This window comes from Vibrio sp. ED004 (assembly GCF_023206395.1).
GTDB lineage: Bacteria > Pseudomonadota > Gammaproteobacteria > Enterobacterales > Vibrionaceae > Vibrio.
Window position 1 is genome coordinate 1441790 of sequence record NZ_CP066150.1, and the last position, 57671, is coordinate 1499460.

46 protein-coding genes and 4 pseudogenes (2 of these 50 running past the window's edge) are annotated in these 57671 nt (G+C 43.7%); 26 read left to right on the plus strand and 24 right to left on the minus strand.

Annotation, left to right across the window (positions count from 1 at the left end; all coding sequences use genetic code 11):
* On the minus strand, positions 1-913 hold the 5' portion of the coding sequence (gene hisD, locus ITG10_RS23825; protein WP_017631601.1) for a histidinol dehydrogenase. The gene continues 380 nt to the left of window position 1, outside the view; the window shows 913 of its 1293 coding nt (coding positions 1-913); the start codon lies at positions 911-913; its stop codon lies beyond the left edge, outside the window.
* A 342-nt stretch (positions 914-1255) separates the two neighbouring features.
* On the opposite strand from hisD, the gene ITG10_RS23830 reads away from it, so the two are divergent.
* The 8 genes from ITG10_RS23830 (at position 1256) to ITG10_RS23865 (ending at position 10661) form a co-directional block, all read left to right on the plus strand.
* Positions 1256-2005, plus strand: coding sequence for an aldolase/citrate lyase family protein (locus ITG10_RS23830; RefSeq protein ID WP_017631602.1), 750 nt, complete (start codon positions 1256-1258; stop codon positions 2003-2005).
* A gap of 152 nt (positions 2006-2157) precedes the next feature.
* Positions 2158-3123 (plus strand): substrate-binding domain-containing protein, encoded by a 966-nt coding sequence (locus ITG10_RS23835; protein WP_017631603.1) that lies wholly within the window; start codon positions 2158-2160, stop codon positions 3121-3123.
* A gap of 313 nt (positions 3124-3436) precedes the next feature.
* Complete coding sequence (locus ITG10_RS23840; RefSeq protein ID WP_017631604.1) at positions 3437-4432, plus strand: TRAP transporter substrate-binding protein; 996 nt, start codon at positions 3437-3439, stop codon at positions 4430-4432.
* Positions 4433-4594: 162 nt separating this feature from the next.
* Positions 4595-5158 (plus strand): TRAP transporter small permease, encoded by a 564-nt coding sequence (locus tag ITG10_RS23845; protein WP_017631605.1) that lies wholly within the window; start codon positions 4595-4597, stop codon positions 5156-5158.
* Entirely contained in the window at positions 5155-6435 is a 1281-nt protein-coding gene (locus ITG10_RS23850; RefSeq protein ID WP_248386959.1) for a TRAP transporter large permease, read from the plus strand. The genes ITG10_RS23845 and ITG10_RS23850 overlap by 4 nt, the downstream gene beginning before the upstream one ends.
* Before the next feature lie 512 nt (positions 6436-6947).
* Positions 6948-7922, plus strand: a complete 975-nt coding sequence (locus ITG10_RS23855) for an ester cyclase (RefSeq protein ID WP_017631608.1) — start codon at positions 6948-6950, stop codon at positions 7920-7922.
* A gap of 17 nt (positions 7923-7939) precedes the next feature.
* On the plus strand, positions 7940-8935 hold the full coding sequence (locus tag ITG10_RS23860; RefSeq protein ID WP_017631609.1) for an ester cyclase: 996 nt from the start codon (positions 7940-7942) through the stop codon (positions 8933-8935).
* Entirely contained in the window at positions 8928-10661 is a 1734-nt protein-coding gene (locus tag ITG10_RS23865; RefSeq protein ID WP_017631610.1) for a sodium/solute symporter, read from the plus strand. Before ITG10_RS23860 ends, ITG10_RS23865 begins: the two co-directional genes overlap by 8 nt.
* A gap of 90 nt (positions 10662-10751) precedes the next feature.
* On the opposite strand, the gene ITG10_RS23870 is transcribed toward ITG10_RS23865, so the two are convergent.
* The 15 genes and pseudogenes from ITG10_RS23870 to bla all read right to left on the minus strand — a co-directional run bounded on the left by ITG10_RS23870 (position 10752) and on the right by bla (position 31272).
* Positions 10752-11297 (minus strand): RNA-binding S4 domain-containing protein, encoded by a 546-nt coding sequence (locus ITG10_RS23870; RefSeq protein ID WP_248386960.1) that lies wholly within the window; start codon positions 11295-11297, stop codon positions 10752-10754.
* Between the two features lie 78 nt (positions 11298-11375).
* Positions 11376-12664: pseudogene (locus ITG10_RS23875) on the minus strand (ATP-binding protein).
* A gap of 19 nt (positions 12665-12683) precedes the next feature.
* Positions 12684-13388 (minus strand): response regulator, encoded by a 705-nt coding sequence (locus ITG10_RS23880; RefSeq protein ID WP_017064732.1) that lies wholly within the window; start codon positions 13386-13388, stop codon positions 12684-12686.
* Between the two features lie 239 nt (positions 13389-13627).
* Entirely contained in the window at positions 13628-17575 is a 3948-nt protein-coding gene (locus tag ITG10_RS23885) for a zinc-dependent metalloprotease (protein ID WP_248386962.1), read from the minus strand.
* A gap of 72 nt (positions 17576-17647) precedes the next feature.
* Positions 17648-18487, minus strand: coding sequence for a hypothetical protein (locus ITG10_RS23890; protein ID WP_248386963.1), 840 nt, complete (start codon positions 18485-18487; stop codon positions 17648-17650).
* 83 nt (positions 18488-18570) lie between these two features.
* Positions 18571-19374 carry an ATP-binding cassette domain-containing protein gene (locus ITG10_RS23895; RefSeq protein ID WP_248386965.1) on the minus strand — a complete coding sequence of 268 codons (804 nt, stop codon included), beginning with the start codon at positions 19372-19374 and terminating at the stop codon, positions 18571-18573.
* A 2-nt stretch (positions 19375-19376) separates the two neighbouring features.
* Positions 19377-20246 carry an ABC transporter ATP-binding protein gene (locus tag ITG10_RS23900; protein WP_164913318.1) on the minus strand — a complete coding sequence of 290 codons (870 nt, stop codon included), beginning with the start codon at positions 20244-20246 and terminating at the stop codon, positions 19377-19379.
* 13 nt (positions 20247-20259) lie between these two features.
* Positions 20260-22083 (minus strand): annotated as a pseudogene (locus ITG10_RS23905) (extracellular solute-binding protein).
* A gap of 16 nt (positions 22084-22099) precedes the next feature.
* Positions 22100-23143: an ABC transporter permease subunit gene (locus tag ITG10_RS23910; RefSeq protein ID WP_026084442.1), complete on the minus strand. Its 1044-nt coding sequence runs from the start codon at positions 23141-23143 to the stop codon at positions 22100-22102.
* A 2-nt stretch (positions 23144-23145) separates the two neighbouring features.
* On the minus strand, positions 23146-24171 hold the full coding sequence (locus ITG10_RS23915) for an ABC transporter permease subunit (RefSeq protein WP_017632776.1): 1026 nt from the start codon (positions 24169-24171) through the stop codon (positions 23146-23148).
* Positions 24172-24537: 366 nt separating this feature from the next.
* The gene (yejF, locus tag ITG10_RS23920; protein WP_248386966.1) at positions 24538-26157 is read right to left on the minus strand and encodes a microcin C ABC transporter ATP-binding protein YejF; all 1620 of its coding nucleotides are present in this window, start codon (positions 26155-26157) and stop codon (positions 24538-24540) included.
* Positions 26158-26166: 9 nt separating this feature from the next.
* The gene (locus tag ITG10_RS23925; RefSeq protein WP_017632774.1) at positions 26167-27189 is read right to left on the minus strand and encodes an ABC transporter permease; all 1023 of its coding nucleotides are present in this window, start codon (positions 27187-27189) and stop codon (positions 26167-26169) included.
* A gap of 31 nt (positions 27190-27220) precedes the next feature.
* Complete coding sequence (locus ITG10_RS23930) at positions 27221-28309, minus strand: microcin C ABC transporter permease YejB (protein WP_004730359.1); 1089 nt, start codon at positions 28307-28309, stop codon at positions 27221-27223.
* A 12-nt stretch (positions 28310-28321) separates the two neighbouring features.
* Complete coding sequence (locus tag ITG10_RS23935) at positions 28322-30217, minus strand: extracellular solute-binding protein (RefSeq protein WP_017632773.1); 1896 nt, start codon at positions 30215-30217, stop codon at positions 28322-28324.
* 191 nt (positions 30218-30408) lie between these two features.
* Positions 30409-31272, minus strand: coding sequence for a class A beta-lactamase (gene bla, locus ITG10_RS23940; protein ID WP_026084441.1), 864 nt, complete (start codon positions 31270-31272; stop codon positions 30409-30411).
* 193 nt (positions 31273-31465) lie between these two features.
* Between bla and ITG10_RS23945 the strand changes: the two genes are divergently transcribed.
* On the plus strand, positions 31466-32509 hold the full coding sequence (locus ITG10_RS23945; RefSeq protein WP_017632771.1) for an endonuclease/exonuclease/phosphatase family protein: 1044 nt from the start codon (positions 31466-31468) through the stop codon (positions 32507-32509).
* 150 nt (positions 32510-32659) lie between these two features.
* Here ITG10_RS23945 and ITG10_RS23950 read toward each other — a convergent pair whose 3' ends face one another.
* A complete protein-coding gene (locus tag ITG10_RS23950) occupies positions 32660-33256 on the minus strand; it encodes a porin family protein (protein ID WP_017632770.1) in 597 nt (198 codons plus the stop codon).
* Positions 33257-33661: 405 nt separating this feature from the next.
* Here ITG10_RS23950 and ITG10_RS23955 point away from each other — a divergent pair, with 405 nt between their 5' ends.
* From ITG10_RS23955 to ITG10_RS23985, 7 genes are all read left to right on the plus strand, one after another.
* Positions 33662-33976 (plus strand): winged helix-turn-helix domain-containing protein, encoded by a 315-nt coding sequence (locus ITG10_RS23955; RefSeq protein ID WP_017632769.1) that lies wholly within the window; start codon positions 33662-33664, stop codon positions 33974-33976.
* Positions 33977-34304: 328 nt separating this feature from the next.
* Positions 34305-34724: a D-ribose pyranase gene (gene rbsD / locus ITG10_RS23960; protein ID WP_017060853.1), complete on the plus strand. Its 420-nt coding sequence runs from the start codon at positions 34305-34307 to the stop codon at positions 34722-34724.
* A gap of 99 nt (positions 34725-34823) precedes the next feature.
* On the plus strand, positions 34824-36329 hold the full coding sequence (gene rbsA, locus ITG10_RS23965) for a ribose ABC transporter ATP-binding protein RbsA (protein ID WP_017632767.1): 1506 nt from the start codon (positions 34824-34826) through the stop codon (positions 36327-36329).
* On the plus strand, positions 36326-37318 hold the full coding sequence (gene rbsC, locus ITG10_RS23970; protein WP_009844905.1) for a ribose ABC transporter permease: 993 nt from the start codon (positions 36326-36328) through the stop codon (positions 37316-37318). The genes rbsA and rbsC overlap by 4 nt, the downstream gene beginning before the upstream one ends.
* Positions 37319-37445: 127 nt before the next feature.
* The gene (rbsB, locus tag ITG10_RS23975) at positions 37446-38324 is read left to right on the plus strand and encodes a ribose ABC transporter substrate-binding protein RbsB (RefSeq protein ID WP_017632766.1); all 879 of its coding nucleotides are present in this window, start codon (positions 37446-37448) and stop codon (positions 38322-38324) included.
* 191 nt (positions 38325-38515) lie between these two features.
* Positions 38516-39442 (plus strand): ribokinase, encoded by a 927-nt coding sequence (gene rbsK / locus ITG10_RS23980; protein WP_017632765.1) that lies wholly within the window; start codon positions 38516-38518, stop codon positions 39440-39442.
* Between the two features lie 113 nt (positions 39443-39555).
* A complete protein-coding gene (locus tag ITG10_RS23985) occupies positions 39556-40557 on the plus strand; it encodes a substrate-binding domain-containing protein (protein ID WP_017632764.1) in 1002 nt (333 codons plus the stop codon).
* Between the two features lie 108 nt (positions 40558-40665).
* Here ITG10_RS23985 and ITG10_RS23990 read toward each other — a convergent pair whose 3' ends face one another.
* Positions 40666-41457 carry a carbon-nitrogen hydrolase family protein gene (locus tag ITG10_RS23990; RefSeq protein WP_017632763.1) on the minus strand — a complete coding sequence of 264 codons (792 nt, stop codon included), beginning with the start codon at positions 41455-41457 and terminating at the stop codon, positions 40666-40668.
* Positions 41458-41583: 126 nt separating this feature from the next.
* Positions 41584-42006, minus strand: a complete 423-nt coding sequence (locus tag ITG10_RS23995) for a lysozyme inhibitor LprI family protein (RefSeq protein ID WP_017632762.1) — start codon at positions 42004-42006, stop codon at positions 41584-41586.
* Between the two features lie 373 nt (positions 42007-42379).
* On the opposite strand from ITG10_RS23995, the gene ITG10_RS24000 reads away from it, so the two are divergent.
* The 3 genes from ITG10_RS24000 (at position 42380) to ITG10_RS24010 (ending at position 47208) form a co-directional block, all read left to right on the plus strand.
* Positions 42380-43954: an EAL domain-containing protein gene (locus ITG10_RS24000; RefSeq protein WP_017632761.1), complete on the plus strand. Its 1575-nt coding sequence runs from the start codon at positions 42380-42382 to the stop codon at positions 43952-43954.
* A gap of 196 nt (positions 43955-44150) precedes the next feature.
* On the plus strand, positions 44151-46604 hold the full coding sequence (locus ITG10_RS24005; protein WP_026084440.1) for a CHASE3 domain-containing protein: 2454 nt from the start codon (positions 44151-44153) through the stop codon (positions 46602-46604).
* Between the two features lie 205 nt (positions 46605-46809).
* Positions 46810-47208 (plus strand): hypothetical protein, encoded by a 399-nt coding sequence (locus ITG10_RS24010; protein WP_248386967.1) that lies wholly within the window; start codon positions 46810-46812, stop codon positions 47206-47208.
* Between the two features lie 56 nt (positions 47209-47264).
* On the opposite strand, the gene ITG10_RS24015 is transcribed toward ITG10_RS24010, so the two are convergent.
* From ITG10_RS24015 to ITG10_RS24025, 3 genes are all read right to left on the minus strand, one after another.
* A complete protein-coding gene (locus tag ITG10_RS24015; protein WP_017632995.1) occupies positions 47265-47747 on the minus strand; it encodes a hypothetical protein in 483 nt (160 codons plus the stop codon).
* 149 nt (positions 47748-47896) lie between these two features.
* Positions 47897-48499 carry a DUF922 domain-containing protein gene (locus tag ITG10_RS24020; protein ID WP_017632996.1) on the minus strand — a complete coding sequence of 201 codons (603 nt, stop codon included), beginning with the start codon at positions 48497-48499 and terminating at the stop codon, positions 47897-47899.
* A gap of 141 nt (positions 48500-48640) precedes the next feature.
* Positions 48641-49270, minus strand: coding sequence for a hypothetical protein (locus tag ITG10_RS24025; protein WP_017632997.1), 630 nt, complete (start codon positions 49268-49270; stop codon positions 48641-48643).
* A gap of 94 nt (positions 49271-49364) precedes the next feature.
* Here ITG10_RS24025 and ITG10_RS24030 point away from each other — a divergent pair.
* From ITG10_RS24030 to ITG10_RS24055, 6 genes and pseudogenes are all read left to right on the plus strand, one after another.
* Positions 49365-50044, plus strand: a pseudogene (locus ITG10_RS24030) (IS110 family transposase).
* Between the two features lie 472 nt (positions 50045-50516).
* Entirely contained in the window at positions 50517-50942 is a 426-nt protein-coding gene (locus tag ITG10_RS24035; RefSeq protein WP_248386968.1) for a site-specific integrase, read from the plus strand.
* The gene (locus ITG10_RS24040; RefSeq protein ID WP_248386969.1) at positions 50923-51402 is read left to right on the plus strand and encodes a tyrosine-type recombinase/integrase; all 480 of its coding nucleotides are present in this window, start codon (positions 50923-50925) and stop codon (positions 51400-51402) included. The genes ITG10_RS24035 and ITG10_RS24040 overlap by 20 nt, the downstream gene beginning before the upstream one ends.
* Positions 51399-52450, plus strand: a pseudogene (locus ITG10_RS24045) (transposase). Before ITG10_RS24040 ends, ITG10_RS24045 begins: the two are co-directional and overlap by 4 nt.
* 314 nt (positions 52451-52764) lie before the next feature.
* Positions 52765-53013: a type II toxin-antitoxin system Phd/YefM family antitoxin gene (locus ITG10_RS24050; RefSeq protein WP_004730320.1), complete on the plus strand. Its 249-nt coding sequence runs from the start codon at positions 52765-52767 to the stop codon at positions 53011-53013.
* Positions 53003-53293: a type II toxin-antitoxin system RelE/ParE family toxin gene (locus ITG10_RS24055; RefSeq protein WP_005377002.1), complete on the plus strand. Its 291-nt coding sequence runs from the start codon at positions 53003-53005 to the stop codon at positions 53291-53293. The genes ITG10_RS24050 and ITG10_RS24055 overlap by 11 nt, the downstream gene beginning before the upstream one ends.
* A 331-nt stretch (positions 53294-53624) precedes the next feature.
* On the opposite strand, the gene ITG10_RS24060 is transcribed toward ITG10_RS24055, so the two are convergent.
* Both ITG10_RS24060 and ITG10_RS24065 read right to left on the minus strand, forming a co-directional pair.
* Complete coding sequence (locus ITG10_RS24060; RefSeq protein ID WP_128815226.1) at positions 53625-54221, minus strand: cell division protein FtsQ; 597 nt, start codon at positions 54219-54221, stop codon at positions 53625-53627.
* Between the two features lie 161 nt (positions 54222-54382).
* Positions 54383-56965, minus strand: coding sequence for a nitrate reductase (locus ITG10_RS24065; protein ID WP_128644419.1), 2583 nt, complete (start codon positions 56963-56965; stop codon positions 54383-54385).
* Between the two features lie 472 nt (positions 56966-57437).
* Here ITG10_RS24065 and nirB point away from each other — a divergent pair, with 472 nt between their 5' ends.
* Positions 57438-57671: the start of a nitrite reductase large subunit NirB gene (nirB, locus tag ITG10_RS24070; protein WP_017632328.1), read on the plus strand. Its footprint extends 2349 nt past the window's final position; only the first 234 of its 2583 coding nucleotides appear in the window; the start codon lies at positions 57438-57440; its stop codon lies beyond the right edge, outside the window.

Below are 57671 nucleotides of genomic sequence, written 5' to 3' on the forward strand. Positions count from 1 at the left end.
TGTCACAAACAATAACCTGACCGTAGTTTTCCCAAGCCTTACCAGCTACTTCAGCAGTAGGAAGAATCGTTAGCTGACGCTCAATTTCTTTTACTGTCTCTTTAGCAAAAGTTTCGCTATTCGTTAGCAGTACCGCTGGAGAGTTGTAACCGTGCTCAGCTTGACCAAGTAAGTCCGCTGCCGCTAATTCAGGATCACATCCCTCTTCATCAGCAATCACTAGCGTTTCTGTTGGGCCAGCAAACAAATCGATACCAACACGACCAAACAGCTGACGTTTTGCCTCTGCAACAAATGCGTTACCCGGGCCCACAATCATATCTACTGGAGCAATCGTTTCTGTACCAAGCGCCATCGCACCCACCGCTTGTACGCCACCAAAACAGTAAATCTCATCCGCACCAGCCATTGCCATTGCCGCGACAATCGCAACATTTGGTTGGCCATTAAAAGGAGGAGCACAAGCAATCACACGCTTCACGCCAGCCACTTTTGCAGTAAGAACACTCATGTGCGCTGATGCAACCAATGGGTATTTACCACCTGGGATGTAACAACCAACACTGTTTACTGGCACGTTTTTGTGGCCCAGTACAACACCAGGCATGGTTTCTACTTCTACATCATGCATTGAGTCACGTTGGATCTGAGCGAAGTTGCGAACTTGGGTTTGTGCAAATTCAATGTCGTGCTTAGTAGATTCGTCCAATGCGTCCACACATGCCTGAATTTGGTCATCTGTTAAGCGAAACTGCTCCGGAGACCAGTTATCAAATTTTTCTGAAAGCTCACGTACTGCACTGTCACCTTTCTTTTCGATGTCAGAAAGAATGTTCTCAACCGTTTGACGTACTTGCGCGTTGTTTGATGCTGATGCTTCTTCAGTGATGCCGTGTTTTAGAATGCGAGCCATGCTTAATTCTCCTTGTGGCGTATGCCTAGTGTTTGCTTATGTGTAGTTTTAACAGAGTTTATTTTTTGTTTTGTATACTTTTGGATACGAATGCAAAATAAACATAAACATTTTTTTAACACTTGGCAAATTCATTTCTCGACTTAAAAAATTAAATGCAACTCATTGTTTTAAAGATAAAAATCATTTAAAAACGGTCAGATACGATACCTAATGGATTAAAATACAATCAATTTATGTTGCATTGATCACATTGTTTTTACTCTTTTTTTACAACAACACATGTTAAATTTTGCATACCTTTGCAAAAGAGAACAAAAAAGTAATGGAGAATAGAAAGTAATGGATAACTTTAAGAACACACTGAACAACACCGAGCTACTTGGCACTTTCGTTAAAACCCCTCACCCACACATCATTGAAGTGCTTGCGTTGGCAGAACTCCCTTTCATTGTGCTAGACGCGGAACACGCCCCTTTTGATAGATCGACACTGGATAGCTGTATTCTTGCTGCACGCGCGAATCAACTCCCTTGCGTAGTTCGAGTTCAAGATAGCCAGCCGTCGACCATATTGAATGCGTTAGATTGCGGTGCGACAGGAATCCAGATCCCTCACGTATGCAGCGCCGATCAAGCAGAAAAACTGGTGAAGATGTCCCATTATGGTGAAGGTGGCCGAGGCTATGCAGGCTCAAGCCGCGCAGCAAAATACGCAACCAAACCAATGGCCTACCACCTGAAAGACAGCCAGAACAACACGGTAGTGATTGCGCAAATTGAAGATCCAGAAGGTGTGGTAAATGCTGAATCAATCGCAAAAGTGGAAGGCATAGATGCCCTGTTCATTGGCCAAGTAGACTTAGCGGTGTCTTACGGTGCTGAAAGTGTGAATGATGAATGCGTGCGAGAAGCGAGCATAAAAATAATCAAAGCAGCTCAGCAAGTTAACAAGCCCGTTGGTATGTTTGTCGCAAATGCTCAAGCGGCTCGTCACTGGAAAGAGCTTGGCGTTAACTTCTTTTGTGTTGGTTCTGAACACAAAATGATCATTGATGGCTTTCGAAATGAGCAAGCCGTCATGAATTCATAAATTTTCTTTGTGATTTCAAATGTTACACGTATTGTAATTATCAAACCTTGCTCATTAGGACCTGTTGACCTAGTCAAGGTGGCGCTTGGATTTATCGCGATATAAGGAGATTCACCATAAAAGCGAAAGTTACCTCTATTGATGTTGCCAAAATGCTTGGCGTTTCTCAGTCTACCGTTTCTCGGGCATTCAGTCCGACAGCGAGCATTAGTGAGAAGAAACGTAAAATGGTTATGGATGCCGCGACCAAGCTTGGCTACACGCCAAATGCGATCGCTCGCAGCCTTATTTCCAATCGTTCAGGGCTAGTGGCTATCGCACTTGATAGCGAATCAAACCCAATGTACGACTTGCAATCTCGTGCCCTCGCGATGGAAATCCAAAAGCGCGGCGGTCAAGTTGTCCTTTGTCCTATCGATAAAGACGACTTGGATCTTGCCATTTCACGTGCGATTGAATATCAGGTTGATGGCTTAATCATTGCCACCAGCCGTCTTACTTCCCGAGCATTCGCACAATGTGAAAAGTTTGGTGTTCACTTAAGCCTCATCAACCGTTACACAGAAAGCATTAATGCGAACAGCGCTGGCCTAGATAACCAACAAGCTGGTACGCAAGCGGCGGACTATTTGCTTGATAAAGGCTACAAACAACTGGCTTATGTCAGTGGTGATGCAGGCTCCATGACCAGTGACAAACGTTGGTTAGGCTTCTCTGAAACCGTAAAAACACGTGAAGCAGCTTCCCCTATCTTCATCAATGCAAAATACAGTTTTGAAGCTGGATTAGAGGCAGCAAAAGAGCTAATGGAACACACATCAAAACCTGACGCCGTGTTTTGTGCCAATGATATCCTAGCTATGGGTGTTATGGACGGCCTGCGAAAACTTGGTTGCCATATCCCGAAAGACTTTGCCGTCATGGGCGTGGATGATATCCCAATGGCCGCGTGGCCGAGTTACGATCTTACGACTATTGCGCAACCAGTAGACAAGATAGTACAGAGTGCTGTGGGAGACTTGATGCAACGTATCAATGACAATACCGATGCCAAGGGGACTTACCTGTTGGAACCCGGAATTATAGTGGAACGAGGTAGTACATCACTGAGTTCATAAAAGGTTTAGCCGACTTAGTCCCATCCCCAACTTGTTAAATCCGCTGTTTTTCCCATAAACAAAACGCCATTCAATCTAGAGTAGAAGCCCTAATCTCAAATTAGGGCTTCTTTCTGTGACCTCGCCTAAAATTTCGTCTATTCAAATTAACTTCTTTATCACTTTTATGGATTTGTTATTGACTTGTTAGTTGTGTGTTTATATTTTGGATTCGTATGCAAAATAAGGATATGAAGTGCGGAATAAAAACCCACTGACCAACATGACTCTAATGAATGCACATAAAAAGTCATGTGATGAAAAAGGAAGAACAATGAAACGCGCAATCTTTATCTCGATAACTGCCCTCGGCTTAACCCTATCTAGCATGAATACGTTTGCAAGCAATGTGATTCGTCTTGCTCACGATAGCCAAGAAACATCACCTGTTCACAAAGCAATGCTTCATTTTGAAAAAGAGCTTGAAGCTCGTTCAAATGGAGAGCTTGAAGTGGAGATCTACCCAGCAAGACAACTGGGTGATGTTCGTGAAACCACAGAGCTCGTTCAACAAGGCAACTTACAGATGACATTCGGTGCCTCTGTATTGCTATCGCCATACGTACCTGAGTTTAACGTGCTTGATGTTTTTTACCTTTTTGAAGATGAAGAACAAGCTCATAAAGCGTTAGACAGCGATAAGATCGGCAAACCACTGTTAACGTCAATGGAATCAAAGGGCTTTCATGGCTTAGGCTTTATGGAAGTTGGCTTCCGTAGCATCACCAACAACAAGCAACCAATTGAAAATATTGAAGACTTAAATAGCTTAAAGATTCGTTCAGCGTCTAATCCAACACAAATCAGCGCTTGGAAATCGGTAGGTACAGCGCCGACACCACTCTCTTGGGGTGAGATCTTCACTTCACTACAACAAGGCTTAATCAATTCACAAGAAAGCGCAGTTTACTCAATTTATGCCGAGCGTTTTTATGAAGCACAAGAGTACCTATCGCTAACCAACCATATTTACACGAACTACGTGCTATTCATGAACAAAGAGTTCTGGGACGCTCTGCCGAGCGATCAACAGGCTCTAATCAATGAAGTAAGCCAAGAAACCATCGCGGTCCAGCGTGATCTCGCGGCGAAACAAAACCAAGACGTCATCAAAGAACTTGAGGCGAAAGGCATGACAGTGAACGTCGTACCTACTGACGTTCGTGCTCAGATGAAAGAGAAGATGAATGCAGCGGTTTACCAAGAACTGCGCAGTAAAACCGGTGAAGCGCTATTCGACAGCGTGATTACAGAGATCGAACATCTGTAAATCATACCTTTGTCATCTATCACCTATTACCGACAAACCGTTTTAACGATCTAACAATCGTTACATCAGATCTCAGGGCATTCTATAAACGGTGTCCTAGGTCTGAGCTGTCGTGTATTCATTGGCATTCAATGCCCTTTTCAACACTCTTTGGAGTTACGTATGAAATGGTTTCGCCTGTTCGACCGATACTTCGAACCAACACTGATCGTACTTTCTATCTCGCTGATGACCGCCCTACTGTGTTTACAAATAGCATTGCGTCTATTTGATGCCTCAATCGCTTGGGCTGAAGAACTCGCCCGCTACCTTTTCGTTTGGGCGATGTACTTGAGCATCAGCTATTGCATTCGCGATGATCGACATATTCGTATTCGTCTATTCATCGACAAACTACCTGGAAATCTAACTCACTGCAGTTTGATTCTTTCTGATCTTATCTACCTTGCCTTCAGCTGCACCGTGGCCTGGTTTGGCTTTAAAGTGATTGGTCGAAGCTTGAAACTGGGTCAAATCGCTCCAGCGATGGAAATCCCTATTGCATGCTTGTATGCCTCTGTACTTGTTTGTGCCGTGCTCAGTGCCATTCGCCTTGTCGTTAGCATCAATAAGCGCATTTCAATTATTGCTTACTCGCCAAAGTCGGTTCGACTAACGCAACACCGTTACCGTCACTTGAAAGCAAAACACCGCACTTCTAACCGCTTGTTGGAGCTAAGCTTATGACCTCTGCTTTGTTATTTGGTAGTTTCGGATTACTGCTTCTTATTGGCGTTCCCGTAGGTATCGCACTCGCAGGTGCCAGCATGCTGGCAATCTTGAGCCTACCCTTCTTAAATATCGAATTTCTTGTACAGGGCTTGGTGACAGGCCTAGACTCTTTCCCACTATTGGCTGTAGTACTCTTCACATTGGCCGGTAACTTAATGAGTCAAGGCGGTATATCAAAACGCCTTTTGCATGTTGCTGAAGTCTTCTTCGGTCACTTCACTGGTGGCTTGGGGATTGTGGCGATCGTTGCATGTATGTTCTTTGCTTCCATCTCTGGTACAGGTTCAGCAACCGTTGCAGCTATTGGCTTAACCATGATTCCGTCTATGGTGAAAAAAGGCTACGACCGAAGCTTTGCTGGTGCCTTGATCGCTTCTTCAGGCGGTATCGGTGTAATTATTCCACCGTCTGTTGTGATGATCGTGTATGCCATTACTGCAGAAGTGTCCGTGACGAAAATGTTCATGGCCGGCATTATGCCTGGTGTTGTCGTCGGACTCGTCCTTATCGGTTACTGTTTGATCGTATCTAAAATCCGCGGCTACAAAGGTAACGATAAGAAAGCAACATGGCCTGAGAGACTGGCAGCGCTTAAAGAAGCGATTTGGGCAATGCTATTACCCGTAATCATTCTTGGCGGCATCTACTCTGGTGTATTCACGCCAACTGAATCTGCGGCGATTGGTGTGTTATACGGCTTGTTTTTCGGCATGTTTGTTTACAAAGAGCTGGATTACAAAAAGGTCGTGAAGATCATTTTAGAATCTTCGTTATTGGTAGGTGCAGTACTTGTGATTGTGGGCGCTTCGGTCACCTTTGGTCGAATCCTGACACTTGAACGCCTGCCAACGGAGATCGCGCAGTTCATTCTCTCGATTACGGAAAACAAACTGCTCATCTTGATATGTATCACCGCACTGCTACTGATCGTCGGTACATTCATGGAGACATTAGCGGCGATTGTTATCTTAACTCCAATCCTGCTGCCTATCGTGACCGCATTAGGAATGGACCCAATTCACTTCGGTATCGTGATGATCGTGAACCTAGCCATCGGGTTTGTCACTCCCCCACTCGGCGCCAACTTATTTATGGCCAGCCAAGTAGGTAACGTGCCGATTGAATCCCTGTCTCGGGCGATTTTAGGTTGGATTGGTGCCATGCTCGTCGCTTTGATGATCATTACCTTTGTGCCAGCGATATCACTGTTCCTTCCAGAATTATTGTCTTAAGCGTACCCACAACAAAGCCACTCAATATTCATCTTTGAGTGGCTTTTTCAATCCAACCATTCCCAAACTTATGGTTGCATGCGAATCCATTTTTAATTAAACAAATCTAAACAAAAAATTAACAACCTGAGTAAGGCTCCATCATATAAGAGTCATTGCTCTAAATTTCCTCTCATCATCACTTCGATATAACAAATCGTCACAGAGCATTCTCTGGTTTAATACCCACGTCACCAAACCCACTATAAAATCTATAAATACAATGATTTATATAAATAAACACTACATTTAAACCTAATCATCTTGTTCATATACACTCGATGAACAGTGAACCATCACTCAATTATCTTACAGAGAACCGTATTTTGAGAGTTGTTAAAAAACAGATCCAACCCACATTAAAGAAACATATGCAAAACACCTCATTGACACAGTGATAACAAAAAGCAATATTGGATACGTAACCAGGAACAATCCAATAACTAATTTTATGACGCATCAGGAGGTGATTAATGGCTATGGTTGGCTTTGATTCTAAATGGCAAGATTTTCCAGATTACATATTAGGTATCACTAAAGAAATTTGGGAAGATCGAGGTCTGAGTACCCTACATAACTATTACTCACCTGACATTATCGTCCGTACACCACTCTCCATCACCAAGGGAAACGAAAAGGTCATCAGCGCGACCATGGGCACACTAGCCGAGTTCCCGAACCGTACCTTATTAGGTGAAGACGTCATTTGGTCCGGGACTCCTGAGCAAGGGATGCTTTCATCACATCGAATCATTTCAACAGCAACTCACACTAATGATGGTGTATTTGGTAAAGCCACGAACAAAACACTTAAGTTTCGAATTATCGCTGACTGCCATGCCATCAATAACCAAATCAATGACGAGTGGATGATCCGAGACATCGCTGCGATTACAAACCAACTGGGCCTGACGTCAGAAGAGTACGCTCGTCAACAAATCGAAATAGAGGGTGGCGTTGAACAATGCCCCTTCCCTTTCACTCCCCAAGTCGACATTCAAGGCCCTTACCTTGGTGTAGGAAATGACAACGAATACGGTCAGCGCTATGAAGACATACTACGACGTGTAATGAGTGCTGAATTCTCAGTCATACCAAAAGAATATGACCGAGCTTGTATCGGCGAATACACGGGCGGTCAAACTGCACTCTCTCATAACGAGATCGACCAGTTTTGGATGTCACTGCGCTCTTCATTTCCGAACGCGGAGTTCAAAATCCACCACCGTATTGGCCGCAATGACGAAATGATGTCACCACGTGCGGCTATTCGTTGGTCGCTACAAGGCAAGCATGAAGGCTACGGCATGTTTGGAAAACCTACAGGAAAAGACGTTTACATCATGGGAATCAGCCATGCGGAGTTTGGACCTTGGGGCCTACGCAGAGAGTTTACGCTACTTGATGAAAGTGCTGTCTGGAAACAGATTCTCATCCAAATCGGTTAACTATATAAGGAAGTATTATGTTGAACAGCTTGATAGAAAATTTCTACAGAACCTATTTTAACGCTCACTCATCCGAACGGACTCAAGTAGCTCAAGAGATGCTAAATGCTGACGTTAAATGGTGTGTCGCTCATCCGATTAATGACGTCTCTGGTGTCGATGCGACTGAGCAAGCGTTTCTATTACCGCTAATAAACTCGCTACCTGATGTTGAACGACGTCCTTCAATCATTATGCAAGGTGAATACGAAGGCCGCACTTGGGTAAACTCTACGGGCTATTTTGTCGGCACTTTTGCAAAACCACTATTTGGTATCCCAGCAACAGGAAAAACACTCTACTTGCGCTACACCGAAATGGTTTGCACCCAAGATAGTCAAATTATTGAGTCCTATCTAATCCCTGATTTTATTGATGCAATGAACCAAGCTGGCGTGAACCCGTTACGCAAGAGCCTGGGCCATGCAGGATTAGTCCCTACCCCAGCGACTCAAGACGGAATACAGACAGGTAGCATCGCAGCGGAAGAGAGCGAGAAAAGCCAAAAGCTAGTGCTAGACATGCTAGCTTGCTTGGGTCGATTTGATGGTAAGCGCCTTGATTCAATGGATCTAGAAAACTACTGGCATGACGACTTCATGTGGTACGGACCGGCTGGGATTGGTACGACTCGTGGTATCCAAGGCTTCCGCGACCACCATCAAGGACCATTTGTATTTGCGTTCCCTGATCGAAGCGTCGATATCGAGCTCAATATTTTGTCCAAAAATGACTACGTATCCACAGGTGGTTGGCCACACATGCACGGTACACATACCGGCACCAGTGGCTGGTTAGGGTTAGCACCGACAGGCAAGCACATCGAACTTCGCGTTATGGATATCTGGCGACGAGAAGGCGAACTACTCAAGGAGAACTGGGTCGCTATCGATATCGCACACATCTTAAAACAGCTTGGTTACGATCTGTTTGAGCAAATGAAAGAACAATTAAAAGGACGTGAGCATGTATGAGTTTGGCGCTTTAAACTGGACAATTCTTGGTACCTATATCGTCCTGACTTTAGTTATGGGTGCACTCGTTGGTAGGCGTGTGACTTCCGCTAACCAATTTGCATTAGGCGATAGAAATATTCCATGGTGGGCCATCGGTATCTCTGTTGTGTGTACCTATGTTAGTGCGATGTCTTTCTTGGGTGGACCAGCTTGGTCTTACAAAGAAGGCTTGTCGGTGATCGCTATCCACCTAAACTACCCTTTGGTGATTTTCTTTATCGTTGCAGTGTTTATGCCGTTTTTCTACAACAACGGCCTCACTTCAATTTATGAATATCAAGAACGACGCTTTGGTAAAGCTTCTCGTATCACTCTGTCTTTGATTTTCTTGATTAAACAAGCGATAAGCTCAGCAGCAGTCTTATATGCGACCTCGTTAATCCTCGAATTCATTACCGGTATCGACGTGACTTACTGCATCATCATCGTCACTGTTATCGCGCTGATCTATACCGTCATGGGGGGAATTGCGGCCGTTATCTGGACAGATGTCATTCAAGCGGTCATTCTGTTTCTTGGTGCATTTATCATCATCGAAGCCGTGTGGAATGGTATGCCACAACCAATGACTGAAGTGATGCAAGATCTGAAGTCACAAGGCATGACCAATGCACTACAAACTAATTTAGATTTGAGCCAAGTGACCACCGTATGGGCTGGCGTTATCGCAATGACAATGTTCCACACTACGGTGTATGGCGGTAACCAAATGATGGTTCAACGCTGCATGGCGGCTAAAAATATGGGTGATGCGAAAAAAGCGATGCTAATGATGGGTTACGTTGCTTTCTTCATCTACTTCGTATTCATTCTGTTAGGCGTGTTATTTAACGCTTACTACGATGGCAAAGAGTTTGAGAATGGCAATACCATTATCCTGCACTACGCCAGCGAATATGGTATGCCAGGGCTGATGGGAATCATCGCGGCAGCTATTCTTGCAGCAAGTATGTCGAGCCTAGACTCCGCTTTTAACTCTATGGCTACCGTCTCCGTTACTGACTTCTATAAACGCTTCTACAAGAAAAATGAGTCAGAGGAACATTACCTCAAAGTATCGCGTTTCTTCACGGTTATGTGGGCGCTATGTATCATCATCCCAGCCTTCATGTTTGCAACTAGTACAGGCTCAGTTTTAGAAATACTGAGTAAAGCGGGTTCCTATTTTGTAGGTGCAAACTTCTGTATGTTCGTGCTTGGTTTTTACTCTAAACATATTACAGAAAAAGGACTATTAATTGGCGTCGCGGCAAGCTTCGTGGCAATTTGGTATGTTGCGGTTGCGACTGATATTGCTTGGCCTTGGTACTGTGTCATCGGTGTTTTCGTCAATGCGATTGTTGCCTACGCTGCAAGCTTGCTGCTAACTGGCAAACAGACAGAAATGCACCTTTATACCGTCAAAGGTCAGCAAGCTGAGTATGCGCGTTTGAACAAGCCGATCAAAGAAGATGGTTGGTATGTTGTTCCGGGTAAAGTCGATGCGCCTTGTTGGGGACTACTCGTCATGTTTGTATTCTCGCTCGTTCTACTTTGGGGGATTAATGAGTTCATTGAGAACGCACCAATGTTGATCAACTTTATCCGAGTCTGCTCTGTCATTGTTGCTGCAAGTATCATTGGTTATATGATTTACTCATTCAAGCGTTCTAAGACGTCAAATGAAGTCGAACAAACCAGTTAGAGTTATCCTCAAATTAAGCTAGCTACAACAAAAAAGGCTCACTAAATAGTGAGCCTTTTGATATCTACTTAACGTCTTACAAGAATAATGTTAGAAGAATTCAATCGAGTTACGGCCGCTTTTGTCATCACGTGTTGGCTTAGGCGTGTCCGCTTTCTTTTTCGGTTTGTTTTCTTTCTTCTCTTTTTTCTGTTTCTTAGGTTCAGCTTTAGCGCTTAGCATATCTGCAGTGCTGCGCTGTGGTTCTTTCTTGCTTGAACCCTTTTTAGACTGGCCTTTCTTCGCCTTGTTATTTTGTTTAGGCGCTTCTTTCTTTTTCGGCTTTTCTAATTCTTCTTGTACTGGCTGATCACACACCACTACATAGTATTCTTGGTTGAATTCGAAAAAGTCACCATCGTACATCTTGCGGCGCTTACGCGTTTCTAGCTCACCATTAACCGCTACGTAACCTTCCGAAATAATGTGCTTAGCTTCACCGCCACCGCTTACTAGGTTAGCAATCTTAAACACTTTGTAGAGCTCGATTGGTTGAGAAGAAACATCGATACCAATGGCTTCGATTTCAATTTCTTCGCCTTCTTCACCGTGCTCGTAACCTTCGTAATCAGCGTCTTCGTAATGTTCTTGGTCCATGGTGACCTCTACCTAAATATGTACTTCTGAAATATTGGGCGCAGTGTAATCGTAAAACAAGTAAATGACCATGTTGAATTATGGCTCAAGCCTAGGAAACGACAACGCAAAACACGCACCATCCATATAGCTTTCGCCAACTGTCACATGTGCTTGGTGTCGGTCACACACTTGTTTGACGATAGCCAACCCTAAGCCATGACCCGTTTTTCCTTGTTCCTAGCGGCATTAGCACTGTAAAAAGGATCAAACAGATAAGGCCAATGCTCAGTTTCAACGCCTTTGCCGTCATCGTGAACTTCAATAACAAATTCATTGTCGGTATACCACAACTCAATAACGATCTTAGTATCAGCAAACTTAAAAGCATTCCTTACTATATTATCCACCGCCCTATTGAATAACTTTAGATCGACATAAAAAGAGGCTGGGACTTTTAGTGGCACCTTAATGAGATCTAGTGTTGTCTCTTTCTCCCAAATGCTAAAACGCTCGTTTAGCCATTCATTGGCATCAATAGGTTGCTTAAGCAATTCAAAGCCCCCTCTTTCCAATCGAGCGTAATACAATAGCTCATCAACCATGTCTTCCATTTCATCCGTATCAGCAAGAATACGGGCTATCGCTTTAGATTGTTGCGGAGTTGGTGCTAAGTCACTCAACAACTCAGCCTGCCACTGAATTCGGAATATAGGCGTTCTTAGCTCGTGAGCAACAGCATTAGTCAAAGACTTATTACTATTGATTAAGTCTCTTATCTTGTCCGCCATTACATTAAAGCTACGGTTTAACGTACCTAATTTTATGCTATTTTTTTCGGAAGCTCTTTCTAGTAGATCCCCATGAGAAAAAGCAACCGTCGCCATTTCAAGATTATTTAATCGGCGCTTGATTCTCCAAACCAAAAACAAGCCGCTAAACGCAAAACCTGCTATTGCAAACACCCAAATAAGACGGTTTTCAAATTTGATTTGCTTCCTCAGATAAGAATTTTTGTTCTTAGATAACTCATACAAATCATCACTTCCAACTAACCTTAACCACAGGAAGTATTCGTCATGGTAGTAAACATTTCGGCCTTGCTGCTGAAACGCTTTTCTCACTAGTTCTGGAGCGTTATCAAAAGGTATGATTCGCAGATTCTGCCGAGTCTTATCCGCATAACTTTTTAATAGATTCTGCGTTTCAAGCAAACCTTTTTCACGGAAAACCACATCAATTAATTCTTGATAAGCTTCTGCTTCATGGTCTCGTAATATGTATTCGTAATCAGTGCTTAACTTGTAAACTATAAAAGCATAGGAATATATACTCACTAAGAAGATGACTGTCAGCCCCGCTAGGTATTCAAAATAGATACGTCGCATATTATTTATTCAGCTACCGTTACCAACGTTCTGGTACGAACAAGTAGCCTTTTCCTCTTACAGTGATGATCTTTTTAGGTGGGACAGTTATGTCATTAAGCTTTTTACGTAAGATTACGATTTTGTTGTCGATAAAGCGATCAATGCCATCGTAATCAATACCTCTCAACTGTTGAGTCAAAAAATTACGTGACAACACCTGTTCTGGCGAAGAAGCCAATAGCCAAAGCAGTTCAAATTCACTCTCCGCTATGGATATATCTTTTCCAATATGCGTACAGGCTTTGGTTGTGCGGTTTAAATTTAACTTACCAAAAACTAACTCATTCTTGCTCACTTCAGCACTTATTGAACTGTCAGGAGTACGACGCAAAAGCATCCTCACTCGAGCAAGTAATACTCTTTGGCGAATTGGTTTACTAATAAAGTCATCGGCGCCAGTTTCTAACGCTGCAACATGGTCAAAATCATCATCACTAGCTGTAAGAATGAGTATCTTTCCCTTAAACTGACTCCGGACTTGCCTACAGATAGTTAGCCCATCAACTTCTGGCAACATAAGATCAAGTAGAACAATGTCGGGCTGAATATTTAAGATTTGCTCACTCGCTGATGCGCCATCAGAAATAGTGATTACATCAAAAGATTGGCTTTCAAAATATTCCTGTAACATCTCTCTTAAGATGGGATCGTCTTCTACGATCACTAGTTTCGGGTTGGTCATAAATCCTTCTCACCATTCCTATTGCTACCTTGCGAACCCCCGCCTCTCTATTGCGAAATTCAGCACATTCTTTTACATAGCTTATATTTATAAAAGTAACAAAAACATCTATATAACATATAAATAAAAGGTAATGCAGCTAAAAATAGACCAAAAGCTCTTAATTTTAGACTCAAAAAAACCGGTCACCTTAGTAAGGTAACCGGTTCAATTTATGGGTTTAATTAAACATTTGTTGTCTAGTCATCATAAACAGGGAACTGTTCAAATGCGCGACGGTAATTCACGTACTCATTAGAGTTCCATAACCTCAATTCTTCTGGGTCATAGCTGTACACTTCTTTATGAGCCGCATTTGTGGAACTGGTGTTGTTATCCGCAATCTGATTACCAAAGATTTGTGCTAAATTGAATATACGGTCGTGCTCTTCATCTTCGAATTTACCAATCGAGCTATTTTGTACCGTCTGCAAACTGGATTGAGAGTTACACTTACGTTTCATGTGCTCTTCGGTCGACTCGCCATCGACTTTAAATCGTAAACACTTCTGACCATCTTCATCATATTCTTCGAGCTGATTATCAAACATAAAAAAGCGTGCGAAACCAGTAGTGTCACGAAGAGCAACGAGCGCCTCTTTATCACCGACAGCGATAATACGAGCTTCGTTGCGATCTCGCGTATTCTTAAACACAGACAGCGCGTTACGGACTCGGTAAGGCAAACCGTTTAATTTATCTACGCGAGCTTGCTGCTCTTCTGTATATAAGGCGCGTGAAGCTAAAGCATTTGCAAGTGTGTTACGTGAGCTCAACGAGTAATTTGTCCCTTTCCAAGTAAAGTTAATCCCATCTTCGTCGGCAAAACTACTATTTGCATAGTTGACATGGATAGAGTCGCTAAAACCAGATACTGAGTCACTCAAACCATATTCATTTGCACGATTATACTTGTTTAGGTTAGCCAATAAGGTTCCAAAGTACGGCACCTTCGTATCTTGGCTAGCTCCCTCAGTCCAATACACAAATGCTTCATTACCGCCCATTGAGAAATAGCGCTTCATTGGCCACAGGTATGAAGGTGTAGCCTCAATTGTTTCAGTAATGTCTTGTTTGTATTTCAGAACCGTTTCTACGTAATCCCCTTTCCCATCAACAAAGATAGCTTGGCGAGCTTCAGCTCTACCCGTTAAATCGGATAGATACGTATACAAGTGTGAAATTTTGTCTGACATATCAACCAACGCTAAGCTCGAATTCTCAGTTGATTTGAATGGTGTATCACGCCTAACTAACATCTGTGCTGCTAGTAGTTTGTCTGGCCATACGCCTAACAAATCGACAGAAGAAGACGATGTTTGATAAGGGTTGTTCGCTTTTAAACTCGCCCATACTTTTCCATCTCGAGTTTCAGAGCGAATGACGATCTCGTTAGCTTGACTTGCTAACATCTGAACTAATTCCTCATCAAAACAACTGGTTGGAACATCGCGATTTTGCGACATGCCGCCTTGGTAGGTTAACCAAAGGTCAGATAACTTAGCGAAACGATAGCGGTTAGGAACTCCGACAATACCACTCAATTCTTCTAATTCACAAACTTTATCTGGTGCTGTTAGCACTTCTAAAAAGAAGTCTGCTGCCAAATTTGCTGCATTATAAGTATCACAAATTGGACGAACACCCGCAGACAAGTTCTCTAATGGAATAGCGTTACCGCGAAAATCCACACAGTTGTTTCCGGCTATTTCTTCAAAAACCTGCCCTTTGTTATTCGTCGTATTTGCACCTAAGTAACGAGCAAACATAAAGTCAATTTCACCAACATTTTCAACGATATCGCGAATTTTTTGGAACTCCCCCATTCGATATAAGAAGTAACTATATTGATGAAATTGTTCAAATCTCTCACGTCCATTTCTTTGGTTAACCGTGTCGTAGCTATCTTTGTATCGCTGAATTCTAAACTCAGTGGCTTCTTGAAGGCTTGTACCTTCATCAAAGCGGTCGCACAACAAGTTAGTGGTCGTATGTTCATCCGTACAATAGCGATAGCTCACTAACGAATCTGGAATACCATTTTGACCAGCGTTAGCTCTCAAGTGTGCAATAACACCCGTCGGATAAACCTTATAGTCATTAGATAACTGACGGTCATACTCAGCCAAAGAATAGACTTTGCGTTTTTGTGCTCCAGTGGCGTCTACTACAGCGACATCGTCTCCCTCGCTATTGGCGTTAACGATAAGTTCATTTGTTTCAACCTGACGAGCATAAGCGAAACGTAAAGCGGCCTTGTCATACTTACCGAACGTCAACAGTTCATCAAATATTGATGCACCGTAATCCATGATCGAACTGTACGCAGCTGGCTTATCAAGGTGCCCAATTTTGCTTTGTTCAAGCTCAGCCTCTGTATAAAAATGGCTTTCGTCCGTTGAACCCATAAAGTTATGACGTAAACCAAGGTTATGCCCGAGCTCATGAATCAATGTTGATTTAAACATATGCTTTGAAATCGCTTGGCTTGCTAGCTTCTGCTGATCAATCGTTAGCGCTTCCCACGTTTTCATTTTGCTTTGATCAGCATCGGCGAAGAAGCCACCTTGGATATAGTCTAAACCCTTCACTAAGCCCTTTGACTGGGTACTTAACCACATCGCATCAACGCTATATACATTCTGCTCAGAGAATCGCTTCAACATATCTTGGCGTTTATAGAATGATTGCAAAGCGAGGTCTTGGTTACTGGTATCGTATTTGAAATCCAAATCGGCTTCAGGCAGTGAATCGACTAAATTATCTTTGCCCACCAAATTAATTTCGCGTTCACTCAACGCTGGAACATTGATCGAAGGTCCTCGATCTTCCTCGAGCATTTTATTGAACAAATCGATCTCGGTTGGCTCAGAGCTTGATTTCGAAGCGTTGCTTTTTTCCGCCACAACCACAGGTTGTACTTTTTCAATTTCTTGGCGGTTGTAACGCTTAGCGAGATCATTCCACGTATGGCGACTTGCGGAACGAATCACACCTAAATATTGGTTAACATGCGCATGAATAATTTCACCCGTTAATGGGTTAGTGGCAGATGGGCCATAGCCAAGAAGTCCGTTGTCAACTGGATCCGCGATCAGGTTGAATACGTTGTAACGTAAGTCACCCGTTTTTACACCCGCTTTCTTGTCACTATTAACAATGTTAATGCGAGGAACACCTGTGCCTTCTAATGACTGATTTACCTCTTTCATGGTATCGAGCGTAAGTTGCAGGTACGCTTCATTGCCATCATCGAAGTAGCTGTCGCTTAAGTAGTAATCGATCGACTCTAACTTGGGATTGAATCGGTTAATATAAGAAAAACGAGAACCCTGTACGTTACTCTCACCAGTGTGAGTTTTTACTTCTTTGCTATCGTTGAAGAACCCAAAGTATGCGCTGTCTTGGCCTTGGTAATAGATAGGTTCGTAATTTTCACTTGCTAACTTATCAAGCTTAACAAGAGAATAGAAAAAACGTGTTTTGAATGATAAGTCTTTAAGCTCGCCACCAAACTGGTATTGATCTTCCGCTTCTGCAGTAAAGGTTCGCTCTACTTCAACGTTAATTACCCCACCTTCAGGATCGTATTCGTATGAAATCAAACGGGGCTCTGCAGACTCCGTAACATTACTGGAGGTATACCAAGCTCTAATTGTGTCTTGAGATAGTGATTTAATCTCTTCATATTTAGGCACAAAGTGTGTGGCTTGCTCCCAAGAAACGTCTTCATCTGCGTTAATTTCTTCTTTATTTGTACATTCGCCATAACCGTTCTCAGCACAGCGATACTGGCGAAATTCTCCAGGAATTTTAAGCACAGGAGCACGGTTAATTTCCGTATCCCAACGACTTTCATCTGTCGAATTCACTTTGTCGCGATCAACTTCTTCGACATAAATACCATTAGTTTCATCAAAACGAAGCGTAACTAACTTTGGATCGCCTTGGAAAAAACCACGCTGAGTCATGGCATAGCGAGGAGCTTCACCAGTTGACGGCATGTACATCCAAAGTGATTCCGTATCTAAAGATTGAACAGAAATCTCTTCGGTTGGTTTTTCATAGGTGTCATAGGCACGATCTTCGGCCCCACACCCGCTGAGGATTGCGGCAATACTTGCTGCGATAATTGCGTGTTTAAACATAATTTACCTATATTTATAATTATATTAAATTTTTATTTCTAACTATCTAAATTCAATGCGAACGGAGCAGTATTAGAATTGATAGTTAATCACTGCGTAATAAGTTGTTTTCTTTAAATCGACTAAATCATTAAGAGGGTTTGAACCTCTTTCAGGATTGTAATAACTAATACCATTAGTCAACCCAGCAGAAATAGAAATACTCTTAGTTATTTGGTAGCCCACCTCTTCCCCATGTAATAAAGTCGGGTCAAACGTGCTCCCATTATAATCCCATGACTGTTTAGGCATTACGAAAATGTTAAAATAGAAGTCTTCTGCAAAAGCATAATCAAGAGAAAATTGGCTACTCAATTGGTATTCAATAAGCTGATTACCCCCAGCTGTTTTATATTCGTGAAAGTTTTTTCTAAGTAATAATGTATTACTTAATGAAAGCCCTTCAATCCAATTATCGAATGGAGCACTCCACCTGACTTTCAACCTAGTTCCTAACGTTAGATCGTTCCTCCTTGACCATTTGGACGTTGGCAATATTACTCTCACCTCACCACTCAGTGATGAGCCATCAGTAGGTTTGAATAGTCCATTACGCCCCAAAGAGATGGACGTATTATTCCAGAACTGTCCCCTACTCCCGTATTCATCACCATCGAACAAGTGATAACCAGACGCTACCACTTGGAGTCGAGATTTGTCTGAAAACGAATATCGGACAACGCCAGTTGCAGAAGCCGAACGGTTTGCTAAAGACGCACTGTCTTCATATCCGTTTCGAGAATAGTCAGCACTAATGTATCCAGACCAAGGATTTTCATTATTTTTGGACTCCCACTCATCTTGCAAATTATTTGCTAGGGCGAGCGAAGGCGCCACCAGCATAAAAGCTGGCAACATAAGTAGTTTATTCATATTTTCCTTCTTGCATTACACTTCCGTATTATATCTACATTTATTTTTGTAGTTTTAAGCCTGTTTAGCTAACCTCGTTGTTTTTATTTTTTCCGTTGAGAGGGATGCGTTATTGGAATAGACGACAATAATGTTTTTGTATAATCTTCTTTTGGATTTTTATAAACATCTTCCGCACTTCCAAATTCAATTATTTTGCCTTTTTTCATTACGACCACATTATCTGAAATGTGCTTAACGACAGAGAGATCATGTGAAATAAAAATAATGGAAAGGTTCATCTCTTTTTGTATTTTCAACAATAGATTTAGTATCTGAGCTTGTACCGAAACATCTAATGCCGATACTGACTCATCGCAAACTAATAACTTTGGCTTTAATGCTATTGCTCTTGCTATGCCTATACGCTGCCTTTGCCCTCCTGAAAACTCATGCGAATAGCGGGTTACAACAGAGTGAGGTAATCCGATCTTATCGAGCAGTTCTAAAACCCACTTTTTTCGTTCTTTCTTCGAACCAATGCCATGAATAATAAAAGGTTCTTCGAGTATTCCACCTACTGTATGCCTCTGATTCAACGACTCTAAAGGATCCTGAAATACAATCTGCATCTCTCTACGAAGTGGACGCATTCTTTTTGTGTTGTAATGGGTGATGTCTTCCCCTTCAAAAAAGATCTTTCCAGCTGATGGTTCATACAATTTGAGTAATGTTCTACCAAGCGTACTTTTCCCACAGCCAGACTCTCCAACCAGACCTAACGTCTCGCCTTGCTTTAATGAAAATGAAACACCGTCAACAGCTTTGATTACATAACCTTTCTTAAATAGGTTTTTACCTGATAGAAAGTGCTGCTCAAGCCCTTCAATTCTAATCACTTCTGACATCCTCAATTCCCCTTGTATTCAGGGAATTCATTCAAATCAATTGGGTTGATTTGAATGGTTTGTTTCGGCTCGACATTGAGATCTGGAATTAAGCTCAAGAGTCTTTTTGTATACGGATGTTGTGGGTGATCAAAAAGTTCGAAAATTTCTGCATGCTCAACAATACGTCCGTCATACATCACAGCGACTTCATCGCAAATTTCCGCAACAACACCTAGATCATGAGTGATAAAGATCACTGCCATCCCTGTCTCTTCTTGAAGCTCTCTTATCAGTTCCAAGATTGATGCTTGAACCGTTACATCTAATGCAGTCGTCGGCTCATCACATATCAAGATGTCAGGCTTACATGCAAGAGCTATCGCAATCATTACCCTTTGTCGCATCCCTCCTGACAGGCTATGAGGATATTCTTTGAAATGTAGTTTCGGCATTGGAATTTCAACTTTCTCAAGCAAACCAATTGCGTACTCTATCTTTTCAGATTTAGACATCTGGCTATGGTGCAAATCCAGAACCTCGACAATCTGATTGCCAATTGTCTGAACAGGGTTCAAGGCAGTCATAGGGTCTTGGAAAATGATTGAGAGACGATTGCCACGCATCTTATGCATCTCATGCTCAGGAACCTCTGTAAGGTCTGTATCACGATAAATAACTTTTCCAGCCGTAACCTTTCCATAAGGCTTAGGAAGTAGTCCCATAATAGACATGGAAGTTACGCTCTTCCCACTGCCCGACTCCCCAACCAAACCCAGTGTTTGGCCAGATTTCACGTCAAAGGACACACCTTTTAGTATCTTTATAATGCCGTCATCAGTACTGAATTCAGCTTCTAAGTCACGAACTTTTAATACAATGTTTTGGCTCATTCCACGTTCATCCTTAGAGCTTATATCTGTCATCAATGATGGTGATGGGTGGATACGCCTTACCTTCTTTTGAAGCCAATTGAGTTTCTTTTTTTAGGTCTGTATCAATCCAGAAATTACTGGTATCTAAAATATTAAACATGGCGCCAGTCCTCTTCGTCATTGGGTTCTTTGGGAACTTAATCCAACGCCAGTAGGCATCTCGTGTATAAGGCACCATATAGCCAGGTACAATGACATACGCATCCTTTATTTTTCTTTGAATGTTCTGAGATAGCTGCTGTTTTCTTTCCATATCAAACTCAGAAATAAACGCCTCAATTTTCTGATCTAGCTCTGGTGAACTAAAGTTTGTATGGTTATTAGTTTGCGGACGGTTAGCATTTGTCGAGTGAAAATACTCTTTGTAAGCTGGTATCTCCCCTCCGCCCATATTAAGAAAAGCAAGTTAGTGCTTTTTCTCGAGAATAAATTTGAATGCAGCTGAACCATCGACAAGGTTTAAGTCGAGCTCTAAACCAGCTAACTTCGCTTGCTCTTTTAGATAGGCAATTCTTGGTGTCCAAATGTTATAGCCATAAGTAACCTTGAAGCTCAAACGAACCCCATTGGCATTCACGCGGATACCATCAGAACCGATATTATCGAAGCCTGCAGACTCAAAATAACCAATCGCAAGTTCTGGCCTAAACGGTGGCGGCTCTACGCCTTCTAAATCGTATTTTCCATGCCCAAACCCCATAGCATGAGGTTTTCGAGAATAGTCACCTCTTAATACCTTCTTGATCATGCCATCGAAGTCAGTAGCGTAAGTAATGCCTTTTCGAACATTGATATTGTTCAGGAGTGGCATCGATGTGTTTATCCATAATCCACCAGCGCCTTGTGGCCTTTGATTAAAGCCCCAGAATTTCTGTATAAAGCCATGATTAAAAGGTTCTGAGCTGGTTTTCTCATGCCACAGTTGAGGCTGTACCATTGCAAACGTGTCCAGCTTTCCTTTTTCAAAGTGCTTACGTGCAATATCACTATCACGAATAACCTTGATGCGAAGTTTTTCCACGTTAAATCGGTTTTTATAATATTTATTTCCGTAACCCCACCAGCTATCACCAACATGTGAAAACGTAACGCTGCGGCCTTTATTTACTTTTGATATGAAATAAGGCGACGTTGTTGGCTCTGGCTTGAAGTTGTATTTGCGAACAAAATTATCATCCATGCCATCCTTATTCCCATCGTTAATATCAACAAAATGATGCTTGGGACGAGGCTGGACTCCGTGACTCGGCATATTGATAAGAGCCATAAGTTCATCATTACTTTTAGGCTCGGCCATCGTAATACTGATCGTATAGTCATCGAATTTTTCAACGGTCGTGATGCTATTGCGGAAAAAGTCGCTATACCAAGGATCAATAATGTCTTTGGAACGGTAATACGTAAGCATAAATAGATAATCGTCAGCCGTTACCGCTTCCCCATCAGACCATTTCGCGTCAGGATTCAGTTTGAAATAAACCGTCTGGTGATCGCTCCCAAATGCCCATTCATTCGCCAGTTGTGGAATCCAATTGTCGGTATTTGGATGTCGTTGTGCCAATTTAGGCGTGCCATCCATTAAATAGAAACGAATACCTGAATTCGCGTCGGGACCCACTGAACGTAATGTTTGTGGGAAACTAGGCATAAAACTACGTAAAGTACCGCCACGTTTAGCCTCTTCAGAAGCAAAAACGGGATCATCCCAATTACTTTGCCATTCCAAATTATTTGGTGTTTGTTGCGCTTGAGCTAAGAAACTCAACAACAAAGCGAATAGTCCGTATCTGTACATCATCACTTCCTAGTGCCTATCTATAAACTGTGTATTTTTTGGGATCAAAGGCCGTTCTTATCGCTTCACCGATGAATGTAACCATGACCAAAACACCGACTATTGCCGTCACAACAGAGCCAACAATCCATGGCGAATCGAGATTCGATTTGCCTTGTTGAAGCAACTCTCCCCAGCTTGGGGTCGGTGGAATGAGACCTAAACCTAAGTAGTCCAGTGCCGTTAATGCGGTGATGTTGGCTGCAATAGTGAAAGGCGCCAGAGTGACGATCATCACCATCGTGTTGGGTAAAATATGATTAAAGAGGATTCTTGCTGTTGATGCTCCTAGCGCCTTTGCAGCTAACACATACTCTCGAGCAGATTCTCTGTAGGTCATCGTTCGCATGTACCAAGTAATACCCATCCATCCAAAAGTCACATTGATCAATACAAACAGCATGAATGTGGGTTGTGCTATCGAGACCAAAATCATGATCACGTAGAGGAACGGCACCATTGACCAAGTCTCAATGACTCTTTGAACAATCAGATCAAATTTGCCACCAAAGAAACCCATCGCACACCCCACCGTTACACCAATGCTGTATGCGATCACCATAATTATCAGAGCAAATCCCATTGCTGTTCTAAACCCGTAAACCAATCGAGCTAAAATATCCCGCCCGATTACGTCAGTGCCCAAATAGTGCTTTGAGTAAGCATTTGGAGCATGTGGCGGATATTCACCAGAGAAGTCTTGTTCATACGGATTCCAAGGCACCAAAGGTAAAATCGCAAAGTCACCATTGTTTTTATCTTTAAGCGCTAATTGAAGCAGTCGATAGTTTGCCTCTCCCGAAGATTCCAAACCAAATGTCTTACCTGAGTAAACATCAGATACAATTGGAAAGTAGTATTCCCCCTGATAACGCACCACCAAAGCCTTACTATTGATCAATGCTTCAGCGAAAAGAGACAGTAATAACATTACAGATAAAATAATCAGCGACCAGTATCCACGCTTTATTTGTTTGAATCGCTTGATCTGCTTTAGCGTCAACGGATTTAGTTTAATCATCATCAAGCTCCAAACTTCACTCTAGGATCAACCAATGCTACGCAGACATCAGACAAGATATTGCCAAGTAGCAATATGCCGGCGTTGATTGCGACAATACCCATAACCACTGGGTAATCTCTTTCTACAATTGATTCATAACCAAGCAGGCCTATGCCATTAATATCGAAAATAACCTCAATTAAGAAAGAGCCCGTCATGAAGAAAAGAAGAGAGTTGCCAAAGTGGCTAGCGATTGGAATTAAACTATTGCGTAGTGCGTGTTTACGAATCGCCTCTCTGAAAGGCAAACCTTTAGCGATAGCGGTACGAATGTAATCTGACGATAAGTTTTCCATCAAATTATTCTTCATGGTCATGGTTAAGGTCGCAAAGTCACCTATTAAATAACAAAGCAAAGGTAAGACCGCATGCCACAAAATATCAGTAATTTGTTCTGAGAAAGTATTGAAGTCGTCGAAGTCATCATCAACAAAGCCCCCCATCGGGAACCACTCTAGGTGATAACTGAAAAACGTAATAAGAAGCACGCCAACCACATATCCTGGTAAGGCATAACCGACAAAAATCATGATTGATGAGGCAGAATCAAAAACGCTGCCATGCTTCATGGCCTTAAGGTAGCCAAGCGGGATTGAGATGAAATAGCTAATGAAAAAGGTCACACCGCCGTACATAACGGAGACAGGTAGGCGCTCAAAAATCATGTCACTGACCGGTTCGTAATAGCGTGTCGATTCGCCTAGATCAAAATGAACAAGTCGAACTAGCCATTCGAGATACGCTTCCGTTACCGGCTTATCCAATCCATAAAATTTATTAAGATCGGCGAGTTGGTCTTCAGACAAAGCTGAGTTTTGGCCAACGAGACTAGACGCGCCACCACCATCCCCTTGAGGCTGCATGTTAGCGAGCATCCTCTCGACAGGGTCACCTGGGACAAAACGCGTAATCGCGAATATCAAAATCGTAATACCAAGAAACGTAGGTACAACTAAAGCAAAACGTTTCAGTAAATATGCAATCATCCTAACTAGCCAAATCCCATTTAAAGCAATATTTCATCAATTTAATCAATAAAACAAAGTAGTCAAATGGTTACATTTACCTACATTAACTTACAATTGCATTTAGTTTGGATTAATTTACTTAATAAATTTTAATCTTAATAATCAGAAGCTTAAATTGAACACCAGAAAGGAATTTTGAATTAGAAGGTGTAGGTAATCTTTGTTTGTAACTTAGAAAGTGAACTGCTTAGACAATTCAAACATGTTTGTAAGCTGCATTGATATGGTGACAAATCGAAATCAAATACAAAAATCGCCACTGTTAAACAGAAGCGATTTATTGGTCTAATGAAAGAGGAGTTAATCTATGAATAATGTATTTGGCTACACACCACCAACGTTCGAGAGATTCACCAACTGCTTGGTATATTCATGCTGCGGATTACCAAACAAAGTCTCAGTATCGCCCTTCTCTATTACCTCGCCAGCTTTCATGACGATGGTGTAATGACACAAGGATTTCACGACATTCAAATCATGACTGATAAAGAGATAAGTCAGACCATACTTTTCTTGAAGTGACTTCAGCAAATCCAGCACCTGCGCTTGAACGGTTCTGTCTAATGACGATGTAGGTTCATCGAGCAAGATAAACTCTGGCTTTAAAATCAAAGCACGAGCAATCGCAATACGTTGCCTTTGTCCGCCAGAAAACTCATTCGGATAGCGGTGGCGAGTTTCAGGATCGAGGTCTACCTCTTTCATTACGTCACAGATGCGTTGGTCGAGTTCGCTCTCATCCAATTGTTGATGAACTAATAAACCTTCGCCAATCACTTGCGCGACCGACATTCGTGGGTTTAACGCAGAGAATGGGTCTTGAAAGACAACTTGCATACGGCTTCGAAATGGCAGCATCTGTTGGCGATTTAAGCCTTGAAGCTGTTCGCTCGAATAAGTAATCGAACCTTCACTCTCCACCAGCTTCAAAATAGCCATGCCAGTGGTTGATTTACCAGAACCGCTCTCGCCCACTAAACCGATTGAGTGCCCTTTTTTCAAGGTGAACTCCATGTCAGTGACAGCTTTAACATGCGAAATGGTTCGCTTGAATAAACCGCCAGTAATCGGGAACCAAACACGCAGTTGGTCAACATTGAGCAAAGGTTTACTTTCCGGAGATACAGGAACAGGCAAACCTTTTGGATCGGAATTAATAAGTTTTTGAGTATAAGGGTGAGATGGTGCATTAAAGAGTGTTTTACAGTCATTGCTTTCAACTAAGCGACCATCTTTCATTACCGCCACTCTGTCGGCAATCTTACGAACGATACTCAAATCATGGGTGATAAAAAGCATCGCCATACCGAGCTCTTGTTGTAGGTCTTTCAACAAATCCAAAATCTGCGCTTGTACCGATACATCCAATGCTGTCGTGGGTTCATCAGCAATAAGCAGCTCTGGCTCGTTAATTAGAGCCATTGCAATCATTACACGCTGACGTTCGCCACCAGACAACTCATGCGGATAAGCTGAAATCTTTTGCTCTGGGTAGCGAATGCCAACCTTTGAAAGCCACTCTATCGCCAAGGCTTGCGCTTTGTTGGTTCGCATACCTCGGTGAATCGCGAGGGTTTCAACAAGCTGTTTGCCAATTCGATGAAGCGGATTTAGCGAAACCATAGGCTCTTGGAAGATCATGCCGATACGGCCACCACGAATCCCACGCAGTTGCCTTTCAGAACAACTCAGAATCTCGGTGCCAGAGAAATTGATCTTACCATTTAAGTAATGAGACGAGCCTTTCGGTAACAGTTTTAAAATAGAGTTAGCCGTGACCGATTTACCGGAACCACTCTCGCCTACCAGCGCGAGCGTTTCACCTTTGTATATTTCTAAAGAGACATCTTGTGTCACTTGTTCTATCGAGTTTTTTCGCCCGAAACCGACAGACAGTTTGTCTATGGTCAAAACCGGAGAAGCAGGCGTTGTATTTAAAGTCATAACCTATCCTTACTTCTGTTGATGTGGATCGAAGGCATCACGTACCGCTTCACCAAAGAAGACAAGTAACGTAAGCATCAGTGAAAGCACGACGAAAGCAGAGATACCAAGCCAAGGCGCTTGTAAGTTTGCTTTACCTTGCGCCAACAGTTCACCTAATGAAGGCGAACCGGCAGGAAGACCAAAGCCCAAAAAGTCTAATGAGGTTAATGTGGTCACCGAGCCAGAAAGAATAAACGGCATCATGGTTAACGATGCAACCATCGCGTTGGGTAGCATGTGACGAAGCATAATGCGTTTATCATCAACACCCATAGCCTGAGCAGCACGCACATAATCGAAGTTTCGGCAGCGTAAAAATTCCGCTCGCACGATGCCGACTAAACTCATCCAACTGAACAGCACCATAATCCCGAGCAACCACCAGAAATTCGGCTCAATAAAACTCGACAAAATAATCAGCAAGAACAAGGTCGGCATACCAGACCATACTTCAATGAAGCGCTGTCCGAATAGATCAACCCAACCACCGTAGTAACCTTGTGTTGCTCCAACGACGACACCGATCAAGCTCGATACAATCGTCAGAATAAAACCAAACAGAACGGAAATACGGAAGCCATAAATGATACGAGCTAATACATCTCGCCCCTTATCATCGGTTCCTAACCAGTTCACCGAATCGGGTTCCGATGGCACCGCACCTGAAATATCGAAGTTTATCGTGTCGTAGCTAAACGGAATGATTGGCCACACGATGTAACCGCTGTCTTCAATCAGCTCGATAACATACGGGTCTTTGTAGTCGGCTTCGGTTTCAAACTCACCACCAAACTCCGTCTCGGCGTATTCATTGATAACAGGTACAAACCACTGATTATCATAAGAAACCAAGAGTGGCTTATCGTTGGCAATGATTTCAGCGAACAGGCTCAAGCCAAACAAGATGGTAAATATCCAAAGGGAGATAAAACCACGCTTGTTTGCTTTAAAACGTAACCAACGAGCTTCAGCTAAAGGGTTGTTAAACATTTATTATCAATACCTTGTTATTCGTTCGCCATTAACGCGCTTCAAAATCAATTCGAGGATCAACCCAGGTATACGTCAGGTCGGAGATAATGCTCAGCACCAAGCCAAGCAAGGTCATGATATAGAGAGAGCTGAACACCACGGGATAGTCGCGTTGAATGGTCGATTCAAAGCCAAGTAGACCAATACCTTCGAGTGAAAACATCACTTCAATCAACATAGAACCCGTGAAGAAAATACTAATAAATGCGCTTGGGAAACCGGCAATAATGATCAGCATGGCATTACGAAAAACGTGCTTGTAGAGAATGCTGCTTTCGTCCAAGCCTTTCGCTCTCGCGGTCACCACATATTGCTTATTGATTTCATCAAGGAAGGAGTTTTTGGTCAGCATACTGAGCGTGGCAAAGCCGCCGATGACCATCGCAAAAATAGGCAACGCTAAGTGCCAGAAGTAGTCGCCAATTTGTTGATACCAATTGAGCTGGTCGAAGTTACTCGACACTAACCCACGCAATGGGAACCAACTGAAATAGTTACCACTCGCGAACAAAATAATCAGGATGATCGCAAACAGGAAGCCCGGCACCGCGTAGCCGACAATCACCACCGCACTCGACCAAATATCAAAGCGAGAGCCGTGATGTATCGCCTTCATAATGCCGAGAGGTATCGATATCACATAGATGATTAACGTGCTCCACAACCCTAAGGAAATGGAGACAGGTAAACGCTCAATGATTAAATCAATCACGTTACCGCCCTTAAACAGACTTTCACCAAAATTAAAGGTCGCGTAATTTTTCAACATATCGAAGTAGCGAACGTGAATCGGTTTATCAAAACCAAACTGCTTTTTGATCTCTTCAACCACTTCCGGATCAAGCCCGCGCGAGCCCTTATAACCACTGGCTGATGCTTGATCACTTTCGCTTAAATCAACTTCTTGTCCACCACCAGAAAAACGCTCCATGATGCCAGAATTGTGCCCTTCTAATTGAGCAACGGCTTGCTCTACCGGGCCACCAGGGGCGATCTGAATGATGAAAAAGTTGATGGTGATGATCGCCCACAGTGTGGGGATCACCAACAGTAAACGCCGAAATATATACGCGGCCATGCTAACTAACTCCTAGCGACGTTTTTCAGGAAGCAGAGCTGCCTTCTCTTCTGAAATCCACCATGTATCGATACCTAAATCGTATTTAGGTAATACATCTGGACGCTCAAACTTGTCCCACATTGCAACGCGGTATTCGCCAACGTGCCATTGAGGGATGTTGTAGAAATTCCATTGCAATACTCGGTCTAGTGAACGACCTAGAGTCAGGAGCTTTTCTGGATTCTGTTGATTGCTCGCGATTTGTTCTGTTAACGCGTCAACCACTGGATCCATCACACCTGCAGTATTGTAAGTAGAATCAATGTAGTTAGAGTTCCAAACAATCATTAAGTTCGGGCTAGGATAAGGGTTTGCAGAAAATGATGAAGACACCATGTCGAAATCTCGGTCACGAAGACGCTTGATGTACTGAGTGGTATCTATGGTACGGATCTTCATCTCGATACCCATGCGCTTCAAGTTCTTCTGAACAGGCGTTGCAATACGCTCTGTGGTTGGGCTGTAAATCAACAACTCAAATGACAGCGGCTTGCCGGTCTTTTCGTTGGTCATGACTTTGTCTTTCAGAACCCAACCCGCTTCTTTTAATAACTTGAAAGCAGTACGCATCTGGCTACGAATACGGCCACTGCCATCGGTGACTGAAGGTTGGAATTCTTCAGTGAACACTCTCGGTGGAATTTGGTCTTTGTATTGAGACAGCAACGCTACTTCAGCTTCGCTTGGTAAACCTTTCGCTTCATAGTCTGTGTTTTGGAAGTAGCTACGAGTACGTTTGTACTGGCCGTAGAACATGTTCTTGTTCATCCACTCAAAGTCCATCGCGTAGGTTAACGCTTCACGAACTTTAGGATCTGAGAACACCGGAGATTGAATGTTGAAGACAAAACCTTGAGTCGTTTCTGGCTTCTCATGGTTGATCTCTTCTTTGATGATGTAGCCTTTATCGAAGTTCGCGCCTGTGTAAGAGTTGGCCCAGAACTTAGCCGAGTTCTCTGTTCGAAGATCGAACTCCCCTGCTTTAAAGGCTTCTAGCATTACGGTGTCGTCACGATAGTAATCGTATTGCACTTCCTTGAAGTTATTACGGCCGACGTTTACAGGTAGGTCGGCTGCCCAGTAGTTTTCATCTAAACCGTAAGTCACGCTTTGACCCGATTTATAGCTGATGATCTTATAAGGGCCACTGCCTACCGGCGGCTCACTTAGAGGTTCAGACAGCTTCTTGTCTTTCCAATAATGCTCTGGCAGTACTCGAGTGCTTTGGGCAAAGCTAAACAACTTCTCGCGGTTTGGCTTCTCCATCTCAATACGTACCACTAAATCAGAAACCGCGGTGACTGACTTAATTTCTTTGTAATACACACGGTATTGAGGCACACCCTCGGTTGAAAACTTATTAAAGGTGAATGCCACATCATGAGCCGTAATAGGCTCACCGTCATTGAATCTCGCTTTTGGATTGATATCGATTTCCATCCAAGTGAAATCACTGGCGTAGCGAACCTTTGAGGCGATCAACGGATAATACGCATCAATCTCGTCGCTCGGAGAAAACATCAAGGTATCGTAAATCTCTCCGGTATAACTTGCAGCAACGCCGCGAGAACCGAATCGATTAAAACTATCGTAAGTACCAATGCTGCCATAGGTCACTTTGCCTAGTTTTGGCGCATCAGGATTAACGTAATCAAAGTGAATGAAATCGGCTGGATATTTTGCTTCACCAAAACCGACCAGTTGAGTGGCTTCAATAACGGTGACAGCAGGAGTGGATTCGGTATCAGAGGCGTGTGTAACGGAGGGATATAGAGCAATAAGCGGCAGCATGACTGCACATGAAGTTAAATTTAACCTGAAAAACTGAGTGCGCTGCGAGGCTTTGCTTCGGAAAACTGTTCCCATTTGACTCTCCCTTCAAATGTTATGAATTCGATATTCAACTTGATTAATCGGCTTTGAATGCACACCGTTAAAACAAGTATAGGTTCAAATCTAACATCATGTAATAACTAATAAAACCATCAGCACTTCATCTCTGACGGTTTATTTACAAATTACTCGGGTTCAGTCTAAAGAAATATGACACGCCCTAACTATTGAACGTGGTACTCGTCAAAGATAAGTTCACCAATTTCATTAATCACCGTGTCACGCTCTGAAATGGTTAACTCGGTTTCCGTAAGAGAGATACTGATGATCAGCGGAGCGCGAGTTTCACTCCACACGATAGCCGTAATAGCACGTGAGCCATAAGCGCCCGCCCCTGATCTGTCGGCAATCTTCCAACCATCAGGCAGAATCGAACGAATCATCCCATCAGAGACTTTGTTACCCATCATCCAAGTCTTGAGCTGAGCTTTGGATTCTTCTGATAGCACGTTGCCATACACCAATTCATTCAACGTTTTCACCATAGTGTTTGGTGTTGTGGTGTCACGCTCATCACCCGGCCGAGCATGATTCAGATCGGGTTCGATATGGTCAATACGTGTTTTGCTGTCTCCCGTGGAACGCAAAAACTCGGTTAACCCGTTAGGCCCACCAGTACTAGCTAACACTATATTAGCAGCCGTGTTGTCGCTCATTTCCATGGTGGAGGCACATGCGTCTCTGAGTGAGATTTCTTTACCGACAAACGCTTTAGTCATCGGAGACCAAGCAATAAGCTCATCAGATTTAACCCCAACCTTAGACTCTAAATATAATCCTTCATGTTCATGGACATAGAGAAGATTCGCGCACGCTAAAGTTTTAAAGGTACTCATCATTGGAAAACGTTCATCGCTCTTATAACTCCATGTTTGCTCAGTCGCAGAATCATACACTGCGACACCAATGCGCGCCGAGACACGGGATTCGATTTGCGCAATAGATTGAGCCTCAAGGGAATGACTCCATGACGACATAGAGAAGAGAGCACTCAATAACATAAGAGCAAGGGAAGTGTATTTTTTCATTGTTGGAACCATAGAAAAACGATTGATTCATCGTAGATAAAAAGAAGCGCGACGCCTTAAAAGCCTCGAACGGAGAGAATCTAATCAGAAAGTGACTCCCTAATCTAGAGCCAACGAAAATAACTGACTAAACCCGAACAATATCTTCATATTTTAGATATCCTTAAAGGAGTGATTTCAATAGGATTCAACCTTGAACAAACCAAACCAAATAACATTCTCAACGTTCAATCTTTTGAACTACCTCGAACCACCGAATGCTTATTATGATTTTGAGAACATCTACAGCTTCGAGGAGTGGCAAAAGAAGCAAGGCTGGATAGCTGAAGCGATTCGCTCATCCGACTGTGATGTGATTGGCTTTCAAGAAATCTTTAGCCCTGAGTCTTTAGAGCAATTAATGAAAGAACTGGGTTACCCTTACTTTGCAGTTGTCGATAGCGCACATGTTGAAGATGATTACCTGTACACCTCTCCTGTCGTTGGTATCGCATCGCGTTACCCAATTGAAAATGTGCAGCCTGTGACACCGGATTCAGAGTTACTTTCAGCCTTCAACCTTGGCGACAAGTTCTCATTCAACCGAACGCCTGTCCACGCGACGATTACGTTACCCCATTTAGGTTCGACCGACTGTTATGTTGTGCACTTCAAATCGCAACGTCCAACCGAACCCAAAGCTGAACCGCTAGAATCCAGTGACATCTCAGCAGATAAAAAGCCACAAAGCGAGACCTTGGTTAAGCTTCATCAGGAACAACTAGGATCGTGGCTATCGAGTGTCCAACGTGGACTAGAAGCTCAAATGCTGCATCAATACATCACCAATCAACGCTACCAAACGGATCAACCTGTTGTGTTGATGGGCGACTTTAACAAGCCCCTATTCAATGATGAGTTCAAAGGGCTGCTGAGCTATTCATTGAATCGAGATGAAGCGAGCAAACATTGGTTATCACACTTCCGATTAAGAGACAGTTGGGATCTCTATCATCAACTGCATGAAGAAGACTTACTCGAACAACGCAAACCAACCCATTACTACGGAGCTTCTGGTTCTGTGCTGGATTACATATTGATGTCGAACGAATTTGACTGTCAGAACTCATCGAGCTTGATGGAGATCTCTAGCTACGCAATGTTAGACCATCACCTCATCAATCCAAGCTTTGAACACGACCAATTCAGTACTGACCATGCAGTAGTATCAGTTACCGCTCATATTCGTGAAGCCTAGCGATTCGATGACGTTCTCACTCAAGATTCACCAGCGATAAACATGAAAAAAGCCGCAGTTAATAACTGCGGCTTTCCACTTTAGCCAAACGGGTTGAGCCAACCGACGCCCCATTCAGAAACCGATTTACCGTTTAGCAAAGTGTGAAACTTAGAAGTTGTATGTTGCGCCAAGGTAGAATGAATCGATCACGAGATCTTTATCACTTTCAAAAGCTGAATCGCTCTCAATCACAAATGCATCCGCTTCATAACCTAACCTAAAGCTGACGTTTTTAGCCTGTTTGGGTGTGTACTCCACTCCGAAACCGTAGCGAATACCCTCACCACTATCGTCATCAAGCACCGGCAACGACTGGTCTAAATCAATCGTCGACAAACCGATGATGCCAAAAGGGCGAATTCCATTGTCAAACGTGTAACCTAGATTAGCACTGATCGAAAATGCAGTTGGAGACCAAGTGTAAGTAGATTGGTTTAATGCATTTTTTGCAACAACGTCGCCATAATTCGTATATTGCGCCTCTAGCGCAACAATGCGATTAAATTGGTATCCGGCAATTATCTTATATGTCTCGTCTTCTGCATCAACAGTAATTGGCATTAAAGAGTCCTTATAAAGCCCACCGTCATCAATACCAGACGTACCGATTACACCGCCTAGGTAGAAGCCACTGTCCGCTGCCATTACATTGTTTGCTGCCACTACTGACATCATCGCGATGCTTAGAATAAATTTGTTGTTCATTACTGCTTGACCTTACTTATTGCAAATCAAGATTGTTACGCCTTCCTCTGCTGCACAATCTTGTTAGAGTTATCCGACACCCCGTCGAATTCGCAAGCAGGTTAAGCTCACAGAAAACAAAAAAATAAATAAAAATGTAATCACTTTGTCATTTCAAACAACACAATCAGTAATAACCAAATAAACATCTGAATAATAAAGAAATAAAAACACGCCTTTTCTAGATAAAACCTTCCACTCAATTTTCAAACCATCCCATTTTTAGATTTTATTCGCGCAGACTTACGAACGCTTACTTTCAAGAGTGGTGTTATTTCGCATAATCCGCGCGCTTTGAATCACTAGCACACCTAACGAAATACCCAATCAATCTCCACCATTCAAAATAAGACGAACAGAAACACGATGACCCAAACCATAAACCTTAACGGCTTAATCCTTGATATCGACGCTCGAACTATCACCAACCCGCAGGGAAACAAAATAACGTTGCGCCCTCACCTTTTGGCGGTGCTCTGCTTACTGCTAGAGAATGTTGGAAAGCCCATTTCGAGAGAACACATCGTAGATATCTGCTGGGGCGGACAACTCTCGTCACCTCATGCTCTAGCAAATGCGGTTTATAACCTTCGTAATGTCTTTGCGCGGTTGAGAACACCAAACATCCAAATAGTTACCATCAACAAGTTTGGCTATGCGTTATCGGTTGAACCTACTTAGTTAGCTAGAATTGGGGATGACAAACCGCCAGATTCAAACAACACTGTATGAGCAATGCATCGCAACCATCCCCTCTTTCTATTCAGTCTGATGTTCGACGAATCCCCCTTGTTGTCCTCAGTTTTGTTCGTATTTATGCAATCAATGTCGGTGACTGAGATCACCAAAAAACACCCCATCGAAACGTTTCGATGATCATTATCACACTCTAAGAAAGTGAATAGTGCAAATGATAAATCAGACACTATTATCACTATCGAAACGTTTCGATGGCTTTTTATTGAGTTGTTCTCAACCCATCAAACGTTATTTTTCGATAGGTCGTGATATGAAAAAAAGTACTCTAATAAACTCTGAACTCTCTTACCTAGTGGCGACTCTTGGCCACACAGATGAAATCACGATTTGTGACGCAGGCTTGCCGATTCCGGATCACGTAACTCGTATTGATCTTGCTTTGACTCACGGTGTCCCAAGCTTTCAGCAAACGGTAAAAACCATGCTGGATGAATCTCAAATCGAAGGCGTTGTGATTGCAGAAGAGTTTGCGAAAGTAAGCCCAGAACACCACGCTGCGCTGATTGATTTAATCAAGACAGAAGAAGCACGTTGTGGCAAATCGCTTTCTATTACTTACATCACTCATGAAGAATTCAAACAGCGAACGCATGAAAGCCGTGCAGTGATTCGCACTGGTGAATGCACACCATACGCAAATGTTATTTTCCAAGCTGGCGTAACCTTTTAGCTCAAGCAAAACGCAACGACAGCTCAGTGTCATCACTGAACCAAAACAATACATAGACAGAACAATCAAATACAACTGGCCCCGAGTAAAGGAACCGACATGACTCAAGCCATTTTAGAACTTAGCTCAATTGAGAAAGCCTTCCCTGGTGTTAAAGCATTGGATAAGGCAAGCCTCAACGTTTACCCAGGACGCGTAATGGCGTTAATGGGTGAAAACGGTGCAGGTAAATCAACGCTCATGAAAGTGCTCACCGGCATTTACCACTTGGATGGCGGCACTATCGCCTACCAAGGAAAGCCAGCTGCATTCAAAGGGCCGCGTGATTCTCAACAAGCAGGCATTAGTATCATTCACCAAGAATTAAACCTAATCCCTGAGTTAACTATCGCCGAGAACATCTTCTTAGGTCGTGAAATCACGGGCACCATGGGTCGCATCTTGTGGAACGAGATGTACCAAGAAGCGGACAAGCTACTTAAACGCCTTAACGTAAAACACAGCTCTAAAACGCCTCTAGGCCAGCTAAGCCTTGGTGAGCAACAGATGGTAGAGATCGCGAAAGCCCTATCGTTTGAATCTAAGGTCATCATCATGGATGAGCCGACTGATGCGCTAACCGATACTGAAACTGAGTCTCTGTTTAAAGTGATTAACGAACTGCGTGATGAAGGCTGCGGCATTGTTTACATCTCTCACCGTTTGAAAGAGATCTTTGAGATTTGTGACGACATCACGGTACTTCGTGACGGTAAATTCATTGGTCAATGTGAAGTAAAATACACAGATGAAGATGGCCTAATCGAAATGATGGTTGGCCGTAAACTGGATGAGCAATACCCAAGAATCCACTCAGGCTTTGGCGAAACCTGCCTAGAAGTGATTGGCTTGACTGGCTCTGGCGTTCATGACGTGAGCTTTACTCTAAAGCGTGGCGAAATCCTTGGTGTATCTGGCCTGATGGGCGCTGGTCGTACTGAATTGATGAAAGTGATTTACGGTGCTCTTCCGAGTGAGCGCGGCGTTATCAACCTAGAAAACAAAACCATTAACCCGGTAAGCCCGAAAGATGGCCTTGCTAATGGTATTGCTTACATCTCTGAAGACCGTAAAGGCGATGGCTTGGTGCTTGGGCTTTCAGTGAAAGAGAACATGTCTCTTTGTTCACTGGATCTACTGACTAAGAGCGGCCAAATCCAACACAAAGACGAAGTGATCGCCGTGGATGACTTCATCAAGTTATTCAACATCAAAACCCCTACTCGCGAGCAGATCATCGGCAACCTTTCTGGTGGTAACCAACAGAAAGTGGCTATCGCTAAAGGCTTGATGACCAAACCAAAAGTACTGATTCTCGACGAGCCAACGCGTGGTGTCGATGTCGGTGCTAAGAAAGAAATTTACCAACTCATTAATAAATTTAAAGCCGACGGCATGAGCATTATTTTGGTCTCATCTGAAATGCCAGAAGTGTTAGGAATGAGTGACCGCATCATGGTGATGCATGAAGGCCGTGTAAGCGGTGAATTTGACGCTAAAGAAGCAAACCAAGAATTATTACTGGCGTGTGCGGTCGGTAAAAAGATCAACGAGGACGCAGCATGAGTACTAAAACCATGAGCAAAACAACTGAAACTGAAGCGCCAAAGAAGAAACCGTTAATCAGCAAAGAGTGGCTGATTGATCAAAAGTCATTGATTGCTTTGATCTTCCTGATTGTTGTCGTTTCTTTCTTAAACCCAAACTTCTTTACTGTCGACAACATCCTGAACATTCTGCGCCAAACCTCGGTTAACGCAATCATCGCTGTAGGTATGACGCTGGTTATCCTAACCGCGGGTATCGACTTGAGTGTTGGTTCTGTACTAGCGCTTTGTGGTGCATTCGCTGCCAGCATGATTGGCATGGAAATCCCTGTGATGATCGCAGTGCCAACTGCTCTTGTAGCTGGTGCAGCACTAGGTGCTATTAGTGGTGTGATTATCGCTAAAGGTAAGGTTCAAGCCTTCATCGCAACGCTGGTAACCATGACACTACTTCGCGGCGTAACCATGGTTTACACCGACGGTCGTCCTATCTCAACTGGCTTCACCGACACTGCAGACGCATTCGCTTGGTTCGGTACAGGCTACGCAATGGGTATCCCAGTTCCAGTATGGATCATGGTCGTGGTATTCGCAGCAGTATGGTACCTACTTAACCACACTCGCTTTGGTCGTTACGTTTACGCACTGGGTGGCAACGAATCAGCAACTCGCCTATCAGGCATCGACGTAGACAAAGTAAAAATCGGCGTTTACGCAATCTGTGGTCTTCTAGCAGCAGTAGCAGGCATCATCGTGGCATCGCGTTTGTCATCCGCTCAGCCAACCGCAGGTATGGGTTATGAGCTAGATGCTATCGCAGCCGTGGTTCTTGGCGGCACAAGCTTAGCTGGCGGTCGTGGTCGTATCATGGGCACATTGATTGGTGCACTGATTATCGGCTTCCTAAACAACGCCCTAAACCTACTAGACGTATCTTCTTACTACCAGATGATTGCAAAAGCAGTGGTTATTCTTCTGGCGGTATTGGTCGACAACAAAAACAAATAAAACCTATTCACACTCTAGGTTAATACAAGTAACACCCTGTTTTACCTTTAAATATTAGAATCTATAAATAATGTAACAACGAGCTAGGACTCACCTCCTAGCTCACCCTACACAAAGGATTTACACCATGAAAAAATTAGCGACTCTTATTTCTGCTGCTCTTCTTTCTACAACAGTATCTGTGTCTGCACAGGCGCAAGATACAATGGCAATCGTTCTGTCTACATTGAACAACCCATTCTTTGTAACCATGAAAGATGGCGCAGAAGCGAAAGCTGAAGAGCTAGGCTACAAGCTTATCGTTCTGGATTCTCAAAACGACCCAAGCAAAGAGCTGTCGAACATTGAAGATCTAACCATTCGTGCTGTTAAGGCAATCCTGATCAACCCAACAGATTCAGATGCTGTGTCTAACGCAATCCGCATGGCTAACCGTTCAAACATCCCAGTACTTACACTAGACCGTGGTGCAAGCCGTGGTGACGTAGTGAGCCACATCGCTTCTGATAACGTAATCGGTGGTGAAATGGCGGGTCACTTCATCATGGAAAAAGTGGGCGAAAAAGCGAAAGTAATCCAACTTGAAGGTATTGCTGGTACTTCTGCAGCTCGTGAACGTGGTGAAGGCTTCATGAACGCAGTAAACGGCAGCGACCTTGAGCTTCTTGCAAGCCAACCTGCTGATTTCGACCGTACTAAAGGTCTGAACGTAATGGAAAACTTACTTGCTGCTAACCCAGATGTACAAGCAGTATTCGCGCAGAACGATGAAATGGCACTAGGTGCACTTCGCGCAGTTCAAGCTTCAGGTAAAGAAGTAATGATCGTTGGCTTTGATGGCACAGACGACGGCATCGCAGCAGTTAACCGTGGCCTACTTGGCGCTACAGTTGCACAACAGCCTGACCTAATCGGCTCTCTAGGTATCGAAATGGCAGACAAAGTACTGAAAGGTGAAACAGTAGACGAGTACGTACCAGTACCTCTAAAAATCATCGCTAAGTAATCGTTACTAGGTAACGCGATATAAAGCAGGGAGTCCCCTATCTCCCTGCTTTGATTAGCTCGCTGACTCAAACAAAAGCAAAACCCGACAGTGCATCGCTGTTTCTCATTCCGCTCACAAACGAGAGCGCACTTAACACAATGAGAAAGACCCATGCATTTTCAAATACGATATATCATAAGGCTCGTATCATGACTCAACTGATTGTTTTAGGTAGCGTTAACGCTGACCACGTACTGCAAGTTCCTTCGTTCCCTCGTCCGGGTGAAACCTTGATTGGCGGTAACTATCAGGTCATCCCTGGCGGTAAAGGCGCAAACCAAGCAGTCGCTGCTGCGCGATTAAACGCAGATATCGGCTTCATCGCCTGTGTTGGTGACGACCCGTTCGGCATCAACATTCGTCAAGACTTTGCTAAAGACGGCATCAACATCGACGGCGTGATCGTGGCAGACAACACGCCAACTGGCATCGCGATGATCCAAGTGTCGGCAACGGGCGAAAACAGCATTTGTCTTTCTGCAGAAGCTAATGACAAACTGACTTGTGACCAAATCGAACCACATCTAGAGAAGATTCGCGGAGCTAAATACCTGCTGACTCAGCTTGAAACCCCGATTGAAGGCATTGAATACGCAGCAAAAACGGCAAAAGAGAGCGGAACTCGCGTGATTCTAAACCCTGCCCCAGCTCGCCCACTATCGGACTCGTTGTTAGCTTGTGTTGATGTGATTACACCAAACGAAACCGAAGCAGAAGTACTGACAGGCGTTACCGTAACCGACAGCGCATCTGCTCATCAGGCAGCTTTGGCTCTGCATGCTAGAGGCATCGAGACGGTAATGATCACGCTTGGCGCTAAAGGTGTTTGGGTAAGTAAAAACGGTGAAGGTGAGTTGATCGCGGGCTTCCGAGTTGAAGCGACAGATACCACCGCTGCGGGTGATACGTTCAACGGTGCATTAGTGACAGGCTTACTTGAAGACATGCCATTAGAACGCGCGATTAAGTTTGCTCACGCCGCAGCTGCAATTTCAGTGACTCGCTTTGGCGCTCAAACCTCTATTCCAAGCCGAGCAGAAACAGACGCGTTTTTGGCAGAGCAATTGTCTGCTTAGTTGATTTTTAGTGGTTAGCCTTAAGATTCGCTAACAACAAATTAGAAGCTTAAGCCTCTGTTTTCAGGCAGAATATCGCGCAACGTGGCAAGTTACTCCCACAAGGATTTTTTATGGCAACAATGAAAGACATCGCTCGGCTCGCAAAGGTTTCGACTTCTACCGTGAGCCATGTGATCAACAAGTCACGTTTTGTCAGTGAAGAGATAGCTGAGCGTGTTAACAATGCAGCTAAAGAATTGAACTACGCGCCGTCTGCATTGGCTCGTAGCTTGAAAATGAAGCAAACCAAAACCCTTGGGATGCTGGTGACGACCTCTACTAACCCATTCTTTGGCGAGGTCGTAAAAGGCGTTGAACGTCGTTGTTACGAAAAAGGCTATAACCTTATCTTGTGCAACACCGAGGGTGACAGCGAACGCATGAAATCATCCATCGATACACTGCTACAAAAGCGTGTCGATGGCTTAATGCTGATGTGTTCGACCCTTGAAGGCGAGCATATTGATGTGTTTGAACGTTACCCAGAGCTGCCTGTTGTGGTTATGGACTGGGGCCCAATGTTGTTCGCGAGCGATAAGATCCAAGACAACTCGCATCAAGGCGGCTACATGGCGACCAAGCACTTGATAGATAACGGTCACTCTCTGATTGGCTGTATCACTGGTCCACTGCATCGCAATCAAGCCTCGTCTCGTTATCAAGGTTTCAAGCAAGCGATGGAAGAAGCGAATTTAGAGATCAACTCAAACTGGATTGTAGAATCTAACTTCGAATGTGATGGCGGTTTTGATTCTTATCAGACACTGAAAGCGCGTGGTGGAATGCCTAGCGCACTGTTTGTGAGTAATGACATGATGGCAATGGGCGTGATTCATGCCGCGGCTCAAGATGGTACTTCGATTCCGAATGACCTATCTATCATTGGTTACGATGATATCCACCTGTCGAAATACATGACACCTGCGTTAAGCACTGTCCACCAGCCAAAACACCGTTTAGGTAAAGCAGCAGTCGATACGCTTTTAAGCAGGCTACAAACGCCAGACGCTTACCCGCAGGTAGTTGAGTTAGAGCCTACATTAGTTGAACGAAGCAGCGTAAAAGCCATTTAAAGCGCTTCCTTAAAGATCCTAGCAACAGACAGCTGAAACAGACCAACAACAAAGGGCAAGGTTAAACAACCTTGCCCTTTTCGATCCTAATGCACTTCACTTATCTTCTTAGCGATTCAACACAGATGCGATTTGCTGTATTTCGTCTAGCACATCGACACCATTGTATTGAGGTGCAATAGAAAGATCCTGAATCACCACCGTTTCTACAAACTGCTGTTCATTCAGCTCAAGTATCAAATCGCCTTTTGGAGAATAAACTCGACTGCCACCACAGTATGTCGCAGTAAACGCATCAACGACATCTTGCCCGACGCGATTGCAAGTAACTATGTGACACCCTTCCTCCAAAGCTCTCGCTTGAGCAATGGCAAAACTATGATGTCCGCCAAAATTCGCAGGATGAAGAACAACATCAACCGACTGATACGCTCTCATGATCTCTGGGAACCAAACATCAAAGCAAATCGCAACACCAAACGTTAAGCCCTTGTGCTCAAAGGTTAGCACCTCTGAACCTCTCGAAAAGTACTGCTTATCGAATTTCGTTTGACTGATTTTTCTGTATTTATGACGCAAACCAGATCCATCAATCACCGCCACACTGTTGTAATACTGGCCGTTACCTTGTTCTGCAATACCAGCAACGATTAACGTCTCATGTTTCGCAGCTAAAACCGTTAACGAATCAATGGTAGGGCTATTAGTGAAGTCTTCACACAACTCATGAATTTCCGCGGCATCGTTAAAAATATACCCCGTAGAGAAAAGTTCAGGCAGCAAGGTAATGTCACCCACTGACGTCTCGGCTTCTAAAAGCTCAGAGACTAACGCGACGTTCTTCTGCTTATTTTTGTATTCAACCTCAAGCTGAACGAGAGTGATGCTGACACTATCCAAAATCGAATCCTTAATGGGTAACACTTAAACTTGAACCTAAGAACGGCAGAGTAACGAAATCCCCTCTCACTTGCTGACGCGAACGATAATGGTTGAAGCAAGCGCACACTCTCATAAGTAGGTCATCTACTTCATCAGCTTCGGCTCTGGCAAAACGGGCGGTGTGCTATCCATATAGGTTAAGAAGTTTTCCCACACCTCATGTGTTCTTTGCTTGGTGAGTTTGGTTTTGCAAGAAAGTGCCATCAGACCTCGAATTGAACCATCGCGCCATTGGGTATACACCGAGTCACAATGAGCTGTCATGTACGCTTGCCAACTCTCTTGAGCGACCTTTATGGAACTCACCAACTCCTCATCATAAGCATTGTGTTCAAAGCTCGCTTCAAGGTATTGGTCAAGCTCCACCGTTGCAGCTTCCAACTCAATCGACGCACAGTGGTTGATCTCTATGGTATTCATCGCATTCTCACAATCGACAACCTGTTCATCGGCTAATACAGAACCAGACAGCAAAGCGAATGCGATTACTGATATCATTCTTTTCATAAACATCCTAAATATTGTCACCCGTGAATGGTTCGGTGACATTTCTTTATAACCTTGTTTAACTTGAGACCATATCAGCGAATTAGATTAAACATGGCTCAATATTTAAATCTCTTTCGCTCTTTGAGCAAATAACATCAAAATTTATCGGGATATAAGCGTTTGTTATACGTATGAACAATGCAAAATATCACCAACCCCGCCAAGAAAAAACGAGATAACATCAAGATTTCGCTGGTAAAAATGGAAAACATATTATCTTTATCAATAATTCATGCGCGTATTCACAATATTTATTATTACTATTGCTACGTAATCGTTAAATTTATAAATTAAATTGAATGCTCACCCAATCGGTAACGCTTCTCCGACTATGGATATCAAGTACCAACATTTTGCCAAGACTTCGTTCTACTTTGCCATTTCTTTCTTCTTCTCTATGGCATTGCTTATCCCGTTTACACCATCTCACTACCAGAATTTAACCCAAGACACATCAAAGCTCGTCGAAACACGACTTGAAGGTATCCAATCCAGGTTCGACCGTTTTTTATCGGGTATCACCCCAGACCAATCTTGCGATGCAATTGTTAGAGAGCTAAGACAAAACGTTTTTGATGCCGATTGGGTAAAAGAAGCCGCCGTATTCAACAAACAGAACCGTTTTTACTGTTCGACCACCGATGGTGAGGTTTCGTTTCGCCTTTACAGCACTATCAGAGAAAGACTCAACGACGATCCGAATTTAACCACCCTATCGTATTCCAATTCAGCCATCACCCAAGTGCAATCCATCATGCTTATTTTCTCGAATAAGGAAGATGCCGGAGTGAGCCTGATGATTCCGCCGCACTTTATCTATGACATTGTAGAAGCGAACCTTCACAACCATGGCATTCAAGCTAAAGTCGAGGTGATCAAAAGAGATATCCACCCTTCAGATACTGGGGCATCCATCGCTGAAGTTCGGATACAATCCAGTATCTACCCACTGACCATCACCTCATACATTGGGTATCAGTATTATCTGCACTTCTTATTAAGCTACTTGTGGTTTGGCTTTTTGATGGCCGGAATTACCACCATCATTATTCTTTCTCTCAAGCATAAAAAACAGAGTCAACGCAGCTTAGAGTACTCGCTGTCTAGCGCACTCAAAAACAAACACCTACATGTTCACATGCAGCCTATCGTTAACCGAAACACAACTGAAATTGTGGGCTGTGAGTCGCTGCTCAGGTGGAACGACCCTATCGAAGGCAATGTATCCCCTGCCATCTTCATCCCTCTTGCAGAGAGCTTAGGGTTGATTGAAGACCTAACCTACTTTGTGTTGCGTGAAGTGCTGTACACCATGAAGAATCACCGCGAGCTGTTTGAGTCAAAATACATCAGCGTCAATATCAGCCGAAACGTCGTCTCTAACAGTAACTTCGCCAACAAAGTCATTAGCATCTACAAGAAGAATCCAGATATTCTCAAACAAGTCGTTTTTGAAGTGACAGAAGATGGCGAGTGTTCTGATGCGGATATGGTGAAGATCAAAAACAACTTAACCAAGCTTGCCGATTTGGGCGTGAGAGTCGCGATTGATGACTTTGGTACTGGCTATGCGGGCTTGGATTTCGTGAGACAATTTCCGTTCAGCATTCTCAAGATCGACCGTGTGTTTGTGAAGAACATTTCCGACGAATCAAGCCTTGGTATCCCTTTGCTGGAATCCATGCTTCAGTTGTCACAAACCTTAGGCATGCAAGTCATCGTTGAAGGGGTTGAGTACGAATCCCAAGTAAACATTTTGTCTAAACTGGGTGTCGATTATATACAAGGCTTCTACTTTTATAAGCCGATGCCAATCAACCTAACAATAAGCTTGCTCAGGCAGCAACATGTAGAATCTAGCCTTGGATTTCCCGCGTCATCGCCTTCGACTACAGCGTTAGAGTAACCTAAGCGCAGTCGATACATTGTTTATCATTAATGTTTGCCTAAAGCCTCGAACTAATAGAGCTAGAGCCCTGTTTTTAGTGCCCTAGCTCTACTTTTCGTTAACTACTATACCCAACCACACACTATGCATTTGTACACCCAACAATCTAACCTACACTAACAATAGGTTTTTAGTGTGTGGAATGCGTGTCTTTATGTTTGCGAGTTGGTTTGATGATATATCCCTACAATGGAAGTTATTAGTCAGTTTTTCCACCCCTATTGCGTTAATGGTTCTCGTCTCGTTTTCTGTCCATCAAAACACGCAGTCCATCGTCGAAGATAACCATTGGGTGGTTCACACCCACAAGGCCATTGCTCGCGCTCAAGAACTCCTTAACCTAGCGATTGATATGGAAACAGGCCAACGTGGATACCTGATTACCGGTGATCCTGTCTTCCTAGAACCTTACGATCTTGCACTTGATGTGTGGAATCAAAAAATCAGTACCTTGAGTGACCAAGTCAGTGATAACCCACCCCAAGTTGAACGACTAAAGCGTATAGATGATCTTCACGAAGCATGGCTAGCAGAAGCCGGAGAAAAAGAAATCGCTCAACGTAGCCTCGTCGGTAATGGCTACACCACAATGCAGAATGTTATCGAGCTAACTCAGAAACAAACCGGAAAGAAAATCATTGATGAGATTCGCAGCGAAATAGCCGTATTCATAGAAATTGAACAGAAACTCATTCAGATTCGAGTCGAAAAGTCCGAAAACTCCGCAAGCCAAACCACCTATGTACTATTTCTTGGAACACTATTTTCAACGTTTATTTCGCTGCTTGTTGTGGCATGGTCGTCAAACAGAATCAATAAACGTATTCACCTACTTCTCAATGCTGCAAACCAAGTGTCGGCAGGTCATTTGAAACAAGTCGCTTCAACCTTAGAACGTAATCCTTCAATGAAAGGTAAAGACGAGGTGGCTCAGCTGACCCACAGCTTCCACAAAATGGCGACCAACCTAGTAAGAAGTAACAGCCAGATGGAAGCATCCAATCAGGAACTGATCGCGGAACGTAAAAAAGCCGAAGCCGCAGCCAAGGCAAAAAGCGAGTTTCTTTCAACCATGAGCCACGAAATACGTACCCCGATGAATGGCGTGCTCGGTATCTCGCAAATCATAGCTTCCCAAACCAAAGAGCCATCCACCAAAGAGAACATCAATGTCATCCTAGATTCGGGTCAGCACCTCATGACCATACTCAATGACATCCTAGACTTCTCTAAAGTTGAAGAGAACAAGCTTGAATTGGACATAGCGCCGTTTAACTTTGAACAAGTCATTAAACCGGTTTGTAGCGCTATCAAACCCATGGCCGATGAGAAAAGTATCCGCTTGATTGTCGAGAACGAGGTGCCTAACAACATCGACATCGTTGGTGATTGTGCAAGGTTACGACAAATCTTGTTTAACCTAGGCGGTAACGCAACCAAGTTCACCAACGAAGGCCATGTGTTGATTCAAGCCGAGCTTAACCAACCCATGAACGAACTATTACTGACAGTCACGGATACTGGCGTCGGCATTCCACAAGATAAGCATCAGCACATCTTTAACTCATTCGAGCAAGCAGACGCATCAACCACCAGAAAGTTTGGCGGCACAGGGCTTGGCCTTGCGATTGTTAAGAAGCTTGTTGAATTGATGGAAGGAAAAATAACACTCAACAGCGCTGTTGGGCTGGGCACTAAATTCAAAGTATCGCTTCCTATCATGTGGCAAGAACGCCAAGCAACCGATATACCCCCCAACCTACTGAGCACAGCAGAGCCGTTCAATACGCCATTGAATGCGCTTCTGGTGGAAGACAACCGAATCAACGCGATTGTGGCAAAAGGCTTTTGTGAAAACCTCGGCTACCATGTCGAGTTAGCTGAAAACGGACGAATCGCAACGGAATACCTCAAAACGGCTAAGTATGATCTGATCTTAATGGATAACCACATGCCTGAAATGAACGGGATTGAGGCAACACTGTTTATTAGACAACAACTTGGTTTAGAAACGTTGATCTTTGCGTATACTGCGGATGTGTTCCGTGAGGCACATGACAGCTTTATTGAAGCAGGCGCAGACCACGTTTTAACTAAGCCTCTACAGCAAGAAAGCTTCTTCGATGCATTGCAGCAGTTCTCATCACGCCTTCCAAAGCAAGCCAACAGCGATAAAACCATCGACCTAACCAGCAACGTGATAGAGCTTCACCGTGAACCGATTGAAAAGCTGAGCCTGATTGAAGAAGAGATTAGCCAATCTGAAGTCATTCAATCGTTCAAAGAGAACCACCATGAGTTACTCATACTGCTAGAATCCACATCCAGAGAGCTTGAGAAGTCGATAGACCAACTCATCGAGTACTACATGCAACATAACATCAAGTCACTAAGGCAAACCCTGCATTCCATTAAAGGGATGTCTTTGAACCTTGGCTTGAAAATGCTCTCTCACCAAGCCCTTACCCTTGAGAAACAAGTAAGGCATCAGCAACTGCCAGACATCGAACAACTGCAAAAACTCATCAACCGCATCTTAGTAAATGAGCATCAAGCTCAGCGCATGATGATGGCTTATGCTCCGCGACTGCCTAATCGCACGGGTTAAGTACGTAAGGGGCATCAACACCAACCTTCTTTTAGCAAACAAGCCATACGCAAGCCGCCATTTAGACGATCAATCACAAGCTATTCAACCAGACACTCCTTGTTACATAAGGCGTTGAAAAACCGCGAAAGAAAAACCAACGGCCATGGGTCTCCTTTGATGGACATTTAACTTCATCGCATCTTGAGTGCACAAAAGGAATATCATGGAAAAGACACTTCAAACCAAACTTGCGACCAGCCTACTGCTGCTGAGAATCGGCATTTTTATCGTCTTCTTGTTCTGGGGCTTAGATAAGATTTTAGTGCCTGAACACGCTGTAAAAGTGCTGTCTGGCTTTTACGGCATCGACATCTCGAATAATGCGATGATGGCTATGGGTGTCGCGCAGCTCGGGTTTTTAGGCGCATTCGTCGTAGGTATGTGGAAAAAATACACCTATGGTGCCATTTTAGTCCTTCATGCAGGCTCAACCTTTTCTTCTTTTGGAAAATACATGGACCCGTTCAATAACCTACTATTCTTCGCCTCTTGGCCAATGCTCGCAGCTTGTATCGCAATCTTCTTACTGCGTGACTACGACACTTACAGCGTTTCCAACTAACACAAAGGGCGCCGTTATTGGCGCCCTCTTTGGTTATCTTGATTCTTAAACGTTTGTTATGGCGCTGAACTCGACGTTAGTTCTTGTATGTCAATTAGATCGACTTCCCTACCCAAGATTTGCTGGTACTCGACTAAGTGACGAACAGGGATTACTGGCAATATAATACCTTGATAGTCTTTTTCAACTGACGCTGAATAATCAATTTCAAGCTGGTACCATGAACCGTCTAAAGCCGATTGTATCTTTGTATTTTGAGATAAACCGATTTCAATTTTTTGATTTTGATAAACCAACTGAAAATACTCTAGATCCCAACCGTACTCAGTATAACGAGTTAACGGTTTAGATATAAATTGAGATACGTGAACCAGTATCTTGCTTGCGTCAGAGTTGTGGATATAAAGGTCAATATCTGCAATTTCACGACTGCCACCATGAATAGTTGCAGCCAGTCCACCTACAATTTGGTACTCAATGCATTCTGCATCCAAGAATTCTTTCAGCCACTTCAAGGCTACTTTCACTTTTTCATTCATCTAGTTCCCTTAGCTGAATTTAGCCCTGTGCCATAACGCATTAAGTGGTGAACAACGCGACCACCTGACCAAAAACCTTGCCACCTTAAACACTAAAGCTAACCCAAACTGAAAATGCCGAGCTTTGGGAATCTGTCATGAACGCTTTGTTACATGCGTGGTGACATTGGCACGAAAGGTATTTCGCATATTTTTAAGTAAGGCTCCTCACCAAATGGAGACTCTGCTAATTCAATTTCTCCATGCGATGTATAAACGTCAAACAGCGCATTACTTTCCACTAAGTAACTTTCAAGTTCAGTGACTCTATCATTAGCACTACTGCACCCTCCGCGCTGCCCACCTTTGAAAGCTAAATAAATTTCATGCATCGACTTAACTGCAAGAGCACAATGAATCTGCTCATGTCGATAGAGCTTTTCTAGATATGGGCGAAACTCCTCCGCTGATTCAACTGAAGTCTTAGACATTTCGAACTTCGGAAGTGTATAAGTAACTTTCAGCTTAAATTCATTAATTTCACAAGTTTCATCATTCGTATTGAAGTCATATTTCCACGCGGTGTACCCGTCAAAGCCTTCATTTACGAGAAACTCAGGTCTAGCGTTAAATGAGCGTTCAATTTCTTCAACACTATTCCCGCTAACCTCATACACTTCAAACTTTTTCTGGAAGGGAAAATCTACCTTGACGTCGGCATTAGCCTGACTGGACGCCATTAAGCAACATATTGAAAGTACTATTTTTTTCATCATCTTCCTTGAAGCATATAGCGCCCGCTTAAGTGGTGAGCAACGCTACCACGACACCAAATTATTACACCGTAAACACAAAAGCCGATTCAAACCAAAACCGCCGAGCGTTGTGAGTCCGTCTTAAAGCGTTTGTATGGTTTATAATATCAACCTCATGCCTTCCAACATTTCTTTGGCTCTAGGATAGCCACTTTTAGATGCTTCCTCTAACCAAAGAAGAGCATTCTGCTGCTCTCCAATTTCCATCAGTATCATAGCTAATTCCATTTGCGCCCGACCATATCCACCTATCGCAGACAAAGCTATAAAGTACAATGCATTTTCTTTATTCTTTTCTAAAATGTATCCATTTAAATACATTTTTCCGATGGCAAATTGCTCTACTGTACCACCTTGCTCCGACATGCTATTTATCCACGTAAATTCATCATCAGATAAGCCATTGCTACGCCAATTATCACTATCTCCATTCAGTATACTTAAACTGGATACAAAATAATTACTGACTTCTGATTCATCTGATTCGATGCAGTAATCATAATATAGCGTCGATATTTCTACATATTCGTAGTTATCGAGACCTGTTCTAAAATACTCAATAGCGTTAATGCAACTTTGTTCTTCTACCAAAACAGTGTAACCACGATAAAAACTACTGTTAAAAAAATCTAAACTGTACGGGGACTTTTTAACTTTGGTACTGACTCCACAACCGCTTAAAGCACACAGTAGTCCAATGAAAATTATTGTTTTTGTTATGGATTCCATCATTACTCCAATTTATAAACCTAACGAATGACATGGATTCCCCCTCCCGAGGATCTGCCACACTTATGTGGTACTTAAATGCATCGGAGGCACCATGTCTGATTATTCTTATTTCTGCAGTATCGACCTAGCCAAAAACCACTTTAGTCTTCATGCCGTAGACCAAAATGGTAAGGTCATACTTCATAAGTCGGTAACTCACTCTAAGCTACTGACTAAAATAGCAAATATGTCACTCATGCGTATAGGCGTTGAAGCGTGTGGTGGTGCACATTATTAGGCAAGAACAGTGATTGCTGATGCTTGTACCACCTTGGAGAATTGAATCAACGTATCGCCGATACTGAGCAAGTCTTCGATTCTTTTGCTAAGGTCAGCGCTAATGTTCAACGAGTAATGAAGGTTCGAGGTATCGGGCCGCAAACTGCAACAGCGATACTTGCTTCGATAGGTAATGGCTCTCAATTTGATAAAAGTCGCGATTTCTCTGCTTGGCTAGGCTTAGTACCAAAGCAATATTCGACAGGAGGAAAGCCTCGCTTAGGCCGGATAACCAAACACGGCGACAAATACTTACGAAAACTATTAGTTCACGGCGCAAGAACCGTGATTGCCAACCTTGGCGACAAGCAAGATAAGCTAAGTCAGTGGTGTCGAGGCGTTTTAGAACGAAGAGGAATGAACCGAGCGATAGTGGCACTTGCCGCGAAGAACGCACGAATTATATGGTCGCTTTTACACAATCAAACCGAATATGAAAACTATGCTGCTTAAGTAGAAACCTAAGCAGCATAAAGAGTTAAACCCACCGGGTCATTGCAGACGCTAATGATGGAGATAGGTTAAGACCACTTGCGGAGAGCCTGTTAATGCGGCGGACACACTAGATGTCATCTAACGAATAAGGCACCGCAGTCGCGTAAAGTCATCAGGGCCACGACGTATGCGAATCGTTGATAAGTAGGCCGAATGTAGAGCGGCAGTCCAAAACCCATCAACATAAGTTTAGCGGATGTTTGACAACCCGGGGAATCCATGTAGCCACATTAAGGTGTGAGTAACGCGACCACGAAACTCAACTATACCACTGTAAACACTGAACCCAAAGACGAAGCAAAAATGCCAAGCGTTAGGAATCACTCTTAAATGCTTTGTTGAACGAAGCCGCTACGCGGCAGAGTAAAACGAGTGCAAACCATACTCTTGTAACACCATCACCCTGATGGTCGTTCACAGGAGTAACCCCATGAAACCCGATGACTTAAAACGCTACAACACCCTTTATGAACAACACCTTACCAACCTAAAGCTGCAAGGTAAACGACCCGCGACCATTGATGCCTATTCCCGTGCGGTTCGTCGGATCACCGCTCATTTCGACCGAGCCCCTGATACATTAACGACCTCTGACCTCAAACACTTCTTCGCGTCTCTTATTCAAACCCACTCGTGGAGCACCATAAAACTCGATCGTAATGGCTTGCAGTTTTTCTATCGTTACACGCTCGATAAACAGTGGGAATGGCTCAATATCGTCAAGCCGCCACAAGTAAAACGACTGCCCGACATACTGACACCGCAACAAGTCAGCTCGCTGATTAGCCACACTCGACAGACACGTTATCAAGTGTTTTTTTCTTACTCTGTACAGCATGGGGTTGCGCCTTGGTGAAGGATTGAACCTCACGGTTCACGATATCGACAGCCAAACAATGCGCGTTCACATACGCGAAGGAAAAGGCGGAAAAGACCGAATGGTGCCGCTTCCGCTGCGAACGCTTAAAGCTCTTCGCGTGCATTGGCTTACCCATAAGCACCTTATTACTTATTTCCTGGCCTTGGTACATGTCGCGACACCCCATGGATCGTGGCGGTATTCAAAAACCATGAAACTTGTACTCAAAGAGTGCGGAATCCAAAAACACGCCAGCCCCCACTCACTTAGACATTGCTTCGCTACGCACTTACTTGAGCAAGGGGTAGACCTGCGTTCACTACAAACGCTACTGGGTCATGCAAGCCTTAATACCACTGCTCGTTACACCCGAATGACTACGCTAAAACAACACGATGCTGCGATGGCCATCAATCATTTAACTGATGCTCTAGACTTAACGTGGAGCATTACATGAGTACCTTTATTGAACTGCTTCGCCAACATCACTCTGCGCTTAAACGTCACTATTATGCGCAGATGAATGGCGATATGCATCGAGCCATTGGGGCGATGCTCCGTTGTAAAACAGAACAACAAGGTCGCTCACAATGGTTCTGCAGTCACTGTCATCACAATGACCGATTACCGCTTTCTTGTGGTCATCGTCATTGCCCTCAGTGCCAACAACGTACCACCACTGATTGGCTTCAACGTCAGCAGCAAAAGCGGTTACCTGTTCACTATTTCATGGTGACCTTCACTTTGCCGTATCAACTAAGGGTCTTAGCAAGACATCAACCTAAAGCGATATATAGCGGTATGTTTAAGGTGGCATCAGGGGTATTAAAGGATTTTGCCAACAGGCAGCAGCAAGGTGAAATGGGATTCACTGCCGTGTTGCATACTCACAGCCGACAACGAAACTTACACCCACATCTGCACATTATCGTGGCGGCAGGCCAATACGACGCATCAAGGCAAACGTGGCACAAAGGCAACAAGCATTACCTCTTCAACGCGTTTGCTTTGGCCAAAGTATGGCGAGCAAGAATGCTAGAGACCATTAATCAACACCCAACGCTGTGGCTGCCGAGTGGCATACCCAAACAATGGGTGGTCGATTGCAGACAAGTGGGATACGGTCAGGCTGCACTCAACTATTTGGCTCGCTACCTCTATCGCGGCGTGCTGCCTGATGAAGACATCATCAGTATCACCGATGATACTGTCACCTTCCGCTATAAAGAGAGCCAGACCAATGCATGGCGAACGCGCACCTTGCCCACTCTGAAGTTCTTACTGCTCATTTTGCAGCACGCGCTGCCCAAAGGGTTGCAGCGAGTACGAGATTACGGTTTTTACGTGGTCAAGCACACGCCTTAAGAGCCCGCATTCAACTGTTGTTATTGAACTTGCTCTATATAATGCCGCCGCTAACCGCACCGATAAGAACCAAAGCAATACGAGTATGCCCTTGCTGTCAGCATCAGATGGCGTGTGTTGGAGTAAGTCGACCCATCTAGCCGAAAGGCATTTGATAATAAGGATAATGGCATCAACGAAAACAAAGGAGATGTAACGACGAAAGAAACGAAAAATAGCTAACTGGTTGATATGATTGCTATCGCAACCTTATCTTGGCCTCGCTCGCCTTGAGAAAAGCCTCAAAGCGATTTGCCCTTCATACTCATCGTACAATTTACTTAATAAAGTGGCTTCGGGCTTGTTCAACACTCGGGATTTAGTGTTGGCTGCGCAACACCTTAATCCTTATTTGTTATACCGCTTGGTTGAGGCTAAAATGACCAAAACAAAGACCACTTAAGAGACCTATTATATGACCACTAGAATTTTAGCCGATGTTGCTGCAAGCATTACTGAGTTGAAAGCTAACCCTATGAAAGTTGCAACTAGTGCTTACGGTGAACCTGTTGCTGTACTGAACCGAAATGAGCCAGCATTTTATTGCGTACCAGCCGAAGCGTACGAAATGATGATGGACAGACTCGAAGATCTTGAACTACTAACTATTGCGAAAGAGCGTGAATCTGAAGAGAGCATTTCGGTAAATATTGATGACCTATAAACTCGACTTTAAAAAGAGCGCACTCAAAGAGTGGAAAAAGCTTGGCTCAACGCTTCAACAACAATTTAAGAAAAAGCTAATCGAGCGCTTAGATAACCCGCATGTTCCGGCTTCAAAACTCTCTGGAGCTGACAACATGTATAAGATTAAGCTTCGCCAATCGGGCTACCGTCTCGTCTACAAAGTTGAAGACGATGTCATCATTGTAACCGTCTTAGCAGTCGGAAAACGCGAACGTAGCGATGTTTACCGTAAAGCTATGAAAAGGTTAGATGATTGATTGCGGTATAACAGCTATATTAGACAGAATAATTCTGCATTTTGTCCCTGAAACAATTCTGTCTAATAATCTACACCGTTCAGGATCTGTCTAATAACCCATTTAATAACAGCACTTTACTTGCTTACTTCTCTCTCAAACATGACAAAAAGCAGAAAAATTCCATATAGTCTCGGCAAAATGTAGAAATTGACCCAATGTGTGAGTTAGTCGTCATCTTCTTGGTTGATTTCTTCCCCGCAGCCTAAGCATTTTGGTTCTAGATCTGTAGGTAACATGATGATTAAGCCGCAGTGTGGGCACAGGTCGCCTTGGTTATACATAGTCACTCCTAAGCAGCGCTGAATTCGCCAGTATATGAGATAAGGCCGGTTTTCTTGCCTTTGAGTAGAATGGTTACGCCTTGGTCGTTCATTCCTGTGATTTGCCAACCGAGCTTTTCAGCCTTGGCTAATGTAGCAAGGGTTTTGGGTTTGTCTTCTAGGCTTTCCATAATCGCGACTACGTCGGTCTCTTCACCAATCGCTTCAATGAGTATTGGGTTATCGTAATCAACTTCGGCTAGCGTTTTGCCTTGCTCGTTCACAGTGAGAGATAGGATGCGAAATACCGCTTTATCGTTGTAGTCGACAATGTGAGATTTGCCTGCGTCATCAACGTATCCCTCAATGGCGACAATGTAACCCGGCTTGCCTTGAGCAATCGCTTTTACGTGTTTTGCGCGCTCTACTCCACCCGCTCGGGTTCTACCATCGTTGTCTGTTTCCATACCACTGTTGGCAATATCAAACTTCTCACCGATTTTAGTGCGGTTCCATGCGCGTAGGTAAATCCCTTTGGCGTTCTCACTTCCCCAAGACCACACGGTGTTGTGAAGCGGAGCCTCCAGTTTTTGTTCAAAGAATTTAGAAATGGCCAATTTAGACATCAATTTACCTCTACCTAGAAAATTATGGAACACCATACCAATTCGTAAAATGATATGTGAAACTTGTCATTTAATCAATCGGTATTACATACTTAAAAACAAAAACGCCGACTCAATTGTCGGCGCTTAATTTTAAGTATGAATAGGTTAGAGGTAGTCAGCTACTTTGCCATAGTACTCAAAAACTCGGCTTCGAACTCTTCATCGGCTTCTCGGGTTAAGCATTCCACCAGCCAGTCGATGCTTTCGTTATCGAGCTTACTGTTCACCACGAAGGCTTGCTTTACGCCAGACTGTCCCAGCTTTGCAGAGCCGTAGTTCTTGAAGGATTTATTGCCGTGGTAATGAAGTGATTTGATTGCCTCCGCGTTAGGTTCTGGCAAGGCATCAAGGGTATTGGCAAGCTGAATTACCAACTCCATTGGGTTCTTGGACGATGAGATACGATACAGAAAGCCGCCCTCGACTCTTTGGCGCACCCAATAATCAAAGCCGCTGCAATCCATCACTTTGTCACTGACCAATGCAGCTTCGCTGCGATAGCCACACGGCTCAACCACTACAGGTGTGTGTTTGAATTCTGGCTGACCAGAGGCTGCATCGGTATGAGGTAGGATCAGGTCACATGGTTTACTGTCTTTGGCGGTCGGGGCATTCCAATGGATAGGCATGAAGACTTGTTCGCGGCGCATCTCTTTGGTCACCACTAAGCGGGCTTGGCACTCCCCTTGTGCGCTGCGCACTTTCACCACTGGATTAATGGTGGCGTGGTTGAAGGCATCTAGCCCGAATTCATCCAAGTTCAGTTCTGAAACCGTATCTGGGTGCATGGCAACAAAAGGCTCTGGCGTGTGTTCACCCAAGCCTGCCGCTAAGCCTGTGCGGCTCATGGTGTGCCATTGGTCTCGGATTCGACCTGTGTTCATGATTAGTGGGAATTCAAGGCTGGTATCGGCAATCGGCTTGTCGTGCTCAACTGCGATAAACTGCGCTTTGCCTGATTCAGTAAAGAACTCGCCATTGGTGAACATGCGCTGCTCAATGATCTCTGGTTGATACTCTAATACCGGCCATTGCTGCGGAGTGAGTTCGCCATAGCCTTTCTCATCCAGTTGCGTGAGTCCAATTAAGCACAAGTCGCGCGTTTTACCTGTTTCATTGCCGAGTGCTGTCATCTCGCAATACTCTTTGAAGATCTCTCCTTCGTGGCGGTAATCAAACTGTTCATTGAATCCCATTTTTTGCGCGACTTCTTTTAATATCCACCAATCAGGTTTGGCCTCTCCTGGGCTTGGTAATATACGGCGCTGACGTGAGATGCGGCGCTCAGAGTTAGTCACGGTGCCCGACTTCTCGCTCCACCCTTGCGCGGGCAGTACCACATCAGCCAAGCGAGTGGTTTCCGTATCGGCAATACAATCAGACACCACCACAAATGGGCACTTCTCTAATGCCGCTTTGATCTTTTCGCTGTCAGGCAAGCTCACTACTGGGTTGGTCGCCATGATCCACACCGCTTTGATTTTGCCTTCATTCATAGCATCGAACAGGTCAATCGCTTTTAAACCTGCATGTGTGGCTAAGGTGTCGGTTTGCCAGAACTCGCTGACGGTTTGGTGTGATTGCGGGTCACCAAATTCAAAGTGCGCCGCTAAAGTATTAGCTAAACCGCCCACCTCACGTCCGCCCATCGCATTTGGCTGACCCGTTACAGAAAATGGCCCCATGCCCGTCTTACCGATTTTACCGGTGGCTAAATGGCAGTTAATAATGGCGTTTACCTTATCGCACCCTTGTGTCGATTGGTTCACGCCTTGAGAGTAAATGGTCAGCACCTTCTCGTTCGATGCAAACAAACTGTAGAACTGTTTTAGCTGCTGCTCTGTTAACCCTGTGAGCTCAGGAACGTTTTTGTCGCCCCAACTTGATTCGGTATAACGGTATTGAGTCGCAGATCGAATCGATTCAGTAAAGCCTTGAGTGTGGTTTTCTATGTAGTCTGAATCTAGCTTGTCGTTATCGTCGAGGTAACCCAAGAGACCATTGAATAGTGCGACGTCTGAGCCAGATTCCAATGCCAAGTGAATGTCTGCAATTTCACAGGTGTCGGTATAACGCGGGTCGATGACGATAACTTTCAATGCAGGGTTGGTTTGTTTAGCGGCTCTTAATCTTTGGAAAAGTACCGGGTGACACCATGCTAGGTTGGAGCCTGTAATCACGACTAAATCGGCTTGTTCGAGATCTTCGTAGCAAACCGGTACTGTGTCTGCGCCAAATGCTCGCTTATGTCCGACCACGGTTGAAGCCATACATAACCTAGAATTACTGTCGATGTTGCCACTACCAATGAAGCCTTTCATCAGTTTATTGGCAACATAATAGTCTTCGGTAAGCAGTTGACCAGACACATAGAACGCAACCGAATCGGACCCAAACTCTTCGATGGCTTGATTGAATTCATCTGCGACCAACTGAGTGGCACTGTTCCAATCTAACTCTTGTTTTTGTTTATTCTGAATATAAGCAGGCTGTGTAAGACGACCTAAAGGCGTGACGGTGTCGCCGAGCGCAACCCCTTTAGTGCATAGCTTCCCATAGTTTGATGGATGATCTTTATCACCACGCACTTCTAGTTTTCCTAGCGATGTCGGTCTCGCTTCTATACCACAACCTACACCACAATAAGCACAGGTTGATTTTATCCAGCCGTTGTTTGAATCGGTCATCCGTTTCTCGCTCAATTATCAATAATTGTAATAACTTAAACCAAGCAAATAACACGCCACTTAATAACAGCCGATAGATTTGAAATATTTTCATTTAAAAACAATAGCTTAATAAAAACACAAATATCAACAATGAACCAATCAGGACTTAGCCAGGATAGAAACTTAATTTTTGCACCATCTTGCAGAAAGTTGCACCACAAACGCCCATTTCTATAAATCTAACAAAAAATTTACATACCACTTTAGGGGTAATTGCGTGCTACCCCTACTTTTTAAACCACTGAAAATTAAAAGTTAATTTTTATTTAAATGAACGAACCGTAATCTGGCATCCTCCTTGCTCCACTAAAAACCAAGACTTAGAAAAAACATTTTTGTTTTTCTTGATAATTATGAATTGAGTGGAATCTCAACCCGGTATTCATCTGCTAATTACTAGAAATTAGATGCTAGTGATGGTGACGCCGAGAATAAGGAATGGACTATGAGCAAGAAGAAAATCGTCGTTGTTGGTAACGGCATGGTTGGACACAAATTTATCGACAACATCCTGCAATCAGAGAGTGATGAGTTTGATGTTATTACTTTTAGCGAAGAACCAAGGCTGGCCTACGACCGTGTTCAGCTGACGGCTTACTTTAATGGTCAAAGCGCTGATGACCTGTCATTGACCAGTGAAGAATATTACCAAAGCAACGGCGTGAACTACTTGTTGAAC

Bases quoted from the DNA above. Each gene is read 5' to 3' on its own strand.
- ITG10_RS23830 (WP_017631602.1), top strand. From the start codon at position 1,256: ATGGATAACTTTAAGAACACACTGAACAACACCGAGCTACTTGGCACT.
- ITG10_RS23835 (WP_017631603.1), top strand. From the start codon at position 2,158: ATGCTTGGCGTTTCTCAGTCTACCGTTTCTCGGGCATTCAGTCCGACA.
- ITG10_RS23840 (WP_017631604.1), top strand. From the start codon at position 3,437: ATGAAACGCGCAATCTTTATCTCGATAACTGCCCTCGGCTTAACCCTA.
- ITG10_RS23845 (WP_017631605.1), top strand. From the start codon at position 4,595: ATGAAATGGTTTCGCCTGTTCGACCGATACTTCGAACCAACACTGATC.
- ITG10_RS23850 (WP_248386959.1), top strand. From the start codon at position 5,155: ATGACCTCTGCTTTGTTATTTGGTAGTTTCGGATTACTGCTTCTTATT.
- ITG10_RS23855 (WP_017631608.1), top strand. From the start codon at position 6,948: ATGGCTATGGTTGGCTTTGATTCTAAATGGCAAGATTTTCCAGATTAC.
- ITG10_RS23860 (WP_017631609.1), top strand. From the start codon at position 7,940: ATGTTGAACAGCTTGATAGAAAATTTCTACAGAACCTATTTTAACGCT.
- ITG10_RS23865 (WP_017631610.1), top strand. From the start codon at position 8,928: ATGTATGAGTTTGGCGCTTTAAACTGGACAATTCTTGGTACCTATATC.
- ITG10_RS23870 (WP_248386960.1), bottom strand. From the start codon at position 11,297: ATGGACCAAGAACATTACGAAGACGCTGATTACGAAGGTTACGAGCAC.
- ITG10_RS23880 (WP_017064732.1), bottom strand. From the start codon at position 13,388: ATGACCAACCCGAAACTAGTGATCGTAGAAGACGATCCCATCTTAAGA.
- ITG10_RS23885 (WP_248386962.1), bottom strand. From the start codon at position 17,575: ATGTTTAAACACGCAATTATCGCAGCAAGTATTGCCGCAATCCTCAGC.
- ITG10_RS23890 (WP_248386963.1), bottom strand. From the start codon at position 18,487: ATGAATAAACTACTTATGTTGCCAGCTTTTATGCTGGTGGCGCCTTCG.
- ITG10_RS23895 (WP_248386965.1), bottom strand. From the start codon at position 19,374: ATGTCAGAAGTGATTAGAATTGAAGGGCTTGAGCAGCACTTTCTATCA.
- ITG10_RS23900 (WP_164913318.1), bottom strand. From the start codon at position 20,246: ATGAGCCAAAACATTGTATTAAAAGTTCGTGACTTAGAAGCTGAATTC.
- ITG10_RS23910 (WP_026084442.1), bottom strand. From the start codon at position 23,143: ATGATTAAACTAAATCCGTTGACGCTAAAGCAGATCAAGCGATTCAAA.
- ITG10_RS23915 (WP_017632776.1), bottom strand. From the start codon at position 24,171: ATGATTGCATATTTACTGAAACGTTTTGCTTTAGTTGTACCTACGTTT.
- yejF (WP_248386966.1), bottom strand. From the start codon at position 26,157: ATGACTTTAAATACAACGCCTGCTTCTCCGGTTTTGACCATAGACAAA.
- ITG10_RS23925 (WP_017632774.1), bottom strand. From the start codon at position 27,189: ATGTTTAACAACCCTTTAGCTGAAGCTCGTTGGTTACGTTTTAAAGCA.
- ITG10_RS23930 (WP_004730359.1), bottom strand. From the start codon at position 28,309: ATGGCCGCGTATATATTTCGGCGTTTACTGTTGGTGATCCCCACACTG.
- ITG10_RS23935 (WP_017632773.1), bottom strand. From the start codon at position 30,217: ATGGGAACAGTTTTCCGAAGCAAAGCCTCGCAGCGCACTCAGTTTTTC.
- bla (WP_026084441.1), bottom strand. From the start codon at position 31,272: ATGAAAAAATACACTTCCCTTGCTCTTATGTTATTGAGTGCTCTCTTC.
- ITG10_RS23950 (WP_017632770.1), bottom strand. From the start codon at position 33,256: ATGAACAACAAATTTATTCTAAGCATCGCGATGATGTCAGTAGTGGCA.
- ITG10_RS23955 (WP_017632769.1), top strand. From the start codon at position 33,662: ATGACCCAAACCATAAACCTTAACGGCTTAATCCTTGATATCGACGCT.
- rbsD (WP_017060853.1), top strand. From the start codon at position 34,305: ATGAAAAAAAGTACTCTAATAAACTCTGAACTCTCTTACCTAGTGGCG.
- rbsA (WP_017632767.1), top strand. From the start codon at position 34,824: ATGACTCAAGCCATTTTAGAACTTAGCTCAATTGAGAAAGCCTTCCCT.
- rbsC (WP_009844905.1), top strand. From the start codon at position 36,326: ATGAGTACTAAAACCATGAGCAAAACAACTGAAACTGAAGCGCCAAAG.
- rbsB (WP_017632766.1), top strand. From the start codon at position 37,446: ATGAAAAAATTAGCGACTCTTATTTCTGCTGCTCTTCTTTCTACAACA.
- rbsK (WP_017632765.1), top strand. From the start codon at position 38,516: ATGACTCAACTGATTGTTTTAGGTAGCGTTAACGCTGACCACGTACTG.
- ITG10_RS23985 (WP_017632764.1), top strand. From the start codon at position 39,556: ATGGCAACAATGAAAGACATCGCTCGGCTCGCAAAGGTTTCGACTTCT.
- ITG10_RS23995 (WP_017632762.1), bottom strand. From the start codon at position 42,006: ATGAAAAGAATGATATCAGTAATCGCATTCGCTTTGCTGTCTGGTTCT.
- ITG10_RS24000 (WP_017632761.1), top strand. From the start codon at position 42,380: ATGGATATCAAGTACCAACATTTTGCCAAGACTTCGTTCTACTTTGCC.
- ITG10_RS24005 (WP_026084440.1), top strand. From the start codon at position 44,151: ATGTTTGCGAGTTGGTTTGATGATATATCCCTACAATGGAAGTTATTA.
- ITG10_RS24010 (WP_248386967.1), top strand. From the start codon at position 46,810: ATGGAAAAGACACTTCAAACCAAACTTGCGACCAGCCTACTGCTGCTG.
- ITG10_RS24015 (WP_017632995.1), bottom strand. From the start codon at position 47,747: ATGAATGAAAAAGTGAAAGTAGCCTTGAAGTGGCTGAAAGAATTCTTG.
- ITG10_RS24020 (WP_017632996.1), bottom strand. From the start codon at position 48,499: ATGAAAAAAATAGTACTTTCAATATGTTGCTTAATGGCGTCCAGTCAG.
- ITG10_RS24025 (WP_017632997.1), bottom strand. From the start codon at position 49,270: ATGGAATCCATAACAAAAACAATAATTTTCATTGGACTACTGTGTGCT.
- ITG10_RS24035 (WP_248386968.1), top strand. From the start codon at position 50,517: ATGAAACCCGATGACTTAAAACGCTACAACACCCTTTATGAACAACAC.
- ITG10_RS24040 (WP_248386969.1), top strand. From the start codon at position 50,923: ATGGGGTTGCGCCTTGGTGAAGGATTGAACCTCACGGTTCACGATATC.
- ITG10_RS24050 (WP_004730320.1), top strand. From the start codon at position 52,765: ATGACCACTAGAATTTTAGCCGATGTTGCTGCAAGCATTACTGAGTTG.
- ITG10_RS24055 (WP_005377002.1), top strand. From the start codon at position 53,003: ATGACCTATAAACTCGACTTTAAAAAGAGCGCACTCAAAGAGTGGAAA.
- ITG10_RS24060 (WP_128815226.1), bottom strand. From the start codon at position 54,221: ATGTCTAAATTGGCCATTTCTAAATTCTTTGAACAAAAACTGGAGGCT.